The organism is Xanthomonas sp. D-109 (assembly GCF_017746095.1).
Taxonomy (GTDB): domain Bacteria; phylum Pseudomonadota; class Gammaproteobacteria; order Xanthomonadales; family Xanthomonadaceae; genus Xanthomonas_A; species Xanthomonas_A sacchari.
The window spans coordinates 1-56728 of sequence record NZ_JAGHWV010000017.1 but is presented as its reverse complement, the minus strand read 5'-3'; the positions used below and the strand labels follow the sequence as shown (position 1 = coordinate 56728).

The 56728-nt window shown below is 69.9% G+C and carries 48 protein-coding genes and 1 pseudogene; 22 read left to right on the top strand and 27 right to left on the bottom strand.

Annotated features, from left to right (window positions below; translation table 11 throughout):
• Nucleotides 1-112 precede the first annotated feature (112 nt).
• From J7357_RS16490 to J7357_RS16480, 3 genes are all read left to right on the top strand, one after another.
• Nucleotides 113-907 carry an EAL domain-containing protein gene (locus J7357_RS16490; protein ID WP_209248148.1) on the top strand — a complete coding sequence of 265 codons (795 nt, stop codon included), beginning with the start codon at nucleotides 113-115 and terminating at the stop codon, nucleotides 905-907.
• A 93-nt stretch (nucleotides 908-1000) separates the two neighbouring features.
• Entirely contained in the window at nucleotides 1001-1576 is a 576-nt protein-coding gene (locus J7357_RS16485; protein WP_209248146.1) for a mechanosensitive ion channel family protein, read from the top strand.
• Nucleotides 1577-1685: 109 nt separating this feature from the next.
• On the top strand, nucleotides 1686-1931 hold the full coding sequence (locus tag J7357_RS16480; protein ID WP_209248144.1) for a DUF2789 domain-containing protein: 246 nt from the start codon (nucleotides 1686-1688) through the stop codon (nucleotides 1929-1931).
• 20 nt (nucleotides 1932-1951) lie between these two features.
• Here the strand turns inward: J7357_RS16480 and J7357_RS16475 are convergent, their stop codons facing one another.
• Nucleotides 1952-2218 (bottom strand): DksA/TraR family C4-type zinc finger protein, encoded by a 267-nt coding sequence (locus J7357_RS16475; protein ID WP_010342319.1) that lies wholly within the window; start codon nucleotides 2216-2218, stop codon nucleotides 1952-1954.
• 107 nt (nucleotides 2219-2325) lie between these two features.
• Nucleotides 2326-2859: a DUF2058 domain-containing protein gene (locus J7357_RS16470; RefSeq protein ID WP_209248142.1), complete on the bottom strand. Its 534-nt coding sequence runs from the start codon at nucleotides 2857-2859 to the stop codon at nucleotides 2326-2328.
• A gap of 116 nt (nucleotides 2860-2975) precedes the next feature.
• Between J7357_RS16470 and J7357_RS16465 the strand changes: the two genes are divergently transcribed.
• Both J7357_RS16465 and J7357_RS16460 read left to right on the top strand, forming a co-directional pair.
• Nucleotides 2976-3473, top strand: coding sequence for a M48 family metallopeptidase (locus J7357_RS16465; protein ID WP_209248140.1), 498 nt, complete (start codon nucleotides 2976-2978; stop codon nucleotides 3471-3473).
• Between the two features lie 68 nt (nucleotides 3474-3541).
• Nucleotides 3542-4252, top strand: coding sequence for an rRNA pseudouridine synthase (locus J7357_RS16460; RefSeq protein WP_209248138.1), 711 nt, complete (start codon nucleotides 3542-3544; stop codon nucleotides 4250-4252).
• 98 nt (nucleotides 4253-4350) lie between these two features.
• On the opposite strand, the gene J7357_RS16455 is transcribed toward J7357_RS16460, so the two are convergent.
• Entirely contained in the window at nucleotides 4351-5157 is an 807-nt protein-coding gene (locus J7357_RS16455) for an SGNH/GDSL hydrolase family protein (protein ID WP_209248136.1), read from the bottom strand.
• Between the two features lie 506 nt (nucleotides 5158-5663).
• On the opposite strand from J7357_RS16455, the gene J7357_RS16450 reads away from it, so the two are divergent.
• The gene (locus J7357_RS16450; protein ID WP_244667613.1) at nucleotides 5664-7262 is read left to right on the top strand and encodes a PQQ-binding-like beta-propeller repeat protein; all 1599 of its coding nucleotides are present in this window, start codon (nucleotides 5664-5666) and stop codon (nucleotides 7260-7262) included.
• A 148-nt stretch (nucleotides 7263-7410) separates the two neighbouring features.
• On the opposite strand, the gene J7357_RS16445 is transcribed toward J7357_RS16450, so the two are convergent.
• The gene (locus J7357_RS16445) at nucleotides 7411-10323 is read right to left on the bottom strand and encodes a TonB-dependent receptor (protein ID WP_209248132.1); all 2913 of its coding nucleotides are present in this window, start codon (nucleotides 10321-10323) and stop codon (nucleotides 7411-7413) included.
• A gap of 733 nt (nucleotides 10324-11056) precedes the next feature.
• On the opposite strand from J7357_RS16445, the gene J7357_RS16440 reads away from it, so the two are divergent.
• Both J7357_RS16440 and J7357_RS16435 read left to right on the top strand, forming a co-directional pair.
• Nucleotides 11057-12457 (top strand): endoproteinase ArgC, encoded by a 1401-nt coding sequence (locus J7357_RS16440; RefSeq protein ID WP_043092707.1) that lies wholly within the window; start codon nucleotides 11057-11059, stop codon nucleotides 12455-12457.
• A 132-nt stretch (nucleotides 12458-12589) separates the two neighbouring features.
• Nucleotides 12590-12757: a hypothetical protein gene (locus J7357_RS16435; RefSeq protein ID WP_019799133.1), complete on the top strand. Its 168-nt coding sequence runs from the start codon at nucleotides 12590-12592 to the stop codon at nucleotides 12755-12757.
• A gap of 101 nt (nucleotides 12758-12858) precedes the next feature.
• Here the strand turns inward: J7357_RS16435 and J7357_RS16430 are convergent, their stop codons facing one another.
• Entirely contained in the window at nucleotides 12859-13032 is a 174-nt protein-coding gene (locus J7357_RS16430) for a DUF1328 family protein (RefSeq protein ID WP_209248214.1), read from the bottom strand.
• Nucleotides 13033-13353: 321 nt separating this feature from the next.
• Here J7357_RS16430 and J7357_RS16425 point away from each other — a divergent pair, with 321 nt between their 5' ends.
• Nucleotides 13354-13842 carry a pyridoxamine 5'-phosphate oxidase family protein gene (locus tag J7357_RS16425; protein WP_209248130.1) on the top strand — a complete coding sequence of 163 codons (489 nt, stop codon included), beginning with the start codon at nucleotides 13354-13356 and terminating at the stop codon, nucleotides 13840-13842.
• 54 nt (nucleotides 13843-13896) lie between these two features.
• Here the strand turns inward: J7357_RS16425 and J7357_RS16420 are convergent, their stop codons facing one another.
• The 4 genes from J7357_RS16420 to J7357_RS16405 all read right to left on the bottom strand — a co-directional run bounded on the left by J7357_RS16420 (nucleotide 13897) and on the right by J7357_RS16405 (nucleotide 20789).
• Nucleotides 13897-14886, bottom strand: a complete 990-nt coding sequence (locus J7357_RS16420) for a M50 family metallopeptidase (protein ID WP_209248128.1) — start codon at nucleotides 14884-14886, stop codon at nucleotides 13897-13899.
• 312 nt (nucleotides 14887-15198) lie between these two features.
• Complete coding sequence (locus J7357_RS16415; RefSeq protein ID WP_209248127.1) at nucleotides 15199-16257, bottom strand: HDOD domain-containing protein; 1059 nt, start codon at nucleotides 16255-16257, stop codon at nucleotides 15199-15201.
• Nucleotides 16258-16574: 317 nt separating this feature from the next.
• Nucleotides 16575-17057, bottom strand: a complete 483-nt coding sequence (locus J7357_RS16410) for a nuclear transport factor 2 family protein (RefSeq protein ID WP_209248125.1) — start codon at nucleotides 17055-17057, stop codon at nucleotides 16575-16577.
• A gap of 168 nt (nucleotides 17058-17225) precedes the next feature.
• Nucleotides 17226-20789, bottom strand: a complete 3564-nt coding sequence (locus J7357_RS16405) for a methylmalonyl-CoA mutase family protein (protein WP_209248123.1) — start codon at nucleotides 20787-20789, stop codon at nucleotides 17226-17228.
• A 218-nt stretch (nucleotides 20790-21007) separates the two neighbouring features.
• On the opposite strand from J7357_RS16405, the gene J7357_RS16400 reads away from it, so the two are divergent.
• Complete coding sequence (locus J7357_RS16400; protein ID WP_041500459.1) at nucleotides 21008-21325, top strand: YXWGXW repeat-containing protein; 318 nt, start codon at nucleotides 21008-21010, stop codon at nucleotides 21323-21325.
• Between the two features lie 465 nt (nucleotides 21326-21790).
• Nucleotides 21791-22891 carry a Glu/Leu/Phe/Val dehydrogenase dimerization domain-containing protein gene (locus tag J7357_RS16395; protein WP_010342303.1) on the top strand — a complete coding sequence of 367 codons (1101 nt, stop codon included), beginning with the start codon at nucleotides 21791-21793 and terminating at the stop codon, nucleotides 22889-22891.
• Nucleotides 22892-23011: 120 nt separating this feature from the next.
• On the opposite strand, the gene J7357_RS16390 is transcribed toward J7357_RS16395, so the two are convergent.
• Complete coding sequence (locus J7357_RS16390; protein ID WP_244667607.1) at nucleotides 23012-25837, bottom strand: autotransporter serine protease; 2826 nt, start codon at nucleotides 25835-25837, stop codon at nucleotides 23012-23014.
• A 203-nt stretch (nucleotides 25838-26040) separates the two neighbouring features.
• Between J7357_RS16390 and J7357_RS16385 the strand changes: the two genes are divergently transcribed.
• The 6 genes from J7357_RS16385 to J7357_RS16360 all read left to right on the top strand — a co-directional run bounded on the left by J7357_RS16385 (nucleotide 26041) and on the right by J7357_RS16360 (nucleotide 31484).
• Nucleotides 26041-27216 carry a thiolase family protein gene (locus J7357_RS16385; RefSeq protein ID WP_209248119.1) on the top strand — a complete coding sequence of 392 codons (1176 nt, stop codon included), beginning with the start codon at nucleotides 26041-26043 and terminating at the stop codon, nucleotides 27214-27216.
• Between the two features lie 122 nt (nucleotides 27217-27338).
• Nucleotides 27339-27680: a hypothetical protein gene (locus J7357_RS16380; protein ID WP_048490955.1), complete on the top strand. Its 342-nt coding sequence runs from the start codon at nucleotides 27339-27341 to the stop codon at nucleotides 27678-27680.
• 602 nt (nucleotides 27681-28282) lie between these two features.
• Entirely contained in the window at nucleotides 28283-28636 is a 354-nt protein-coding gene (locus tag J7357_RS16375) for a hypothetical protein (protein ID WP_209248117.1), read from the top strand.
• Nucleotides 28637-28765: 129 nt separating this feature from the next.
• Entirely contained in the window at nucleotides 28766-30475 is a 1710-nt protein-coding gene (locus J7357_RS16370; RefSeq protein ID WP_209248115.1) for a diguanylate cyclase, read from the top strand.
• A gap of 104 nt (nucleotides 30476-30579) precedes the next feature.
• Nucleotides 30580-31125, top strand: coding sequence for a polymer-forming cytoskeletal protein (locus tag J7357_RS16365; RefSeq protein ID WP_209248113.1), 546 nt, complete (start codon nucleotides 30580-30582; stop codon nucleotides 31123-31125).
• Nucleotides 31122-31484 (top strand): hypothetical protein, encoded by a 363-nt coding sequence (locus tag J7357_RS16360; RefSeq protein ID WP_010342294.1) that lies wholly within the window; start codon nucleotides 31122-31124, stop codon nucleotides 31482-31484. The genes J7357_RS16365 and J7357_RS16360 overlap by 4 nt, the downstream gene beginning before the upstream one ends.
• Before the next feature lie 898 nt (nucleotides 31485-32382).
• Here J7357_RS16360 and J7357_RS16355 read toward each other — a convergent pair.
• Nucleotides 32383-34023: an acyl-CoA dehydrogenase family protein gene (locus tag J7357_RS16355; protein WP_209248111.1), complete on the bottom strand. Its 1641-nt coding sequence runs from the start codon at nucleotides 34021-34023 to the stop codon at nucleotides 32383-32385.
• A 111-nt stretch (nucleotides 34024-34134) separates the two neighbouring features.
• On the opposite strand from J7357_RS16355, the gene J7357_RS16350 reads away from it, so the two are divergent.
• Genes J7357_RS16350 through pdeM form a run of 4 tightly spaced genes read left to right on the top strand, consistent with a single transcriptional unit; the run spans nucleotide 34135 to nucleotide 39911 of the window.
• Nucleotides 34135-35139, top strand: a complete 1005-nt coding sequence (locus J7357_RS16350; RefSeq protein WP_209248109.1) for a ligase-associated DNA damage response exonuclease — start codon at nucleotides 34135-34137, stop codon at nucleotides 35137-35139.
• Nucleotides 35136-36728, top strand: coding sequence for an ATP-dependent DNA ligase (locus J7357_RS16345; RefSeq protein ID WP_209248107.1), 1593 nt, complete (start codon nucleotides 35136-35138; stop codon nucleotides 36726-36728). The genes J7357_RS16350 and J7357_RS16345 overlap by 4 nt, the downstream gene beginning before the upstream one ends.
• Nucleotides 36725-39271 (top strand): ligase-associated DNA damage response DEXH box helicase, encoded by a 2547-nt coding sequence (locus tag J7357_RS16340; protein ID WP_209248104.1) that lies wholly within the window; start codon nucleotides 36725-36727, stop codon nucleotides 39269-39271. The genes J7357_RS16345 and J7357_RS16340 overlap by 4 nt, the downstream gene beginning before the upstream one ends.
• Nucleotides 39261-39911: a ligase-associated DNA damage response endonuclease PdeM gene (pdeM, locus tag J7357_RS16335; protein WP_209248103.1), complete on the top strand. Its 651-nt coding sequence runs from the start codon at nucleotides 39261-39263 to the stop codon at nucleotides 39909-39911. The genes J7357_RS16340 and pdeM overlap by 11 nt, the downstream gene beginning before the upstream one ends.
• Before the next feature lie 347 nt (nucleotides 39912-40258).
• Here pdeM and J7357_RS16330 read toward each other — a convergent pair whose 3' ends face one another.
• From J7357_RS16330 to rlmD, 8 genes are all read right to left on the bottom strand, one after another.
• Nucleotides 40259-41509 (bottom strand): NAD(P)/FAD-dependent oxidoreductase, encoded by a 1251-nt coding sequence (locus tag J7357_RS16330; protein WP_209248101.1) that lies wholly within the window; start codon nucleotides 41507-41509, stop codon nucleotides 40259-40261.
• A gap of 98 nt (nucleotides 41510-41607) precedes the next feature.
• Entirely contained in the window at nucleotides 41608-41814 is a 207-nt protein-coding gene (locus J7357_RS16325; protein WP_003488188.1) for a cold-shock protein, read from the bottom strand.
• Between the two features lie 88 nt (nucleotides 41815-41902).
• Nucleotides 41903-42655, bottom strand: a complete 753-nt coding sequence (locus J7357_RS16320) for an S-methyl-5'-thioinosine phosphorylase (RefSeq protein WP_087943469.1) — start codon at nucleotides 42653-42655, stop codon at nucleotides 41903-41905.
• 85 nt (nucleotides 42656-42740) lie between these two features.
• Complete coding sequence (locus J7357_RS16315; RefSeq protein ID WP_010342284.1) at nucleotides 42741-43295, bottom strand: hypoxanthine-guanine phosphoribosyltransferase; 555 nt, start codon at nucleotides 43293-43295, stop codon at nucleotides 42741-42743.
• On the bottom strand, nucleotides 43295-44302 hold the full coding sequence (gene nagZ, locus J7357_RS16310; protein WP_209248099.1) for a beta-N-acetylhexosaminidase: 1008 nt from the start codon (nucleotides 44300-44302) through the stop codon (nucleotides 43295-43297). The genes J7357_RS16315 and nagZ overlap by 1 nt, the downstream gene beginning before the upstream one ends.
• 348 nt (nucleotides 44303-44650) lie before the next feature.
• Nucleotides 44651-45325, bottom strand: coding sequence for a DsbA family oxidoreductase (locus tag J7357_RS16305; RefSeq protein ID WP_209248097.1), 675 nt, complete (start codon nucleotides 45323-45325; stop codon nucleotides 44651-44653).
• Nucleotides 45326-45449: 124 nt separating this feature from the next.
• Nucleotides 45450-45974, bottom strand: coding sequence for a CYTH domain-containing protein (locus J7357_RS16300; RefSeq protein ID WP_209248095.1), 525 nt, complete (start codon nucleotides 45972-45974; stop codon nucleotides 45450-45452).
• Between the two features lie 88 nt (nucleotides 45975-46062).
• A complete protein-coding gene (rlmD, locus tag J7357_RS16295) occupies nucleotides 46063-47391 on the bottom strand; it encodes a 23S rRNA (uracil(1939)-C(5))-methyltransferase RlmD (RefSeq protein ID WP_209248093.1) in 1329 nt (442 codons plus the stop codon).
• Nucleotides 47392-47543: 152 nt separating this feature from the next.
• On the opposite strand from rlmD, the gene J7357_RS16290 reads away from it, so the two are divergent.
• Nucleotides 47544-48254 (top strand): response regulator, encoded by a 711-nt coding sequence (locus J7357_RS16290; protein WP_209248091.1) that lies wholly within the window; start codon nucleotides 47544-47546, stop codon nucleotides 48252-48254.
• A 450-nt stretch (nucleotides 48255-48704) separates the two neighbouring features.
• Here the strand turns inward: J7357_RS16290 and recO are convergent, their stop codons facing one another.
• The 8 genes and pseudogenes from recO to J7357_RS16250 all read right to left on the bottom strand — a co-directional run.
• Nucleotides 48705-49556: a DNA repair protein RecO gene (gene recO / locus J7357_RS16285; protein ID WP_209248089.1), complete on the bottom strand. Its 852-nt coding sequence runs from the start codon at nucleotides 49554-49556 to the stop codon at nucleotides 48705-48707.
• 231 nt (nucleotides 49557-49787) lie between these two features.
• Entirely contained in the window at nucleotides 49788-50693 is a 906-nt protein-coding gene (gene era, locus J7357_RS16280; protein ID WP_152237260.1) for a GTPase Era, read from the bottom strand.
• On the bottom strand, nucleotides 50690-51370 hold the full coding sequence (gene rnc / locus J7357_RS16275) for a ribonuclease III (RefSeq protein WP_209248087.1): 681 nt from the start codon (nucleotides 51368-51370) through the stop codon (nucleotides 50690-50692). Before rnc ends, era begins: the two co-directional genes overlap by 4 nt.
• The gene (locus J7357_RS16270; protein WP_043092733.1) at nucleotides 51360-51737 is read right to left on the bottom strand and encodes a DUF4845 domain-containing protein; all 378 of its coding nucleotides are present in this window, start codon (nucleotides 51735-51737) and stop codon (nucleotides 51360-51362) included. The genes rnc and J7357_RS16270 overlap by 11 nt, the downstream gene beginning before the upstream one ends.
• 20 nt (nucleotides 51738-51757) lie before the next feature.
• On the bottom strand, nucleotides 51758-52558 hold the full coding sequence (gene lepB / locus J7357_RS16265; RefSeq protein ID WP_010340595.1) for a signal peptidase I: 801 nt from the start codon (nucleotides 52556-52558) through the stop codon (nucleotides 51758-51760).
• A gap of 101 nt (nucleotides 52559-52659) precedes the next feature.
• Nucleotides 52660-54450 carry a translation elongation factor 4 gene (lepA, locus tag J7357_RS16260; RefSeq protein WP_043092734.1) on the bottom strand — a complete coding sequence of 597 codons (1791 nt, stop codon included), beginning with the start codon at nucleotides 54448-54450 and terminating at the stop codon, nucleotides 52660-52662.
• A gap of 173 nt (nucleotides 54451-54623) precedes the next feature.
• Nucleotides 54624-56156: a DegQ family serine endoprotease gene (locus J7357_RS16255; RefSeq protein WP_209248085.1), complete on the bottom strand. Its 1533-nt coding sequence runs from the start codon at nucleotides 56154-56156 to the stop codon at nucleotides 54624-54626.
• Between the two features lie 90 nt (nucleotides 56157-56246).
• Nucleotides 56247-56728: pseudogene (locus J7357_RS16250) on the bottom strand (hypothetical protein); the annotation flags it as partial.

The window sequence follows — 56728 nt, the reverse complement described above, 5'->3', positions numbered from 1 at the left end:
GCACCAGCCAGCCCCGATGCGGCGTCTTAGGGAGCCAGCGCCGGCCGGAAACACGGCGCCGCCTTCACGCCGAAAGCGCATACTGCGATCTCTTCCACCGTCTCGCCTCGGCATGCTCCTGCGCTCTCTGTCCGCCGAACTCGGCCAGCCCGCCTGCGGCAACTGCCGCGATGGCGAGCCGCTGGATTTCGCCGTGCGCATGGCGTTCCAGCCGATCGTCGATGCCGCCACTCGCTCGATCTACGCCTATGAGGCGCTGGTGCGCGGCGAGGACGGCAGCGGTGCGGCGGCAGTGCTGGCGCGGGTCCGCCCAGAGCAGATGTACCGCTTCGACCAGACTTGCCGGGTGCAGGCCATCGCCACCGCCGCGAAGCTGGGCCTGCGCACGCGCCTGTCGATCAACTTCATTCCCAACGCGGTGTACGAGCCGGCGACCTGCATCCGCCTGACCCTGAAGGCGGCCGAGCACTTCGGCGTGCCGACCGGCGACCTGATCTTCGAGATGAGCGAATCCGAACGCGTCGCCGACCTGCCCAAGGTCGTGCGCATCCTGCGCGACTATGCGCAGCGCGGCTTCCTCACCGCGATCGACGACTTCGGCGCCGGCCACTCCGGCCTGAACCTGCTCGCCGATTTCCAGCCGCACCTGATCAAGCTGGACATGGCGCTGATCCGCGGCATCGACGCCAGCGCGGCACGCCGCCACATCGTCGGCGGCATCGTCGCGATGGCCGCGCCGCTGGGCTGCCGCATCCTCGCCGAGGGTGTGGAAACGCCCGCCGAGTACCGCGCACTGCGTGCGCTGGGCATCGACCTCTACCAGGGCTATCTGTTCGCAAAACCGGCGCTGGAGGCGCTGCCCGAGGTCACCGAGGCGCAGTGGGACGCGCTGGAGCGCGCCGACTGAGCGACGCGCTGCCGCACAGCGCACGCCAGCACGACTTGCCCGCGGCGGCCACGCTTGCGACCATCGCATTCCCCCTGCGTTTTCCGATGTGCGATGCCTTCGCTGCATACCCTGCTGCCGCCGTGGACACACCGCTGGCTCGACGTGATCGTGCCCGGCGCGCAGATCGTGCTGATCGTGCTTGCGGCCTGGTTGCTGCGGACCGTGCTGCGGCGGCTGATCCGGCGCCTGGGCGAGCACCACGCACTGCCGCCGGAACTGGTGCTGATGGCGCGCCGCGGCAGTGGCTTCGTGATCTACGCGGCGGCGCTGTTGCTGATCCTCGACCGCTTCGGCGTGTCCGGCACCGTGCTGTGGACCGCCTTCACCGGCTTCGCCGCGGTCGCAGCGGTGGCGTTCTTCGCGGCGTGGAGCGTGCTGTCCAACATCTTCTGCACGCTGCTGATCTTCACCACGCGCCCGTTCCGCCTGCACGACCACATCGAGTTGCTGGAGAACGGCGAGAAGGCGGGCCTGAAGGGCCAGGTGATCGACATCAACCTGATCTACACCACGCTGCGCGAGCAGCACGACGACGGCGAGAGCGTGCTGCAGATCCCCAACAGCCTGTTCTTCCAGCGCAGCACGCGCCGCTGGCGCGGCAACCCGGTGCCGCCGGGACTGGGTTGAGCGCCCCACGCCACCCACGCCGACGCTGACGCCATCCACATGACGCAGCCGGTATGGTCGATGCCAGCCGCCTGGCGCGGCGATCTCCCCTTTCCCGACCAGGTACTGCATGGAACCCGTCATTCATCCGTTCGCCGACCTCTTCGCCCAACTCGGCCTGCCCAACAGCGAAGGCGAGATCCGCCAGTTCATCGCCCAGCATGCGCCGCTGCCCGATGGCATGCGCCTGGAAGAGGCCCCGTTCTGGACGCCCGCGCAGGCGCAACTGCTGCGCGAGGAGCGCCTGGAAGACGCCGATTGGGCGATCGTGGTCGATCAGCTCAACATCGCGCTGCACGCGCAGCCCACGCCTTGACCGACCGCGCCGGCTGAGCATCAACGCAGCTGGCTGTCCTTGCTGCCGCGGCGGTTGTAGCCGCTGTGCTCGTGCTGTGCGCGGTCCTGCGCGTCCTGGCAGGCCACGCACAGGCGTACGCCCGGCACCGCCTTGCGCCGCGCCTCGGGAATCGGCGCATCGCAGTCCTCGCAGTGGCTCAGCCCCGGCCCCTGCGGCAGTTGGCTGCGCGCCCGCTTGATCGCATCCTCGACGGTCGCATCGATCTGGTCCTGCACCGCGCCGTCGCCTGCCCACCCTGTGGCCATGGTCGTCTCCGCACTGTTGCCTTGCGTGGATGATGCGGCCGGCACCGGCGAATGCAATGCACGCCGGCTTCACCTAGCCGAGACGTTCATGCGGCGCGGCGCCGCATTCACCAGATCAGGTCGTCCGGTACCTTGAACTGACTGTAGTAGGGATCGTCTTCGCCACTGGCCGGCGTCGCCGCCAGCGCATCGAACACGATGGTCGCCGGATCGCGGGCGACGATCTTCTCCACCACCGCGCGCGGCACCGGCACGTAGCCGGCATCCAGCCGCGCGATCGCCACGCTGCCGGCGATCAGTTGCGCGCGCAGCGCCGCATCCACGCGCAGCCGCTGGATCTTGCCGGCATCGGTGAAGTGGTAGTCGATCTCACCGTCGGCCTTGAGCGCGTGGCTTTCGACCAGTTGCCGCGCCTGTACGCGCTGCTCGTGGGCGCGGGCCTGCGCGTTGCGCTCGGCGGACAGCGCGCGGTCGCGTTCCACGCGCTCCTGTCGCAGCCGCTCGCTCTCCAGTTGCTCGGCGCTGGGCGGCGGCGGGGTCTTGCCCTGCCGCGCCTTGGCCTGCTCGCGCGCGACCTGCGCCACCTGGCTCTTCTTCACCAGGCCGGCCTTGAGCAGTTGCTCCTGCAGGGGATTGCGCATCGGAAGCGTCCACGGACTCGGAATCGGGAGGCGCATGATACCCGCAGCGCCGGCAGCCGCCCGCGAAGGCACTGGTGCCGGATGCCCTGGCGCACGCGGCACGCTAAGGTGGCGGCATGGACACCCTGCGCTATCTCGTCGGCTACCCGCCCCATGTCCTGGACCAGGTGCGCGAGCTGATCGCGCGCCAGCGCCTGGGCGACTGGCTGCGCCGCCGCTACCCCGAGACCAACACGGTGCGCACCGATCGCCAGTTGTACGACTACACGCAGGCGCTCAAGGACCGCTGCATGCGCAGCGCCGAACCGCTGCACAAGGTGATCTACGACAACCGCCTGCAGGCGGTGAAGCATGCGCTGGGCACCCACACCACGGTATCGCGGGTGCAGGGCGGCAAGCTCAAGGCCAGCCGCGAGATCCGCATCGCCGGCGTGTTCCGCGATGCGCCGTCGGCGTTCCTGCCGATGATCGTCGCCCACGAGCTGGCGCACCTGAAGGAAAGCGCGCACAACAAGGCCTTCTACCAGCTGTGCGCGCACATGACGCCGGACTACCACCAGCTGGAGTTCGACCTGCGCCTGTACCTGACCCAGTTGGAACTGGGCGAGTACTGAGACGCCGCTGCGTGGCAGCGCCCCCGCGACGCCCGTACACTGCGCCCCCGACCGATCGCGTACTGCCGATGTCCAGCCCCGTCCGTCTCGACAAGCATCTCGCCGCCCTGCTGCCGTGTTCGCGCGGCGAGGCGCAGCAGTACATCGAGGGCGGCTGGGTCAGCGTGGACGGTGTCGTGGTCGAGGAACCGCAGACGCCGATCACCATCCAGCGGGTGACGCTGGCACCCGACGCGCAACTCGGCCCGGCGCAGGCGGTCACGCTGCTGCTGCACAAGCCGGCCGGGATGCGCGCCGAAGACGCGCTCGCGCTGGCGACGCCCGGCAACCGCAGCGCGCTGGATGCCAGCGACATGCGTGTGCTCAAGCGCCATTTCCTGCGCCTGAGTCTGCCGCTGCCATTGGAGACCGAGGCCAGCGGACTGCTGGTGCTGAGCCAGGACCGTCGCGTGCTGCGGCGGCTGAGCGAGGACGCGGCCACGCTGGAGCAGGAATTCGTGGTGGAGGTCAGCGGCACCTTGCAGCCCTATGGCCTGCACCGGCTCGCGCACGGCCTGCGCCATGGCCAGCGCACGCTGCCGCCGTGCAAGGTCAGCTGGCAGAGCGAACAGCGCCTGCGCTTTGCGATCAAGCACGTGCAGCCGGGCCAGTTGCACGACATGTGCGCGCAGGTCGGACTACAGGTGAGCGGGCTGCGTCGCCTGCGCATCGGCCGGATTCCGCTGGGCAAGCTGGCGCCGGGCGAGTGGCGCTATTTGCCGGAGGGCGAGCGGTTCTGAGGGAGTGCGGGTGCGGCCTCGCCGATCGTTGTTGCCGGCGACCCTACCCTCACCCCAACCCCTCTCCCGGGGGGAGAGGGGCTAGGAGCGCGCGTGGCTCAGGGCTTTGCCAGGGCGCGCTGGATCGCCTGCTCGGCCAGCGGCGCCATCACCGCATAGCCGGCGTTGTTGGGGTGCACGCCGTCGATGGCCACGGTCTTGTCCATGCCGCCGTCGCGGTTGCTCAGCTTGCTGTAGTAATCCAGATACACCGCGCCCTGCTGCTGCGCGTACTGCTGCATCCAGGCATTGAGCGCACGCACCTTCTGTGCCGGTTGCAGGCCCGGGCGCCACGGATAGTCGGTCACCGGCAGCACCGAGGCCAGCACCACCTTGATGTGGTGGGCCTGCGCAAGCTCGGTCATGGCGCTGAGGTTGTCCTCGATCATCTCCAGCGTGGACAGCCCGGTGTTGCCGGCCAGGTCGTTGGTGCCGGCCAGGATCACCACCACCGCCGGCTTCAGGTCGATCACGTCCTGGCGGAAGCGCACCAGCATCTGCGCAGTGGTCTGCCCGGAAATGCCGCGGTTGACGTAGGCGGACTTGCCCGGGAAGAACGTGGTGCCTTCGCGGTGGCCCCAGGCGTCGGTGATGGAATCGCCGTAGAACACCACGCGCGGCGCGTCCGCTGCCGGCGCCGGCAGCGCGGCATTGTCGGCGCGATAGCGCTGCAGTTGCGCCCAGTCCAGCAGCCGCTGCTGCATCGCCTTCACTTCGTCGGGCTTGAGCGTGTCCGGCGCACGCGTGTACAGCGCATCGACCTTGCCCTCCAGCGCCGCGGTGGACGTGGGCGTTGCCGCCTGCACGGCGCCGGCGGCAGTGGCGCACAGCGCGATGGCGAGGGACAACAGCGAGGGGCATTTCATCGGGGCATTCCTTGTGCGGACAACGGTGATCGCACAGTGTAACCAACCCTCCGGATTGCCCATGCGGCGCTGCCGCAGCGCCGCCGCGACTGCGTCGTATCGCATGCGATTCAGCCCGTGCTCACGCTACGGCGATCGCCGGCAGCATCGATGGCGCATATCGCCGCAGCCCATCGCCAGGTGCGTCGTGGCGCACTGTCGAGGCCTGGCAGCACGCGGCTGCGACCGCCATCGCACCATGCACCGACGTGCGTCACGCGCATGCCGCGCCGATGACAGCGCGATGCCGTCGCCATCGTTTTTCGCTATCGCCGCAACCTTTTGCAACCGCCCTAACTTTTTCGTAAGTACATGACACACAAGGATTTCTGCTTCTAGGATGGCCGCGGACGTGACGGGGGGATCCTCACTCCCAAGCCCGAAGGACATCCATGAAAACGCGTGATGCACACCAGAACCTCACCCGCCTGCGGCTGGCGTTGATTCCCGGCTTGATGTTCAGCGCAATGGCGATGGCGCAGTCCGCAGGCACCGCAGCGACGGCGACCGACACCAGCGCCGCAAGCGCGCAATGGCGCAGCGCCTTCTCCGGCGGCACGCCGTTCGCCACGCACAGCCTCTGGGACAGTGCCGGCGGCGGCTTCCTCAACACCCGCTTCGCGCCCGGCGAATGGCAGATCACCCCGTTCAACGCGGCGCGCCTGAAGACCGCGTGGACCTTCACCACGCAAGGCGACGTCTCGGCCACCCCGACCGTGCAGGGCACGGCGCTGTACGTGCCGGACTGGGGCGGCCAGCTGTATCGCATCGACACCGACCTGGGCAAGGCGGTGTGGCAGGTGAAGCTGGCCGACTACACCGGCATCGCCGGCTCGCTGTCGCGCAACAGCCCGGCGATCGCGCGCGACAGCGTGCTGGTCGGCGACCAGGCCAGCGGCACCGTGCTGGCGATCGACAAGACCACCGGCAAGCTGCTGTGGAAGACCCTGGTCGAGTCCAACCCGCAGGCGCGCATCACCGCCTCGCCGGTGATCTACGGCGACCGCGTGTACGTCGGCGTGTCCTCGGGCGACTGGGGCGGGCTGAGCGCCGGCTACAAGTACACCTTTCGCGGCAGTGTCGCCGCGCTGGACCTGAAGACCGGCAAGCTGCTGTGGAGCTTCCGCACCGCGCCGGAGGGCTACACCGGTGCGTCGGTGTGGGGCACGCTGGCGATCGACCCGCTGCGCCAGCGCGTCTACGCGACCACCGGCAACAACTACTCGGTGCCGACCGAGGTCGCCAGCTGCGTCAAGAACGCCAACGGCGACAAGACCGCGCAACTGGCCTGCATGGCGCCGGACAACTACGTCGATTCGGTGCTGGCGCTGGACATGCGCAGCGGCAAGCCGGCGTGGACGCGCCGCCTGCAGGGCGCCGACGCCTGGTCGCTGTCGTGCCTGGTCGCGCCGACCAATGGCCTGTGCCAGGACCCGCAGGGACCGGACTACGACTTCAGCGGCGGCGGCGCCAACCTGTTCACGGCGATCCGCAACGGCAAGCCGCAGGCGCTGGTCGGCGCCGGCCAGAAGAGCGGCGTCTATTGGGCCTTCGACGCCGATACCGGGCAGACCGTGTGGTCGACCCAGGTCGGCCCGGGCGGCACCGCCGGCGGCATCGAATGGGGCTCGTCGGTGGATCCGTTCTCCGGTCGCGTGTACGTGGCGATCAACAACAACGAGCACACGTCGTACACGCTGGCGCCGGGCAACACCGAAACCTGGAACGCCGGCTCCTGGGCCGCGCTGGATGCGGCCAGCGGCAAGATCCTCTGGCAGGTCAAGGTGCCGGGCACCGATCCGGTGCAGACCGCGTTCGGCGCCGGCGGCCGCGGCCCGCTGGCGTCGTCGCCGGGCCTGGTCTACGCGGGCTCGATGTCCGGCGCGATGACCGTGCTCGATGCCAAGACCGGCGCCACGCTGTGGAGCTTCGACGCCGGCGGTTCGGTCTCCAGCGCACCGGCAATCGTCGATGGTGCGGTGTACTGGGGCGCCGGCTACAGCCGCTTCAACTTCGGCACCGGGGTCAACAAGCTGTACAAGTTCGTGCCGTCGAACCGGCGCTGAGCGCAGCCCGCGCTCGCCGTAACGCGTGCATCGCCTCTCCTGCGCAAGCGGGAGGGGCGATGTTGCATCTGGAGCGCATCGCCTCGCGTGCGCAAAAAAAGCCGGCGGGCTTCGCTTCCACGAAGCCCGCCGGCTGTCGGCGTGTTGCTCAGTTGAACGTGTAGTCCAGCGTCAGGAACATTTCCCGGCCGTTGTACTCGCTCGCGGTCTGCCCGGTGGTGACGAACTCGAAGCCGCCGGCGTAGTACGGAATCGCGCCGACCTTGTCGAAGATGTTCGACACGGCGAGCTTTGCGTGCAGATCCGGCGTGATCTGCAGGCCGACCGAGCCGTTCCAGGTGATCCACGCCGGCGCATGGCCCCGGTAGGTGGTGTCCTGCACGGTGACCTGGTTGCCGTCCTGGGTGACCTGGCACACGCCGGTGGAGATCGTCTCGCCGCCATTGGACACGGTGACCATGCTGGGCTGGATGCCGTTGGGCAGCACGTCGCAGCCGGCGTAGTTCGGTGCGCGCATCCGCCCGTTGCGCACGCCGGAGATCGACACGTTCCAACGGCCCTTGGTCCAGTCGGCGATCCAGGTCATGCGGCTGGCCACGTTCTGGTAGCGGGTGTTCTGCAACGGATCGGACGCCAGCACGCGCTGCTTGTACGACAGGTTGTTGGTGTAGTTGATGCCGGCGCGGAAATCGCCGTAGCCGTCGGTGTGGAACTTGTAGTCCAGCGTCGCGTCGACGCCAGCCACGTACAGCGAGGCTTCGTTGATCGGGCCCGACTGCACCGACACGATCTGGCCGTTTGCGTCGCGCGTCACCATCTGGGTGACCATCCGGCAGTACTCCGATCCGGCCACGTGCGCCGTGTACGGCGACAGGCCCGAGGTGCCGTTCGGCTTCAGGCCGGTCAGGCAGCCTGCCTCGTCGGCCAGCACGGTGTCCTGGCCCAGGTACTGGATGGCGTTGTCCACGCCCATGTTCCAGTAGTCGGCCGACACCGACAGCCCCTGCACGCCCGGCACCTGCCAGACGAAGCCGTAGGTCCAGGAGTGCCCGGTCTGCGGCAGCAGCAGGCGGCTGCCGTTGGTGTAGAGCGTGTAGTACTGCGAGGTCGGGCGCTGCACGCTGTTGCACCAGGTGTTGTTGTTCTGCCCGGCCTTGATCGCGTTCACGCACTGCAGCGGGTCGGCATAGAAGCCCACCGGCGAGGTCGAACCGGTCAGGTAGATGGCCTGCATGTCCGGCGCCTTGAAGTTGGTGCCGTAGCTGCCGCGCAGCAGCAAACCGTCGTACGGACGCCACTCCAGGCCCGAGCCCCAGGTACGGGCGATGTCGGCACGGCTGGCGTCGTTGTACTTGTCCAGGCGACCGGACAGCGTCCAGGTCACCGTGTCCAGCACCGGCAAGCGGAACTCCGTGCCCAGCGAGAAGCGCTGCCGGGTGCCGGCGCCGGTGAGATAGGCGCCGAACGGGTTCTGGAAGGTGGACGGATCGGCCGCGCGCGGGTCGGGCGACAGCTTGAAGCCGTTGTGCGCCGCTTCGAACACCGCGGCCCAGCCCACCGACCGATCGGCCCAGGGCAGCTTGAACAGGTCGCCGTTGACGCGCAGTTGCGCCTGGTCGAGCCAGGACGAAGCGGTGTTGACGCCGGTCACCGCGAACTGGTCGTACTGCTGCGGGGTGATCGGGTTCCAGAACTGCTGCCAGTTGAACGCGTAGATCGGCAGGCCGTCGGCGGTGGTGCCCTGCTGCTGGCCGAGGAAGAAGTTGTTGGTGGCCTGCGCGTTGTAGCCGGTGAACTCCTCGCGGACGATGTACTTCTGAGTGTTGAGGTTGAGGTCCCAGTTGAAGCGGCCGTCGAGCACGGTGCCGCGCAGGCCGGCCTGCAGGTTCCAGTTGCGCTCGCGGTCGTAGGTGTTGGCGCTGACGCCGATCTCTTTCTGGGTCAGCTGGCGGATCACCTGGTTGACCGTCTGCCCGGTGGTCTGGTCGTAGAACGGGCCGGCGCTGAACACGTTGAGCTGCGTGTTGGAGATGCCCACGGTCTGGTACAGCGCGGCCGAGCCGTAGAACTGCAGGCCGTTCTGGAAGTCGTACTCGCCCGCCAGATAGCCGCTGTTGCTGATGCTGCCCGGGGTCAGCACCCAGTTCTGGAACAGCGCCGGCTGCGCGCAGTAGAAGCCGTTGTCGGTGACGCCGGTGACCTGGGTGCCGTTGGTGGTCACCGAGTGCGACTGGGTCAGGCGCGAGTTGGTGAACTTGTCGCAGGTGCCGGCGGGCGGCGTGATGTAGCGGCCGTTGGCGTCGGTGGCCGACAGGGCGATCGCGCCGGCGGCGTCGTACTGGTAGCCGAACATGCGCGAGGCCGGCCCCCAGGCGCCGTAGCCCGCGTCGGCCACGGAATCCTGGTAGGGCCTGTCCATGCCCCACAGCGCGCTGCGGTTGGAGTGCTCCAGGTTGTAGGTCACGTGCCAGTTGTCGCCCGCGCGGCCACCGACGAAGTTGATGTCGCCGTAGTCGCGGCCACCGCGCGTCGCACCGCCCAGGGTGACCTGCAACTGGTTGCCCTGGTAGTCCTTCTTCAGGATCACGTTCACCACGCCGGCGACCGCATCCGAGCCATAGATCGACGACGCGCCGGAGGCCAGCACTTCGATGTGATCGATCATCCCGGTGGGGATGTTGTTGAAGTTCTGGAAGTTGCTCTGCTTGTTGAGCGGCTGCGGATAGTCGACCACGCGATGGCCGTCGATCATCAGCAGGCTGAACCCGGGGCCGAGTCCGCGCAGGTTCACCGAGCGCGCATTGACCGAACTGGAGCCCCACGAGGCCGGGTCGGATACCTGCTGGCCCACCTGCGGCAGCGAGTCGAGGAATTCCCACAGCGTGGTGTAGCCCTGCTTCTTGATCTCTTCGCCGGTGATGGTGACCACCGGCGCAGGGCCTTCGACCTCCACCCGCGGGATCAGCGATCCGGTGACCGTCACCGCCTTGAGTTCGACCGGCTTGTCGGCCTTGCCGGCGCCACGGGGCGGGGCCGCGTCATCGGGCGCGGATTGCGCCATGACAGAGGGCGCCCACAGCGCGAGCGCAACGGAACTGGCGATGAGTCCACGCCGGAAAGCGATTCTGTTCACTGGTCTCCCCCCACAGGAGCGATCGATGTTCGAGATGTGCCGAGCCCGCCCTAGCCCCCCGGCCTCGCGCGGGCCGTCCGCGAAGCGGTGCATACACGAACAAAAAGTTCATATATGTGACGCCAGCGTTATAGGCCGAATTTGAATCGATGCAAGCTGCGTTGCAGCACAACGCGACTCGATTTAAGTAATTGAATCTACTGAAATTTGTCGGAAAGCTTACAGAAAGGTTGCAACCGTTCCGAGACTGCGGCCTGGACGCGCCCGAAGGGTCTCTTACTGCGGTGATGGGCACGCACAAGGGGGAGACACGCCACGCGACGCCGAAGGCACACCATCGCCTGGCGAACGCCTGTCGCATCGACAAGACGGCCGTGTCGCGCCGCCACCGCCGTCGCCGCGTCACTACGCAAATCGCGCCGTCTCGCGTCCACTGCGCGGCACGATGGAACGCACCGACATGCCGGCAGCGCGAGGCGCTTCTTTCGCGCCATCACACGCAATGTGAGCAGCTGTCTACGAAACCGGCCTTCCGAGCGTGACGCCTGGCACGCAATCGTGGGGGCGTCGCCCGTAGCCTCGGCAGGCACCCTGAACTCGGGTGCAATGGCATCCGGTCCCCTGCCGGATGGTCTCGTCCCTCTTCGCAAAAGGAAGATCGATGAATCGCAAGCATGCGTTGTACCTGGCGTTGCTGGCTGGCATCGCCAGTCTGTCCCCCGTCGCCATGGCTGCCACTCCCCCAGCAGCCGAAATGGATTCCGCCCCGGTCGAAGCCCGCCCGGATGCCGCCGCGCTCGGTGGCGCCGAGCTGCGCAGCCTCACCCCGGGCAGCGCACACGCGCCGCGCCTGATCGAACTGGCCGCGCCCGACAGCACCAAGGCGGCGGCGATGAAGCAGGCACGCGGGCAACAGGTCAAGAACGGCCAGCCGCTGCAGATCGGCTTCTCCCGCGATGTCGCCAAGCCCGACATCAACCTGCGCCGCCTGTCCTGGCAGACCCTGCCCAATGGCGCGCAGGTCACCAGCTTCGAGATCGTCTCGACCAATGCGCAGGCGCTGCGCGCAGCGCTGCAACTCAGCGGCAGCGGCGCCCAGCCCGGCGATCCGCGCAAGGCGACGCTGCGCTTCGCCGGCGAGGATGGCCGCGTGTTCCAGCAGAGCGGCGCCGATTTCGCCGGCAGCCAGCCCGGCTGGTCGGCGGTGATCGCCGGCGCACGCATGGTGGTGGAGATCGAACTGCCGGCCGGCCAGTATCCGCAAGGCTTCGCGCTGAAGATCCCGCAGCTCTCGCATCTGGACATCAGCCCGGTGGCCAGCGACACGATGATGCGGCCGATGATCGGCGAGAGCGATTCGTGCGAGCGCGACATCGTCTGCCGTGCCAATCCGACCTCCGGCTTCACCTCGGCGGCCAAGTCGGTGGCGCGCATGACCTTCACCAGCGGCGGCAGCACCTACCTGTGCACCGGCACCCTGCTCAACAACAGCAATTCGCCGAAGAAAGCGATGTTCTGGAGCGCGGCGCACTGCATCAGCACCCAGACCGTGGCCAATACGCTGCAGACCTACTGGTTCTACGACGCCACCACCTGCGGCGGCTCCACGGTCAATTCCAACTACACCACGCTCGGCGGCGGCGCCTACCTGCGCTATACCAACACCACCCGCGACACCACGCTGCTCGAGCTCAAGAGCGCTCCGCCGAGCGGCGCGTTCTACGCGGGCTGGAGCAGTTCGGCGATCGGCTCCACCGGCACCGCGATCGAGGGCATCCACCACCCGGCCGGCGACGTCAAGAAGTACTCGCTGGGCAAGGTCACCGCGCTGTCCAGCTCCATCGACGGCAAATCGCCGCTGTACCGCGTGCAGTGGAGCACCGGCGTCACCGAAGGCGGTTCGTCCGGCTCCGGCCTGTTCACCGTCAACAGCAGCGGCGCCTATCAGTTGCGCGGCGGCCTGTATGGCGGATCTTCGTACTGCAGCGCGCCGAGCGATCCGGACTACTACTCGCGCTTCGCCGACGTGTATTCGTCGATCCAGCAGTACCTGAGCCCGTAAGCCAAGGTCCGGGAGGGCCGTACTCCCGCACCTGCGCCTAGGACAGGCCGTCTCACACGGGCGGCCTGTCCGTTTCGCACGCGGTGGACACACCGGCTACACTCGACGCATTCCCCTACCGGCAGATGCGCATTGGCCAAGCCCAACTACTCCTTCGAAAAACGTCAGCGCGAGCTGGCCAAGAAGAAACAGCAGGAAGAAAAGGAAGCGCGCAAGCGCGAAGCGCGTGCCGCAGCCGCCAAGCCTGCCGCGGACGGCGACGCCGCACCGAACGACGCCGACACCGCCAGCGACGCCTAGGCCGCCGCGGCACGGCAGGCGCCTGCCGCACAGCGTGACGCTTCCATCATTGACCTGTCGCGCGACGCACCTGCATCGACGCGACATGACCGGCCTCGCGCTCAGCCGACCTTCTTGGCCAGCATCGTGCCCAGCACGAACAGCACCAGGGCGATGGCGATGCCGGCCCAGAACAGGAACTTGGCAACGCCCATCGCTGCGCCCGCCACGCCGCTGAAGCCGAGCGCGCCGGCGATGAGTCCGATGATGGCGATGATGATGGCCCACTTGATCATGATGCGGTCTTCCCGAAACGAGGACAGGCGCACGCCACCGTGGCGTGCACTGGCGCCGGCAAACGGCCGGCGCTGATGCGGGAGACTAGCCAGCGCGGGATGCGCACGCGGTGAAACGCGGATGCACGCGCCGTGCACGCATCGCCACCGCGCATGCAGCAGCACGCCCTGCATGTTGGCGATGCGGTGCTGCGGCAACAGGCGCGGAACCTGCGCGTGCACGCACCGCTCCTGCACATCGCGTCCACCCTCCCGTCACGGACCGCGCGCGCGCCGCCCGGCACAGTGCAGCCGGGCACTGTCGCCCGCTCGGAGATCCGCATGGCCAGCCCGCAGGAACTGGAAGAGAAATTCTGGAAGGCATTGAAGTCCGACCGCACCGTGATGCTGGGCCTGGACGGCGTCGAGGACGGCCACGCCCGCCCGATGACCGCGCAGTTCGAGGGCGAGCGCGGCGGCCCGATCTGGTTCTTCACCTCCAAGGACAACGCGCTGGTGCAGAAGCTGACGCAGAGCCAGCGGGTGATCGCCGCGTTCAGCGCCAAGAACCACGATCTGTTCGCCAGCATCAGCGGCACCCTCAGCGTCGATAACGACCAGGCGGTGATCGAGCGCCTGTGGAACGGCTTCATCGACGCCTGGTACGAACAGGGCAAGGACGATCCCAAGCTGGCGCTGCTGCGCCTGGATCCGGACCACGCGCAGATCTGGCTCAACGGTTCGAGCCTGATGGCCGGCATCAAGGTGCTGTTCGGCATCGATCCCAAGCGCGACTACCAGGACAAGGTCGCCGACGTGCCGCTGCGCTGAGCGGCACGCGACGCGATGCACGCCAGCCGGCCGCTCGCCGGCTGGCAGATACGTTCAGCGAACCGACGCGACCGGCAGGTGCTGGCGGATGGCCTCACGCAGCCCGCGTTCGCACTGTCGCGTCGCCGCGTCCACGTCGTTCTCGGCCAAGGCTTCGGCACGCGCCAATGCAGCCAGTGCGGCATGCTGGTCGCCACGCCGCGTCGCCATCAGCGCCTGGCAGCGCGGGCGCAACGCCGGCACCGCCCAGTCGAGGTCGGCCGTCAGCGCCGCATCCAGGGGGTCGGCAGCGTCCTCACCGGCCATGGCCCGCGAGAACGCGAGTTCGCAGCGCAGCAGCGCGATCATGGTGTGCCAGGATTCGGCGACCGGCGCAGGCAGCGTCGCGACCTGCGCCTCGAAGTCCGGCTGCAGGGCCGCGGCGTGCGCCCACTCGCCACGGTTCTGCATGGCTTTCAGCGTGAACCAGACATGGAAAAACCAGCCATCGCCGTCCGCGAGCAGGGCCAGGCGGTGTGCCGGCAACTTGTCCGCGGTGACGCCGCGCGATGAGAGGCCGTTGAGTTCGGCGAGTACGTCGACGAGGGCGTCAGGATCGCGCGGGCGGGCCTGTCGCAACAACTGCAGACCATCACTGGCCCCGCTCGGACTCTGCGAGGGCACCAGATTGACCAGGCCTGCCGCCAGATTGAACACCGCTGCGCCGGTGCAGAAGGCGCCGCTGGAGCTGCCCGGACCCCAATGCCATGCCAGGACACCGCACCCCGCCGCCGCCAGCAGATTGGCCAGCGGACCGCCGGCGATCAGCAGCAGATACTGCCGACGCACCGCCGCGTAGGGATTGGGCACCGCGATCACGCTGCCCGCGTTGTCGCCCGGACGCATGCGTTTCCAGCGGATCCGCCAGCCGCGACGGCGCGCGAGCAACTGCAGCGGGCCCACATGCACCCGGTACACGGTCATGCCGATCGCGCGCGCCGCCAATGCGTGCCCGCCTTCGTGGATGGCGACCGTGGCCAATGCCGCCAGCGGGAACAGCAGCATCGCCAGGAACGGCTCCAGCGAGGACGTGACCAGGTGCGCCAGGGCGAAGCAGCCGGCCAGCATCGCCAGCGCCCCCACGCTCATCAGGACGCCGCGGACGCCACGGAACAGCAGATCGAGCCAAGGCGGCGCCGCCCAGGGCATGGAGGGTTGTGCGCCGGCACTCATGCGCAGCTGCCCTCGTGCTGCGCGCCCAGCACCGCACCGCCCAGCGGCCCGTTGCGATCGCCCCCTGCGCCGTACCGCGTCTTGCGTCGTCTACCGAGCCCCTGCACGTTTCGCCTGTGCCGTCCGAGCGTGCGCCTGTCGCGACTAGCGACGATAGCGCACCGCCAGTTGGGCGGCCGCGGCGGCGCGATGCCGGCGCAGGGCCAGCCCGAGCGGGCTCATGGTGGCGACATCGGCGTCGCCCGACTGCTCCTCCAGGGCGCGCTGCACCCGTGGCGACAGCCCCCAGTCCGCGGAAATGGCCTTGGCGCAGTGCGCCGACCACGCCTCCAGCATCTCGGTCATCGCCGCCGGCGTTGGGGCTGCCTCGGCGTGGCGTGCATGGACATCGCGCAGCACCTGCACCACCGAGACCGCGCCCAGCCCGCACAACAGCGCCAGCAATTGCGCGGCGTTCGCATCCTCGCGGTCTGGGACCTGGGAGGCGGCATGCGCCGACAGCAGGGTGTGTTCCCACAGCACCGCCGCACAACGGCCGAAGACGCTGCCGTCGTCGACGATCACTGGCTGCAGCAGCGCCGCCAGCACGATCTGGCGCAGGCCCTCGGTACCGAGCAGGGCCACCGCCCGCTCCAGGTTCTCGATCGGCTCGGGATGGCGGCGGTAGATGACGCTGTTGGCGATGCGCAGCAGATTGCCGGCCAGCGCCGGATCCTGGCCGAGGATCGTGGCGATGGCATGGGCGCCGGCGGCCGGATCGTTGATCGCGCGGGTGAGCTGCGGCAGCAGATGCGGGCGCCGCGGCGTATAGCGCGGATGCGCGTCGATGCGGGCGAGCACTGCGGCGGCATCGGCCATGACCGCCGGCGCGACCGCGGCCGATGCATTGACCGGCCGACCGGCGAACGCCAGTTCGCACAGCCGCGCCAGGATCGCGGCATCCGGCACCGGCTCCAGGTCGAGCAGGGCCGGGTCGGCGAACGGGTCGACGCCCTGCTCCACCGCGTCGACAGACGCGGCTGGCGCAGTGCGTGCAGACGCGGCCGGCGTCTCGGGCAGGTCGGCATCGTCGGCGCCGACGCGCGCCTGCCGCGCCTCGGCCGCATCGCCTTCGCCACGGCGCAGCCACCACCAGAGTCCGGCTCCCAGCACCAGCACACCCGCACTGATGGCAATCCACATGATCGGCACGATCGTCGTCATCCGCAAAACATCGCCAGGTCCCCGCGCCCGGCCACCGGTGCGCGCCCATGCGGCGCGCCATGTCATTCAAGCACGCCGCGCGGGGTTCTGCGCAACGTCGGCGTCACGCGGCGGCCGGCCTCCGCCAGGCGGCCATGGACAGCGCGCGATCGCACCAGCCGGTGGCAAGCAAGCGGCGTGCCGCAGCGTCCGCCAGCGCGCCGTCCAGTTGCTGCGCCAATCTCCACAGCGCACCGCACAGCGTGCGCGGCCGATCCGGGCCCAGGCCCGGGGACGCACGACGACTCGCCTCTCGGCGGCGACAGGACCGCGCGCGCTCAGGGCGGCGCGGGCGCGGACACCGTGCGATGGCCGTAGCTGAGCACCCGGGTCAACTTCCAGCCATCCGGGTCCTGGCGCCACACCATCACGAACTTGGCAATGCCCTCGCAGCGGCCGCTGGCCAGTTCGCAGAAGCGGTGTTCGCCTTCCTCGATCGCCCCGAAGTCCTTGACCGGGTAGACCCGCAACGTGCCGGGCAGCAGTTCGCGGCGGACCTTGCCGCAGATCCATTTGCGCGTGTTGTCGACGACGCTCGCGCGATCCCGGGTGACGCCGCCGGTGTCGTGGTAGAACTCCACGTCCGGCACGAACATGGACTCGAACACGGCCAGGTCGCAACGGTTGTAGGCATCGAACAGGCGCTGATCCAGCGCCGCGACGGTGTCGAACAACGGTCCCGCCGCGCCGTCATCGGCCGGTTTCGCCGCGCCGGCCACCGCCGCGCATGCGATCAGCCACAGCGCTCCCCAGGCTTTCATCGGCAAGCTCCCCGTGTGTCGATGCGCCACTATGGGCCTGTCGCGACAGCGGCCGCAACACGGCCGCATGCGCGCGCGACCGCCAGCGCGATGCACGCCTGCCGCAGCGAGGCGCGCGCCAGGCATGCTCGCCGCCGACGGCATCGGCGGCGCCCGCACCCGTGGGCGCTACATGTTGCGCCGATACTCGCCGCCCACCTCGTACAGCGCGTGGCTGATCTGGCCCAGGCTATGGGTCTTGACCGCCTCCATCAGCGCCGCGAACACGTTGCGGCGCTCGCGCGCGGTGCGCTGCAGCGCGCCCAGGCCGGCGCCGTCGGCGGCCAGCGCCAGCGCGTTGCGGCGCTGCTGCCAGTCGCGCACGTTGCCGATCTGCTGGTCCTTTTCCTGCTCGGTGGAGCGGATCAGTTCGATCTCGGTCGCGGTCTCGCCGGCATGCTGCTTGGGCAGGAAGGTGTTGACCCCGACCAGCGGCAGGCTGCCGTCGTGCTTCTTGTGCTCGTAGTAGAGGCTCTCTTCCTGGATCTTGCCGCGCTGGTACATGGTGTCCATCGCGCCGAGCACGCCGCCGCGCTCGCTGATCGCCTCGAACTCCTTGTACACCGCTTCCTCGACCAGGTCGGTGAGCTGCTCGACGATGAAGCTGCCCTGCCAGGGGTTCTCGCAGAAGTTCAGCCCCAGCTCCTTGTTGATGATCATCTGGATCGCCACCGCGCGGCGCACGCTTTCCTCGGTCGGCGTGGTGATCGCCTCATCGTAGGCGTTGGTGTGCAGGCTGTTGCAGTTGTCGAACAGCGCGTACAGCGCCTGCAGCGTGGTGCGGATGTCGTTGAACTGGATCTCCTGCGCGTGCAGCGAACGGCCCGAGGTCTGGATGTGGTACTTCATCATCTGGCTGCGCTCGTTGCCGCCGTAGCGCTCGCGCATCGCCCGCGCCCAGATGCGCCGCGCCACCCTGCCGATCACGGTGTACTCCGGGTCCATGCCGTTGCTGAAGAAGAAGCTCAGGTTCGGCGCGAAATCGTCGATGTGCATGCCGCGCGCCAGGTAGTACTCGACGATGGTGAAGCCGTTGCTGAGGGTGAAGGCGAGCTGGCTGATCGGGTTCGCGCCGGCCTCGGCGATGTGATAGCCGGAGATCGACACCGAGTAGAAGTTGCGCACCTTCTGCTCGACGAAATACTGCTGGATGTCGCCCATCATGCGCAGCGCGAACTCGGTGCTGAAGATGCAGGTGTTCTGCGCCTGGTCCTCCTTGAGGATGTCGGCCTGCACCGTGCCGCGCACGCTGGACAGGGTCTGCGCCTTGATCTGCGCATAGGTCTGCGCATCCAGCAACTGGTCGCCGCTGACCCCGAGCAGGGCCAGGCCGAGACCATCGTTGCCCGGCGGCAACTCGCCGTGATACCGCGGGCGTTCGCGGCCCTCGAACAGCCGCGCCAGGGTCTGCTCGGCCTGCGCCCAGCGCTGCGCGTCGGCCTTGAGATGTTTCTCCACCTGCTGATCGATGGCGGTGTTCATGAACATCGCCAGGATCATCGGCGCCGGGCCGTTGATGGTCATCGACACGCTGGTGGTCGGCGCGCACAGGTCGAAGCCGGAGTACAGCTTCTTCATGTCGTCCAGGGTCGGGATGTTGACCCCGGAGTTGCCGATCTTGCCGTAGATGTCCGGGCGCGGCGCCGGGTCCTCGCCGTACAGGGTGACGCTGTCGAAAGCGGTGGACAGGCGCGCGGCCGGCTGGCCGACGCTCAGGTAATGAAAGCGCCGGTTGGTGCGCTCGGGCGTGCCCTCGCCGGCGAACATGCGGATCGGGTCCTCGCCGGTGCGCCGGTACGGATACACGCCGCCGGTGTACGGATAGCTGCCGGGCAGGTTCTCCTTGCCGAGGAAGGTCAGTAGTTCGCCCCAGCTCTTGTAGCGCGGCGCGGCGATCTTCGGAATGGACTGGTGGCTCAGCGACTCCCGGTAGTTCTCCACCCGGATCGACTTGCCGCGCACCGCGTACTCGGTGACCGGATCGGTGATCGACTTCAGCCGTTGCGGCCACTCGCGCAGCAGTTTCAGCGATTCACTGGACAGCGACTGCAAGGCATCGTTGTAGCGCTGGCGCAGCAACAGCAGGGTCGCGTCCACGACAGCGTCGGACGCCTCGGCGGATGCGCGCGACGCCGGCAGCAGATCCTGCGCCGCATACAGTTCCAGTTGCGCCGGCAGTTGCGGATCCTGCAGTTCGTGCAGCGCCTGCCAGAACGCCTGCGCGCGGTCGGCGGCCTCGGCCTGGCGCAGCACCCCGGCATTGAGCGCCCGACCCTGCTCGGCGATCTCGGCCAGGTAGCGCACGCGCGCGCCGGGGATCAGCACGGTGGCGCGCGGCTCCTTCAGCGTGGTGTCGAGCTGCGGGCGAAAATCGCAGTGCGCCGGCGGGCCGGCGGCGGCATCGGCCTGCGCCGTCAGCTTGTCGCGCAGCAGGCGGCACAGGTTGACGAACATCCAGCTCACGCCGGGGTCGTTGAACTGGCTGGCGATGGTCGGATACACCGGCACCGCCTCGTCCTCCAGCTGGAACGCCGCACGGTTGCGCCGCCACTGCTTGCGCACGTCGCGCAGCGCGTCCTCGGCGCCGCGCCGGTCGTACTTGTTCAACACCACCAGTTCGGCGAAGTCGAGCATGTCGATCTTCTCCAGCTGGCTCGGCGCGCCGTAGTCGCTGGTCATCACGTACACCGGGAAATCCACCAGATCGACGATCTCCGAATCGCTCTGGCCGATACCGGCGGTTTCCACGATCACCAGGTCGTAGCCGATGCCCTTGAGCAGCGCGATGCAGTCCTTCAGCACGCGATTGGTGGCGGCGTGCTGGCGCCGCGTGGCCATCGAGCGCATGTACACGCGCGGGCTGCGCAGCGCGTTCATGCGGATGCGGTCGCCGAGCAGCGCACCGCCGGTGCGGCGCCGGCTGGGGTCCACCGACACCACCGCGATGCGCATCTGCGGGAAGCTGGCCAGGAAGCGGTTGAGCAATTCGTCGGTGACCGAGGACTTGCCGGCACCGCCGGTGCCGGTCAGGCCCAGCACCGGGGCGGCGCGCCGGCTGCGCGGCTCGGCCGCGGACGCTGCGCCGGACTGCCACTGTTTGCGCAGCAGCGCCAGTTCCGCCTCCGAGAACGCGCCGTCCTCGATCGCCGACAGCATCCGGCCGATCCCGATCTCGTCGTCGATGTCCGGCAGCGGGGAGCCGGCCGGCGACGCGCCACGCGCCTCCGCCGCGGTCTCGCGCCCTTGCCCGGCACGCGCCACCACGTCCTCGATCATCTCCACCAGGCCCATCTTCATGCCGTCGTTGGGGTGGTAGATGCGCTCCACGCCGTAGGCCTGCAGTTCGGCAATCTCCTCGGGGGTGATGGTGCCGCCACCGCCGCCGAACACCCGCACATGCGCGGCGCCGCGCTCGCGCAGCATGTCCACCATGTACTTGAAGTACTCCACGTGGCCGCCCTGGTAGGACGACAGCGCGATCGCGTCGGCATCCTCCTGCAGCGCCGCGCGCACCACGTCCTCGACGCTGCGGTTGTGGCCGAGATGGATCACCTCGGCGCCCTGCGCCTGGATCAGGCGGCGCATGATGTTGATCGCCGCATCGTGGCCGTCGAACAGGCTGGCGGCGGTGACGAAACGCAGGGGACTGGCGTCGGTCTGCGGCAACGGAACGCGGGACGCGGGAAGGCTCATCGTGCGGACATCGAAAAGAGAATGCCGCGATTCTAGGCGCGCAGCGCGACACGGGCAGGTTGCGCTGCAGCATGCGCACGCGGGCGGCAAACCGCGTACGCGACGTCGCGCCTGGCTATCCGCTGCATGAATACGCCCTCGGCCGCGCGTCAACACCCGTGCCGGTGGCGGCGTTTCCTCCCGCGTCGGCACCCCGCCGATGCCTTCGGAGACATCGCATGTTCGCTCGTCCCTTGTTGCTGGCCACCCTGCTCGGCGGCGCGCTCGCCGGCGGCATGGCCGCCGCGCCCGCGCAGGCGCGCGAAGTGGTGGAACTGTCGGTCCGCACCGCGCCACCGCCGCCGATCGTGGAACGGGTGGTGGTGCGGCCCGGCTACGTGTGGATGCCCGGCTACTGGCGGTGGAACGGCCACCGCCACGTCTGGGTCGCCGGCCGCTACGTGGTGGAACGGCCCGGCTACGTCTACGTCGGCCCGCGCTGGGAGCACTACGGCCCCGCCTATCGCTTCCACGCCGGCTATTGGGCACGTCACTAGTCCCAGTTCCCCCAAACGAGGCCCGCGATCGCCGTGACGGCGGCGATCGCGGGCAACGCCGCCGCGGCGTGCAGGGCCGCGGCAAGGCGTCAACAATCGCTGCCGCCCATGGCGCCAACGTGCGCCCCTCCTACGGCACCAGCGCCGGTCACCGCGACCGCAGGATCGGCCCAGGCCATATCGCGCCGCCCGCCCCTGTGCGCCCGGCGCCAAAACCGCCCTCTCCCGCCACGCACACGCCCCCCGGCGAACACGGGCATACCGCCTGCGGCGTCGCACAGCGCAACGAGATGCCCGCCCAGCCCGGCCGCCACGCCATCGCACCGGCGAGCGGCAATTGCTTTAAAATGCCGCCATCGCGACGCTCAGGGCCTGTTCCGGAACCGTCGCGTTTTTGTTTTGCGCCACCCCCAGGCACGGTCCTGGACCATGGTGCCCGACACCTGCAACGCCAGCGGAGCCCCCATGCTTTTCGAAACGCTAGCCAACACCGGCCACGAACAGGTCGTCTTCTGCCATAACCGCGACGTGGGACTGCAGGCGATCATCGCCATCCACAACACCGTGCTCGGCCCCGCGCTGGGCGGCGTGCGCATGCGCCCCTACGCCAACACCGAGTCCGCCCTGCAGGACGCGCTGCGGCTCAGCCGCACCATGACCTACAAGAACGCGCTGGCCGGGCTCAACATCGGCGGCGGCAAGGCGGTGATCATCGGCGACCCGAAGAGCGACAAGTCCGAAGCGCTGTTCCGCGCCTTCGGCCGCTACGTCGATTCGCTGGGCGGCCGCTACATCACCGCCGAGGACGTCGGCACCGACGTCAACGACATGGAGCAGATCTACCTGGAGACCGAGTACGTCACCGGCGTGCACCAGGTGCATGGCGGCTCCGGCGACCCGGCGCCGTTCACCGCCTACGGCGCGCTGCAGGCGCTGATGGCCTCGCTGCAACGCAAGTTCGGCCACGAGGAGATCGGCAAGACCAGCATCGCCGTGCAGGGCCTGGGCCACATCGGCATGGAGCTGGTGAAGCTGCTCAAGGAACGCGGCGCCAAGCTGTACGTGACCGACCTGGACCCGGCGCTGGTCGCACGCGCGGTGGCCGAGTACGGCGCCGAGGCGGTGGACCCGGACGACATCTACGACGTCGCCGCCGACGTGCTGGCCCCGTGCGCGCTGGAAAGCGCGCTCGACGAGGCCAAGCTGCCGCGGCTCAAGGTCAAGATCGTCTGCGGCACCGCCAACAATCAGTTGGCCAATCCCGCCGTCGGCGAGGAACTGCACCGCCGCGGCATCCTCTACGCGCCGGACTACGCGGTCAACGCCGGCGGCGTGATGAACGTGTCGCTGGAGATCGACGGCTACAACCGCGAACGCGCGATGCGGCTGATCCGCAGCATGTACCACAACCTCGGCAAGATCTTCGACCTGTCCGAGCGCGAGAACATTCCGCCGCAACAGGCCGCCGACCGCATCGCCGAGGCGCGCATGCAGGCGATCGGCAAGCTCAAGCTGCCGCTGGGCCGCACCGCGCCGCGCTCGATGGGCCATCTGCGCGGCGAGTGACGCCGCGCACCGTCTGCACCACAGGCGGAATGCCGCAGATCGCAGGACCGGGACGTCCCGGCCCTGCTTGACGGATCGACCCCACACCGGCGCCGCACGCGCCGGACCGGGTCCCCGGACTCAGAAGCCCAGGCGATAGCGCAGCGACACCGCGCGATCGTCGCCACGCGGGCCGAAGCGCTGGTCGTAGCCCAGCCCCAGCAGCCCGCCGTTCCAGCGGGTCTGCAGGCTGGCGCCGAACAGGCCGCCCGAACGCGCCGGCTGCAGGTCCACCAGCGGCGCCCAGGCGTTCACGCCGACGAAGCTGGCCTGCCGGTCCAGGCCCTGCGCGGCCAGCGTCTGCTGCCATTCCGCATACCCCTGCAGCGACCAGCCGCGCCCGCCGAAGCCGCCACGCAGGCCGGCCAGCGCCTGGCTGCGCGAGGAACTGGCGGCACCGGCCATCAGTCCGAAGCCATCGCCGCCCTGTTCGCGGAAGCCATCGCTGTCGATGCGGCTGTAGTCGGCGCCGGCATACGGCGTCAGCCACGTCGGACCGCGTCCGAGCCGATAGCCGACCTCGACGCTGGAAGCCAGGAAGCGGCCGGCATAGCGGCTGGACGCGTCGGCGACGGTGTCGCCGAGCAGCAGGCTGCGGTCGAGCTGGCGCTGGTACTGGCCGGTGCCCAGTTGCGCCAGCGCGTAGGCGTCGCCGGCCACCGCGCCAAGGTAGGCCTGGCCCTGCACCTGGCGGTTGCGGCTGCGGTCCAGGCCGCCGGCGTCGCTGGCGCGGCTTTCGCCGAAGGCGAAGCCGGCCACCGCGTGGTCGCCCAGCCGCAGGTCCTGGCCCATCAGCCAGCCATCGAGCTGGAACGCGCTGCCGGCGAAGCTGCCCTGCCCGGTCTCGCCCAGGCGCTGGCTCCAGGCGCCGACCGCGCGCGGCTGGTCGACCAGCGTGTCGAAGCGGCTGGACAGCGCGCGCCGCTGCAGGTCCATGGTGTCGAAGGTCATCGCAGTGGCCGCGGCATGCGCCTCGCCGGACAGGCTGCGCAGCGTCGCCGACGCCGCCGCCACGCTCGGCGACTGCTGCACCGCGCCGGCCGCCTTGAGCAGGGCGCCGTCGACCGTGGCCGGAGCCTGGCTCAGTTGCGTGTTGAGCTGCGCGAACGCCGCATCCACGCGCATCGCCGAGGCCAGCGTGGCGGCGCTGATGTTGCCGAAGCTGGCCGCGGCAGCGGTGACGCTCAGCGACTGCACGGTGATCGAGGCGCTGGTGGCGTCGTAGGACAGCGACGAGGTCAGGAACACGTTCGACGGCGTGGTCACCGAGGCGAAGGTGCCGGTGAGCCCGCCATTGGCCTGCAGCACCGTGTACGCGGTGTTGTTGACCACGTAGTCGCGCTTGCCCAGCACGTACAGCGAACCGCCCTGCAGGACGGCGCTGCCGCCGACCGAGAGCTTGTCGCCGACCAGCAGGGCCAGGCGGCCGTTGCTGCTCTGCACGTAGTTGCCGCTCAGGCTCAGGGTGGCCGCGCCGACCTGGAAGGTGCCGGCATTGGCGACGCTGCCGCCGAGCGCGCCGGTGCCGATGAAGGTCGCGCCGTTGCTGATCGCCACGTTGGAACTGCCGAGGCTGGCCGCGCTGAGCGTGCCGCCCTGCACCTGGGTGTCGCCGCTGTAGGTGTTCTGCGTGCCGCTCAGGGTCAGCGTGCCGCTGCCCTGCTTGATCAGGCCGCCGCTGCCGGCGATGTCGTTGGCCCAGGTCGAGCTGCCGGTGAACCCCACCGTCACGTCGCCCCAGTCGAAACGGCCCGGTCCCTGCACCGCCTTGCCGACGTTGAGCAGGCCGTAGCCGAAGGTCGCATCCACGCCCGGCGTGCCCAGGTCGGTGGCGGTGCCGAGCAGGGTCTGCCGGACCAGGTCGTTGGTGAAGTACGGGAAGGCCTGCCAGACCAGCGCCGCCGCACCGGACACCAGCGGCGCCGCGTACGAGGTGCCGCTGCCGTAGTAGTAGTCGGGGTTGCTGGTGGACGTGGTCGCCTTGGGATCGACGAACACCTCGGTGCCGGGCGCGACCAGGCAGTAGCGCATCGCCGCGCCGCAGGCGTTGGAATACGAGGCCAGCTGTGTGCCGGTGGTGGAATCGGTGGCCGCCACCACCAGCCAGCCGCGCTCCAGGTCCGCCGCAGGCAGCGTGCCATTGGGGCCGGCCTTGCTGGGCAGCGAGGCGATGTCCGAGGGCGTGGCCTTGGATTCGTTGCCGGCGGCGAACACCACCAGGCCGCCGTTGCCGAGCACGAACGGGCGGTACTCGTCGGCGATGGCGTTGGTCGAATTCAGGTCGGTCCAGTAGATGCCGCCCCAGGAGTTGTTCATCACCTTGACCCCGGCATTGATCAGGTCCTGGTGCACCTGGGTCAGGCCCAGGCCGCCACTGACCTGGTTGCCGCTGCCGCTGCCGTCGTCCTTGGGCGGCGTGTCGGAGATGATGCGCGCGGACACGATCTGCGCGCCCGGCGCGATGCCGCCCGGCCACTGTCCGACCGACTTGCCCGCCGCCAGCTGCGCCACGGTGGTGCCGTGGCCGTCGACGTCGTCGACCTTGGTGTTGTTCTGGCTCGGATCGACGTAGATCAGGTTCGACACCACCCGTCCGGCCAGCGCCGGATGGTTGCGGTTGACGCCGGTATCGACCACGCCGATGCGGTAACCGCTGCCGTCGTAGCCTGCGTTGTGCGCGGCCAGCGTATTGGTCAGGGTCAGGTGCGCGTCGAACGCCGGCTGGGGCGGCGGCGGCGAAGTCGGGGGAGGCGACGTCGGCGGCGGCGGTGGGGGCGGCGGCGGCGAGGTCGGTGGCGGCGATGTGGGCGGCGGGCTGCCGTGGACCAGATTGCCGCCACCGCCACCGCCGCCACCGCACGAGGTCAGCGCAACCGCCACCGCGGCTGCCAGCAGCGACCGTGTCATCAATGCCCGCATGTCGTTCCCCTCTCCCTTGATCTGCCGCACCGTCCGGTGCCATTCCCATTCATCGGCCGTCGGCGACGGCGATCACCCACGCCAATCTACACCGAAACATCGCCCACGGGACGGCCGCCCCGGGTCCCTGCGATTTGGCAGAACCCGCGCCGCGGCAGATAATCGGAACACCACTTTCGTAAGGGTTTGCCATGACCGAGATCGTCATCGCCGCGGCCAAGCGCACCGCCATCGGCGCGTTCCTGGGCCAGTTCAACGGCGTGCCCACGCCGACGCTGGGCGCCGCGGCCATCCGCGCCGCGCTGGAGCAGTCCGGCATCCCCGCCGCCGACGTTTCCGAAGTCATCATAGGCTGCGTGCTGCCGGCCAACCTCGGCCAGGCTCCGGCGCGCCAGGCCGCGCGCGCGGCCGGCGTGCCCGACGCCACCGGCGCCACCACCATCAACAAGGTCTGCGGCTCGGGCATGAAGGCGGTGATGCTGGGCCACGACCTGATCAAGGCCGGCTCGGCCAGCATCGTCGTCGCCGGCGGCATGGAATCGATGAGCAACGCGCCGCACCTGCTGCCCAACTCGCGCACCGGCAACCGCTACGGCAACTTCCAGGCGGTCGACCACATGGCCTGGGACGGCCTGACCAATCCCGACGACGGCCAGGCGATGGGCGTGTTCGGCGAGGCCACCGCGGAGAAGTTCGGCTTCAGCCGCCAGGACCAGGACGCGTTCGCGATCGAATCGGTGACGCGCGCGCAGGCCGCACAGCGCGATGGCGCCTTCGCCGACGAGATCGTTGCGGTCGCCGTGGCCACCCGCAAGGGCGAGGTGCAGGTCGACAGCGACGAGCAGCCGGGCAAGTCCGACGTGACCAAGATCCCGGCGCTGAAGCCGGCGTTCAAGAAGGACGGCACGGTCACCGCGGCCAGTTCCTCGAGCATCTCCGACGGTGCCGCCGCACTGGTGCTGCTGGGCGCCGACGAGGCCGCACGCCGTGGCGTCGCGCCGCTGGCGCGGATCGTCGGCCACGCGACCTTTTCGCAGGCGCCGGAGTGGTTCACCACCGCACCGGTGGGCGCGATCCGCAAGCTGCTCGACCAGGTCGGCTGGAGCCTGGACCAGGTCGACCTGTTCGAAATCAACGAAGCCTTCGCCGTGGTGGCGATGGTGCCGATCAAGGAACTGGGCCTGGACCACGCCAAGGTCAACGTGCACGGCGGCGCCTGCGCGCTCGGCCATCCGATCGGCGCCTCCGGCGCGCGCCTGCTGGTGACATTGCTAAATGCGTTGCGCAGCCGTGGCGGCCGCCGCGGAATCGCGACGCTGTGCATCGGTGGCGGTGAAGCGACGGCCATCGCCATCGAATTGATTTGATTGGAATTAACCCCTGAAACACAAAAATGAATGCGCGTGCGCTTGACAGCCGACTTTGGCTTGTCATCATGTTGAGGGCGCGCATTCGCGCGTTGCCTAACTAAACGACGAGGATAGACACAATGAGCATCAACAAGCTGCTGATCGCAATGGCCCTGGGCCTGGCCCTGGCCGCGTGCTCGAAGCAGGAGCAGGCCCAGGACGCCGCCGCTTCCGCTAACGAAGCCGCCACCGACGCCCAGGCTGCTGCCGACCAGTCGGCTGCCGCCGGCGCCCCGACCGCCGACGCCGCTCAGGCCGCTGCCGACACCGCCGCGACCGCCGCCAACACCGCTGCCGACGCTTCGGCCGCTGCTGCTGCTGCCCCGACCGATGCCGCTGCCGACAAGGCTGCCGACACCGCCAAGGCTGCGGAAGACACCGCCGACAAGGCGAAGGACGCTGCTCAGGAAGCCAAGAAGTAATCACTTCTTGCTTTTTGCAGTCCTGAAAGAGCCGCTGGTCCGCCAGCGGCTTTTTCTTTGCTTGGCGTTTGCCGAGGAGCGCGGCGACGGCGCCACCAGCGTGCCGGCACAGCGCGTCACGAAGGGCGGCGAGTGCAACGGCGCACGCATGTTCGCCTCTCGCGAATGCCGCAACGTCTTCCCCGCTGACGTCGCTTCGCAAACGCGCATCCCCGCAGGATTTGTCCGTGCCATTGCGTCGTCATCGCGTTGTGCGCCTGCGCGCTGTACGCATACCCGCACGACGCGCCGCACCGCCGGCAGCGGCCGCGCGACCTGCTGGACGCCAGCGGTAAGCGACGCGGTCGATGCGCACCGCTGCCACGCGCCGCGCAAGTGCGGGCACGTACGCGCCGACGCCATGCATCTGCATTGCCCGCATCGTCCGCCTACGACCGCGACGGCGCGCATCGCCGTGTCTGGCTCCATACTCGCGGCTTCTCCCCGATCAGCGGCAGCGCCTTCCTGAACACTGCCCAGCGCCACGGCCCCGCCTTGACGCAGGCTGCATGCGCGCCCGCCTAGGCTGCGCCGCGTCACCCACCCGTGGACGGAGAAGCCGCATGAACAAGACCCCGATCGTCGCCCTGCTGGGCGCCCTCGCACTGGCCGGCTGCCAGGGTCCCGAATCGCAGCAGGCGCAACGCGACGCCAAGGTCGCCGCCGAGCAGACCGGCGAGGCCGCCAAGGAGGCCGCGGGCCAGGTCGCGCAGGCCGGGCGCGAAGTGGCCGCCGACGCACGCGACGCCGCGCACCGTGCCGCCAACTCCGATGCGGTGCAGGATGCCTCGGCCGCGGCCAAGGAAATGGCGGCCGATGCCAGCGAGGCCACCGCCCAGGCCGCGCAGAAGGTGGCCGACAAGGCTCGCGAGAACGCCAACGAAGATCCGCACAACGGCGACCGCGAACGTCATTGAGCGACCACAGCCACCCCCGCGCCCGCGGGGGTGGCAGCTGCCAACGGCGCGTGCCGCGCGCCGTCAGTACCTGACTTCATTTTGTGACGCCGGTCCAGGGCGTCGGCGGCATCCCAGTAGAATTTTCCGATGCCGATCCTCCAACGCGTACGGGCCAGGACCCGTCTAGCCCTGCTGTTTTCCGCCGCGGTCTTCGTGGTGATCGGCGTCGGCGTCTTCTACGGCGCGCAGCGCGCGATTTCCGACGCCGCACGCGTCGCCCACACCCACGAAGTGCTGCGCAACATCGACGAGGTGCAATCCACCTTGCTGATGACCGAATCCTCGTTACGTGGCTACGAGTTGACCGACAACCAGGCCTATCTGACCCTCTACTACGACAGCGCCGAGCGCGTGCCGCGGCAGTTGGCGCAGCTGCGCCAGTTGGTGTCCGACAATCCCGTGCAGATCGCCAACATCCAGGTGCTGCAGCAGTTGATGGACACGCGTCTGCGGCAGATGCGGGAGATGCTCGCGGTGTACCAGCGCGACGGGCTGCAGGCGCTGCGGCAGGCGATGGCGCCCAGCGTGTACCAGAGCTCCAGCGCGATCCGCGACCAGGTGCAGCAGATGACCGACGTGGAACTGCAACTGCTGCGGAGCCGCGACACCTCCAACCAGCGCAGCGCCGACATGCTGCTGGTGCTCGCCCTGGCCGGCATCCCGTTCGGCCTGGGCAGCGTCGGCGTGGTGTACGCGCTGCTGCTGCGCGAATTGCGCAACCGCAGCAACGCCGAACAGGCCGCGTCGGTCGCCAACGAGAAGATGGAAGCCAGCATCACCGAGCTGGAGCGCACCAGTGCCGACCTCAACGCGCTCAGCCGCTATACCGGCCTGCTGCAGAGCTGCGTGGAGCCGGCCGAGGCACTGACGGTGACCGCACGCCTACTCGCCGCGCTGATGCCCGACACCGGCGGCAGCGTCTACCTGCTGCGCGCCTCGCGCGACCGCGCCGAGGAGATCGTCAGTTGGGGCCAGCCGCCGGTCGGCAGCGAGCCGGCCGTGGCGCCGCAGGACTGCTGGGCCTTGCGTCGCGACAAGAGCCATTTCGTGCATGCGCAGGGCCACGACTCGGCCTGCGCGCATCTGCGCGAGGATCCTTACGCCGCCGGTGCCAGCACCGCCTGCATCCCGCTGTCCGCGCAGGGCGCGCAATTAGGCTTCGTGTTCCTGGCCGGGCGCGGCACCGGTCCGCTGCCGCGCATCGCCATCGCCGAGGCCGCCGCCGAGCAGTTGTCGCTGGCGCTGAGCAACCTGCGCCTGCGCGAGTCGCTGCGCCTGCAGTCGATCCGCGACCCGCTCACCGGCCTGTTCAACCGGCGCTACCTGGAAGAATCGCTCAACCACGAACTGGCCCGCTGCGGACGCCGGCAGATGCCGCTGTCGCTGCTGATGCTGGACGTGGACCACTTCAAGCAGTTCAACGACCTGCACGGTCACGGCGGCGGCGACGCCCTGCTGGCCGCGGTCGGGCAGATGCTGTCGACGCGTCTGCGCGGCGAGGACATCGCCTGCCGCTACGGCGGCGAGGAGTTCACGGTGATCCTGCCGGAGACCGGGCCGGAACAGGCGCAGGCCATCGCCGAACAGATCCGCGGCGCCGCCCAGCAATTGAGCGCGACCGTGGACGGCAAGGCGCTGCCGGCGGTGACCATGTCGATCGGCGTGGCCAGCTATGCGCGCGACGGCGTGGTCGCGACCACCCTGCTGCGCAAGGCCGATGCGGCGCTGTACCGGGCCAAGCGCTGCGGCCGCAACCAGGTGCAGGCCTACGACCCGGCGCTGGACGGCATGGGCTGAACCGGCGGCGGTCGCGGTCGGGGCGCCGTTTTGAAGAAAGCGTCACAAAACCGACGCGATAGAGCGGCGATAGTCGCGCTTCCCCCGACTGGAGACGACAGCCCATGTCCATCTGGAAAGACCAGGGTCCCGCGCGCAAGGATGGCCTGCCGCCCGTTCCCGGTAATGGCGCTTTGCCGCCGGAGCCGCGCCCGCCGGGCGATGCCGCTCCGGGCGAACCGCTCGCCGCGGTCGCGGCCGCCGCCCCTGCCGCCCGCACCCCTGCGCCGGCACCCGTCGCGAAGGAATCGCTGATCGCCGCCGACATCAGCATCGAGGGCAAGATCGAGGGTACCGGGCACATCCGCATCGCCGGCAAGTTCAAGGGCGACGTCAACGTGCAGGGCGACCTCACCATCGAGACCGGCGCCAAGCTCAGCGGCGGCGTGCGCGCCGACAAGGTGGTCATCGCCGGCGAGCTGGAGGGCAACATCGAATCCGCCTCGCGGGTGGAACTGCTCGCCTCCGGCGCGCTGATCGGCGACGTCAAGGCCGGCTCGCTGACCGTGGCTGCCGGCTCGCGCATGCGCGGCCAGGCCGACTTCGGTTGGGACGACGACAAGCATGCCCGCAAGGGCGGCAAGCCCGCGGAGTCCGACGCCGGCGCATGAGCAGCCCGCGTCCCGGCAGTCCGGGGGCGACCCGGACCTGCCCGCACTGCAAGGCCACCATCCTCGAAAGCGCCAGCGTCTGCCCGGCGTGCAAGCACCATCTGCGCTTCGATTCGGCGGTGCTGCAGCAGTCGGCGCCGTCGGCGCTGGTGCCGCTGCGGGTGGAGGGCAGCATCCGCCACCCGGACGACGGCAGCGCCTGGGAATACACCGTGCTGGTGAGCATCCGCAACGGCCGCGGCGAGGAGATCAAGCGCCAACTGGTCGGCGTCGGCGCCATGCTCGACGGCGAAGAGCGCAGCTTCACGCTGTCGGTGGAGGCCACGCCGGTACGTGGGGGGAAGCGCGGGAGGCATTAGCGCCTGTGGCGCGTGGATTGGGGATTGGGGATTCGTAAGAGCCTGCCCCTCTCCCCTTGGGAGAGGGGTTGGAGTGAGGGTACGGTCGCGCGACGCCGGTGATCGCTGCATTTACTGCCTGGTTAGGCTGGCGGCCGTACCCTCATCCGCCCCTTCGGGGCACCTTCTCCCGATGGGAGAAGGAAGCGCCGGCCCGCTTCCTTTTTCAGCGTATGAAGACGCAACGGGCTGCAATGCGGCACACCGGCGCCAGAAGTGCAGCCCCTCTCCCACCGGGAGAGGGGTTGGGGTGAGGGTACGACCGCACGACGACCGTGATCGCTGCACTTGCTGCCTGGCTACGCTGGCGGCCGTACCCTCATCCGCCCCTTCGGGCACCTTCTCCCGGAGGGAGAAGGAAGTGCCGGCCCGCTTCCTTTCCCAGCGAATGAAGACGCCATGGGCTGCGATGCCGTACACCAGCGCCTAGAAGTGCAGCCCCTCTCCCACCGGGAGAGGGGTTGGGGTGAGGGTACGAGCGCGCGACGACGATGATCGCTGCACTTGCTGCCTGGCTAGGCTGGCTGTCGCGCCCTCATCCGCCCCTTCGGTGCACCTTCTCCCGGAGGGAGAAGGAAGTGCCCGCCGGCTTCCTGTCCCAGCGAACGAAGACGCCACGGGCCGCAATGCGGCACACCGGCGCCAGAAGTGCAGCCGCTCTCCCACCGGGAGAGAGGTTGGGGTGAGGGTACGAGCGCGCGACGCCGGTGATCGCTGCATTTGCTGCCTGGCTACGCTGGCGGCCATACCCTCATCCGCCCCTTCGGGGCACCTTCTCCCGATGGGAGAAGGGAGAAGGAAGTGCCGGCCCACTCATTTCCCACTTGGCGACGGCGCGGTGGGTCGCCATGGCGCATACCTACGGCAACGCGCGCACCAGCAGTTCCTCGACCGGCACACCCGGCTCCAGCGTGCCGAACGCCAGGCCATGCGCGTCGGCCAGGCGGCTGCGCACGAACGCGCCAGCAGCCGGGCTGGCGCTGCGCAGCAGGAGTGCGGCCTGCAAGGCCAGTGCGATGCGTTCGGCCAGGCGCCGTGCGCCGTACTCGTCCACTTCGGCGTGGCCGGCCAGCGGCGCGCGCAGTGCGTCCAGCGCCGCGTCGTACGCCGGGTTGCTGCCGGCCGCGGTCTGCAGCTCCGCCAGGACCGCGGCCGCGCTGGCCGGCTCGCGCGCCAGCGCACGCAGCACGTCCAGGCACTGGATGTTGCCGCTGCCCTCCCAGATCGAATTCAGCGGCGCCTGCCGGTACAGCCGCGGCAGGATCGACTCCTCGACGTAGCCGGCGCCGCCCAGGCATTCCTGCGCCTCGTTGACGAAGGCCGGCGCGCGCCTGCACAGCCAGTACTTGCCCAGCGCGGTGGCGATGCGCGCGAACGCCGCTTCCGACGCATCGGCGTCGGCCGCGTCCACTGCGCGCGCCACCCGCAGCGCGAACGCGGTGGCGGCTTCCGATTCCAGGGCCAGATCGGCCAGCACGTTGCGCATCAGCGGCTGCTCGACCAGGCGCTTGCCGAACGCGACGCGATGCCGCGCGTGGTGCAGCGCCTGCGCCAGGGCCATGCGCATCTGCGCGGCGGCGGCGAGCATGCAGTCGAGCCGGGTCAGCATCACCATGCCGATGATCCGCGCCACGCCGCGCCCTTCCTCGCCGACCCGCTGCGCCCAGGCCCCGGCGAACTCCACTTCGCTGGACGCGTTGGACCAGTCGCCCAGCTTGTCCTTCAGCCGCATCAGCCGCAGCGCATTGAGTTGGCCATCGGGAAGGCGCCGCGGCAGCAGGAAGCAGGTCAGGCCGCCCGGCGCCTGCGCCAGCACCAGGAAGCCGTCGGACATCGGCGCGGAGAAGAACCACTTGTGCCCGACCAGGCTGTACGCGCCGGCGCCGTCCAGCGGCGTGGCGACGGTGGCGTTGCGGCGCACGTCAGAGCCGCCCTGCTTCTCGGTCATGCCCATGCCCAGGGTGATGCCGGTCTTGTCGGCGATCGGCACATCGCGCGGGTCGTAGTGCGGCGCGGCGGCCTTGTCGGCCCACGCGCGCAAGGCCGGCTCCTGGCGCAGCACCGCCACCGCGGCGTGGGTCATGGTCAGCGGGCAACTGGTGCCGGCCTCGGCCTGGTGGTGGAGGTAGCTCAGCGCGGCGCGCGCCACATGCGCCCCCGGCTGCGGGGTGTGCCAGGACAGCCCGGCCACGCCATGGCGCTTGGCCGCGTCCAGCAACTGGTGATAGGCCGGGTGGAACTCGACCGTGTCGATGCGGTGGCCGTAGCGATCGTGCGTGCGCAGCCGCGGTCGGTCGCGGTTGGCGTCGAAGCCGAGCCGATACAGCGCATCGCCGGCCAGCGCACCGTACTGCGCCAGCGCCGCAGCGAAGCTGTCCGCGCCCTCGCGTGCGCAGGCCTCACGCAGCACCGCGTCGTCGGCCCACAGATCGCGCGGTTCGAACGGTGGCGGCTGGTTGTCGACCGTGTGCGTGGCGAAGACCGGCAGGTCCGTGTGCATGCATCTCCCTCCCAGAAGCGCTGCACGCATTGTGGCCGATCCGTCGCGCGGCCGCGAACGCGCGTGGCGGATTCTCATCTCCTGCACACTGGCTTGGACACAGTGGCGCCCATGCCGAATGCCGCTTCCCAGGACCTGGTGGTGCTGCGCCCGGAAGGGCTGTACTGCCCCGCCGGCGACTTCCATATCGATCCCTGGCGGCCGGTGCCGCGTGCGGTCATCACCCACGGCCACGGCGACCACGCGCGCTCGGGCATGGGCGAATACCACTGCGCCGCCGCCGGCCTGCCGATCCTGCGCTGGCGGCTCGGCGAGCAGGCCTATCGCGCCTACGACTACGGCACTCGCTTCACGCTCGGACGGGCCCAGGTCTCGCTGCATCCGGCCGGCCACGTGCTCGGCTCGGCGCAGGTGCGCATCGAAGTGGATGGCGAGGTCTGGGTCGCCTCGGGCGACTACAAGCGCCAACCCGATCCGACCTGCGCGCCGTTCGAGGTGGTGCGCTGCGACACCTTCATCACCGAGGCCACCTTCGCCCTGCCGGTGTACCGCTGGCCGGACACCAGCGCGGTGGCGCGCGACATCGTCGCCTGGCGCCGCGAGTGCGGCGCGCGCGGCGAAGCCGCGGTGCTGTTCTGCTATGCGCTGGGCAAGGCGCAGCGCGTGCTCGCTGAACTGCAGCCCTGGGACGACCAGCCGGCGCTGCTGCACGGCGCGGTGGCGGCCGGCGTGGCGGTGTACCGCGAGGCCGGCGTGGCGATGCTGGACACGCGCACCGTGTCCGAACTGGACAAGCGCGCCGACTACGCCGGGCAGCTGGTGCTGGCGCCACCCTCGGCCGCCGGCAGTCCGTGGCTGCGCCGCTTCCGCCACGCGCAACTCGGCTTCGCCTCGGGCTGGATGCGGCTGCGCGGCAACCGCCGCCGGCGCAACTACGACCGCGGCTTCGTGGTCTCCGACCATGCCGACTGGCCCGACCTGCTGCGCACCATCGACGAGACCGGCGCGCGGCGCGTGATTGCGACCCACGGCAACACCGACGCGATCATCCGCGCGCTCAACGAACGCGGCGTCGCCGCCGAGGCGTTCCGCACCGACTACGGTGGCGAGGAATGAAACGCTTCGCCGCGCTGTACCGGCAATTGGACCAGAGCACCGCGACGCTGGACAAGCGCGCCGCGCTGGTGGCGTATTTCGAGCAGGCGCCGCCGGCCGACGCGGCCTGGGCGATCTGGTTGCTCAGCGGCGGCAAGCTGCGGCGCATCGCCAACACTCGCGAACTGCGTGAGTGGATTGCACAGGAAAGCGGCCTGCCCGGCTGGCTGGTGGACGACAGCTACGACCACGTCGGCGATCTCGCCGAAACCCTCACCCTGCTGCTCGACGATCCGGCGGAAACGCCCGATTCCGCACCGCTGCGCGACTGGATCGAGGAGCGCCTGCTGCCGGTGGCCGCACAGGACGACGCCGCACGCCGCACCGCGGTGGTCGCCGGCTGGCGCAGCCTGGCCTTCGACGAGCGCCTGCTGTTCAACAAGCTGCTGACCGGCGCGCTGCGCGTGGGTGTGTCGCAGCGGCTGGTGCAGCAGGCGCTGGCGGCGATGTCCGGAATCGACATCGCGCGCATCGCCCAGCGCATGCTCGGCGCCTGGTCGCCGACGCCGCAGGCGCTGGAGCAGTTGCTGTCCGACGAGGTCCTGCCCAGCGACCGCCAACAACCCTACCCGTTCTTCCTCGCTTCGCCGCTGGAAGCCGAGGCCGACACGCTCGGCGCCATCGACGACTGGCTGCTGGAATGGAAATGGGACGGCATCCGCCTGCAACTGATCCGCCGCGACGGCGAGGTGGCGCTGTGGTCGCGTGGCGAGGAACGCCTGGACGGGCGCTTCCCGGAGATCGAAGCGGCGGCGGCCTCCCTGCCGCGCGATGCGGTGATCGACGGCGAACTGCTGGCGTGGCGCGAGGGCGAGGATGCGCCGCTGCCGTTCACCGCCCTGCAGACCCGCATCCAGCGCCGCAAGCCCGGCGCCAAGACACTGGCCGACACGCCGGCGCGCGTGCTCGCCTACGACCTGCTGGAACTGGACGGCCAGGACCTGCGCGAGCAGCCGCTGCAGCAGCGCCGCGCGCAACTGCAGGCCTTGCTGGAAGCGCACGCCGATCCGCGCCTGACGCTGTCGCCGCAGGTGCAGGCGGCAACGTGGGAGCAGGCGGCGGCGCTGCGCGAGGATGCGCGCGTGCGCGGCGTGGAAGGGCTGATGCTCAAGCGTGCGACGTCGCCTTACCAATCCGGCCGCCGCCGTGGCGACTGGTGGAAATGGAAGGTGGCGCCGCTGACCATCGACGCGGTGCTGCTGTACGCGCAAGCCGGACATGGGCGGCGCAGCACGCTGTACACCGACTACACCTTCGGCCTGTGGGACGGCGAGCAACTGGTGCCGGTGGCCAAGGCCTACTCGGGCCTGGACGACAGCGAGATCCTGGCGCTGGACCGCTGGATCCGAGCGCATACCACCGAGCGCTTCGGCCCGGTGCGCGCGGTGACGCCGTATCACGTGTTCGAGCTCGGCTTCGAGGCGGTGAATCGCAGCAGCCGGCACAAGTCCGGCATCGCCGTGCGCTTCCCGCGCATCCTGCGCTGGCGCCACGACAAGCCGTTCGCCGAGGCCGACCGCTTGAGCGCGCTGCAGGCGCTGGCGCGATGAGCGGATCGGCGGCGCGGCGGCGCCCGGCCGATGCGCCGCTGTACGCCTGGTTCGCGCAGCAGGGCTGGCAGCCGCTGCCGTTCCAGCGCGCGCTGTGGGGGCATTACCTGGAGGGCGGTTCCGGGCTGCTGCACACGCCCACCGGCAGCGGCAAGACCCTGGCCGCATTCGGCGGCCCGTTGCTGGAGGGCCTGCGTGCGCAGGCCGCGGCGCAGGCGGCCGCCGCCAAACAGAAGCCCGCCCGTGGCAACGGCGCCAGCGCGACCGCCAAGACCGTCTCGCCGCCGCGCACGCGCCGGCAGGCGCAGCGCGACCTCAAGGTGCTGTGGATCACGCCGTTGCGCGCGCTCGCCGCCGACACCGTGCGCGCGCTGCGCGAACCGGCGCAGGCGTTGGGCCTGGACTGGCAGATCGGCCTGCGCACCGGCGATGCCAGCGCGCGCGACAAGCGCCTGGCGCGCAGCGGCAAGCTCGACGTACTGGTGACCACGCCCGAATCGCTGGCGCTGCTGCTGTCCTATCCCGATACCGCGCCGCAACTGGCGACGCTGCGCTGCGTGATCGTCGACGAGTGGCACGAACTGCTCGGCAACAAGCGCGGCGTGCTGCTGCAGCTGTGCCTGGCGCGGCTGCGCGGCTGGGCGCCGGCGCTGCGCACCTGGGGCCTGTCGGCTACGCTCGGCAACCTGGACGAAGCGCGCGACGTGCTGCTGCCGCACCTGCCGCAGGCGCCGATCGTGGCCGGGGTCAAGCCGCGCACGTTGACCCTGGAAACGCTGGCGCCGACGGTCGGCGAGCGCTTCCCCTGGGCCGGGCACCTGGGCCTGGCGCAGTTGCCGCGGGTGCTCGAGAAGCTTTTCGCGGTGCGCACCAGCCTGCTGTTCACCAACACCCGCGCGCAGGCCGAGCTGTGGCACCAGGCGCTGACCTCGGTGTGGCCGGAAGAGGCGCACACGCTGGCGCTGCACCACGGCTCGCTGGATCCGGCGTTGCGCAGCGCTGCCGAGCAAGGCCTGCGCGACGGTAGCCTGCGCTGCGTGGTGGCGACCTCGAGCCTGGACCTGGGCGTGGACTTCCCCGCGGTCGACCAGGTGCTGCAGGTCGGCAGCCCCAAGGGCGTGGCGCGGCTGCTGCAGCGCGCCGGCCGCGCCAAGCATCGCCCCGGCGAGGCCGGCCACGTGCTGTGCGTGCCTTCGCACGCGCTGGAACTGGTCGAATACGCCGCCGCGCGCCGCGCCATCGCCCATGGCCGCATCGAATCGCGGCCGTCGCCGCGGCTGTCGCTGGACGTGCTGGCCCAGCACTGCATCACCTGCGCGCTGGGCGGCGGCTTCACTGCCGAGGCGCTGTACGCCGAAGTGCGCGGCACCGCCGCCTTCGCCGCGCTGGACGCACCGACCTGGCAGGCCGTGCTGGAGTTCGTCGTGCAGGGCGGGCGCGCACTGGCGCAGTATCCGGACTACCGCAAGGTGGTGCTGGACGCAGACGGCCTGTACCGCGTGCACGACCGCCGCATCGCCCTGCGCCATCGCCTGTCGATCGGCACCATCACCAGCGACGGCAGCGTCGCGGTGCGCTTCCTGCGCGGCGGCCGGCTCGGCGCGGTGGAGGAGCAGTTCGTCGGCCGCCTGCGCCGCGGCGACCGCTTCCAGTTCGCCGGGCGCATGCTGGAACTGGTGCGGCTGGAGGACATGACCGCCTACGTGCGCCTGGCCAAGGGCGGCGACGGCAGCGTGCCGAAGTGGATGGGCGGGCGCATGCCGCTGTCTTCGGAGCTGGGCCGCGAGGTGGAAGCGGTGTTCGCCGATCCGCGCGGCGAGGCCGAACTGCGCGCGCTGGCGCCGCTGCTCGGCCTGCAGCGCGCGCTGTCGGATCTGCCCGCGCCGCAGCGATTGCTGGCCGAGCGCGTGCGCGCCCGCGACGGCCAGCACCTGTTCGTGTATCCGTTCGCCGGCCGCCAGGTGCACGAAGGCCTGGCCGCGTTGCTGGCGCTGCGTTGGGGCCGGCGGCAGCGCAATACCTTCAGCTTCGCCGCCAACGACTATGGCTTCGTGCTGTCGCCGGCACAGGACGCGCCGATCGACGCGGCGCTGCTGCGCGAACTGCTGAGTCCGGCGCAGCTGTTCGAGGATCTGCGCGAGAGCCTCAACCTGGGCGAACTGGCGCGGCGCCAGTTCCGCGAGATCGCCCGTGTCGCCGGCCTGCTGCCACCCAGCCTGCCCGGCCGCCTGCCGCGCAGCCTACGCCAGTTGCAGGCCTCCAGCGGCCTGCTGTACGACGTGCTGAGCCGTTTCGATCCTGAGCACCTGCTGTTGGCGCAGGCCGAGCGCGAGGTGTTGCAGGGCCAGATGGAACTGACCCGACTCGCCGCCACCCTGGAAGATTGCGCCGCGCGCGAGCTGGCGCTGCACAGCCCGCGCAGTCTCACCCCGCTGGCGTTCCCGCTGTGGGCCGAGAGCATCCGCGGCCAGCTCAGCACCGAGGACTGGAAGGCACGGGTGATGCGCGCGGCGGCGCAACTGGAGCAGCGCCATGCGCGCTGAACTGGACTGGCTGCTGGCCGGGGAACCGATGCGCCTGCTCGGCGACCGCGCACTGTACTGGCCGGCGCGGCGGCGGTTGCTGATCGCCGACCTGCACCTGGGCAAGGCCGACGTCTTCCGCCGTGCCGGCATCGGCTTGCCGCGCGGCGGCACCGCGCTCGACCTGGCGCGGCTGTCGGCGCTGCTGCAGGCGCAGGACGCGGCGGACCTGTGGATCCTTGGCGACGTGCTGCACGGCGCTGCGCCCGATGCCGACTGGCAACGACAATGGCATGCGTGGCGCGCGCAGCATCCGCAACTGCGCGTGGCGGCGATCGCCGGCAACCACGACCGCGCCCTGGCCGGCGCCGGGCTCGACATCGCCCTGCTCGGCGCGCAGGTGGAGGACGGTCCGTTCGTGCTGCGCCACGATCCGGTGACGGATGCGCAGCGCCATGTGCTGTGCGGACATTTGCACCCGCTCGCCAAACTGCCGGGCCTGCGCCCGCGCTGGCCGGCGTTCTGGCTGCGCGACGGCATGACCGTGCTGCCGGCGTACTCGCACTTCACCGCCGGCGTCGCCCCGGTCCTGGCGCCGGGCGAGCGCCTGGTCGCGTGCGTGGAGGGCGCGGCATTGGCGCTGCCGGTGGCGACGGCGTAGATCGGGCGGGGTGGCTGATCGATCGTCGACAGACACATCGAGGCCGCATCACCTTCCGGGAGGGACTTCGGTCCATACGCGTCCGACTCAAAGGCGTCGGGGCTGAAGCCCCTCCCACAGTGCAGTCGCAATGCATTGCGCGAGTGCGGATGCCCTGCCATCTGCCGTAGGAGCGGCTTCAGCCGCGACCGGGCTTTCCCGATAAAGCCCGGTCGCGGCTGAAGCCGCTCCTACGACACCATGGCACCATCGCCGTCGGACCGCGCTCGCTGCGTTGCGCTCTGCACGCACCGTCGCCGCGACGAATCACCGAAGCTCGCGTCCAACCGCGTCCGCGATCTCGCCGCCTACGGCAGCGCCACGCGCCGCGCCATCGCCTCCTGCAACACCTCGAAAAACTCCGGCGCCAGCGGCAGCTTGCCGAACCAGCCGTGCTGGGTGCCGCTGAGCACGCGCAGCATGTGTCCGCGGCCCCCCGGCATGCGCCCGGCCGGCAGCATGCCCACGTCGCGCAGCCGCGCCACCAGATCGCGCTCGGACTGGAACAGCGGGGTCAGCCAGCGGCTCCAGAACTGGTACACCGCCACGTGCGCCTGGCGCTGCGTCTGGTAGCGCGCCAGTGCCGCGTCGATGTCCGGCGCGGTGCGCAGGCTCTCGCTCAGCGCCCAGGCGTCCATCAGCGCCATGTTGACGCCCTGCCCCAGCTGCGGGCTCATCGCATGCGCGGCATCGCCGGCCAGGACCAGGCGACCGCGGTACCAGTGCCGCTGCACCGCATCGCGGTAGCTGGCCCGCGCCAGTTGCGCGGGTGCGTCGATCTGCGCCAGGCGTTCGCGCGCCTGCGGCCACAGCTGCGCGATCTCCTCCAGCCACGGCTGCATGCCGCGCGCCTGCCAGGCCTCGAACTCGGCGGTCGGCAGGCTCCAGAAGAAACTCACCCGCGGCTCGGCATCGCCCGGGCGGGTGCCCACCGGCAGCAGGCCGATCATCTTGCGTGCGGCCACGTAGCGCTGGCGCAGTTCGTCGGCGAAGGCCCAGTCGCCGCGCGGCAGCAGGCACCACAAGGCGCCCCACGGATAGACCCGGTCCAGCCGGGTCGCCTGCACCTGCCCACGCAGCGTCGAGGCCGAACCGTCGCAGGCGATCACCAGGTCGAACGGCCCGTGCCAGCGGCCGTGCTGGTCCTGCACCCGGCGCAGCGTGTCGTCGATGGCGACGATGCGCGTATCGCGCTGCAAGGTGGCGTAGCCGTCCCAGGCCTGCGCCAGCAGCGCGAACAAGGCGCCGCGCTGCATGCCCAGCCCGAACAGGCGCGCGTCCAGGTCGCGGTAACGCATGTCCATCACCGCGCGTCCGCACGGCGTCTCGCCATAGAGACGGCGCACCGGCGCGCCGTAGGCCAGCGCCTGCTCGAGCAGGCCGATCCGCCACAGCACCTGCAGGCCGGTCGGCTGCAGCAGGAAGCCGGCACCGACCGGCCCCGGCTCGGCGGCGCGCTCGAACACCTGCACGCGATGCCCGTCGCGCGCCAGCAGCAGCGCCAGCGCCTGGCCCGCGGTGCCGTAACCGATGATCCCGATCTGCAGTCCTTGCTTCATTGCGTCCACTGTCTGCGAACGCCGCCACGGTGGCGGCGTCTCCCACAAAAAACCCCGCCGAAGCGGGGTTCAAGGCACAACCGAGTCAACGCGAGCGCTTACTCGACCGGCGTGATATTCGAGGCCTGCGCGCCCTTCGGACCCTGGGTCACGTCGTAGCTGACACGCTGTCCTTCCTGCAGGCTGCGGAAGCCCTTGGAGTTGATCGCGGAGAAGTGCGCGAACACATCGGCGCTACCGTCTTCCGGAGAAATAAAACCAAATCCCTTGGCGTCGTTGAACCACTTGACGGTACCGTTCGGCATGGTGATGCGAGACCTTTTGCAGTGAATGGGTGGTGGTTGTGCGGCAGCCGCACCGGCGGAGTATGCAAAGCTTGCGCAGCGAAGACAATCACCCGCGCGCCAGTTCCCCCACCAGCTCCGGCAGGCCGACCGAGGCCGCCTCGACGTTGGCCAGCACCTCGGCCAGGGTGATCTCCTCGGCGTCGCCGCAGCCGGCCGCCCAGTTCGCCACGATCGCCAGGCAGGCGTAGTCCAGGCCAAGCTCGCGCGCCAGCCCGGCTTCGGGCATGCCGGTCATGCCGACCAGGTCGCAGCCGTCGCGGCGCAGCCGCGCGATCTCGGCGATGGTTTCCAGGCGCGGGCCCTGGGTGGCGGCGTAGCAACCGCCATCGACCAGGGCGGTGCCGGTGACGCGCGCGGCCGCCAGGATCTTGCTGCGCAGCAGCGGCGAATACGGATGGCCGAAGTCCACGTGCAGCACCTCGCTGCCCGGCTCCTCGCACAGGGTGGAGATGCGTCCCCAGGTGTAGTCGATGAGCTGATCGGGACAGGCCAGCACGCGCGGGCCGAAGCGCTCGGTGATGCCGCCGACGGTGTTCAGCGCCAGTACCCGCGTGGCGCCGATCTGCTGCAGCGCAGCAAGGTTGGCGCGGTAGTTGATCTTGTGCGGCGGCAGCGAATGGCCTTCGCCGTGGCGGGCCAGGAAGGCGACGCGATGGCCGAGCAGCGTGCCGACCCGCACCGGGCCGGAGGGCGCGCCGTAGCGCGTTTCGACCTCGTGGGTCTGCACGTCGTCGAGCTGTGCGAGCTTGTAGACGCCGGTGCCGCCGATGACGGCCAGTGCGATGTTGTCCATGCGGATCCTCGAACGGAAGGGAACGCCTGCGCCGGCGACGCGCGCCGGCAGCGGCAAACGACGGCGGCGGAGGCGAGACTCGCCTGTCCGCTTACTCCTTCATCGCGTAGATCGCCGGCAGGTTGCGCAGGGCCTCGTTGACGTCCATGCCGAAGCCGAACACGTAGCGGTCGGGCACCTCGACGCCGATGTAGTCGGCGCTGACCCCCGGCACGCAGCGGTCGTGGCGCTTGACCGTCAGCGCGGCGATGCGCACGTCGGTGGCGCCCTGCTCCAGGCACCACTCGCGCACCGCCTTCAGGGTCAGGCCTTCGTCGAGGATGTCGTCGAGCAGCAGCACGCGGCGACCGTACAGCGCGGTGGCCGGGCGGTGCTTCCACACCAGCTCGCCGCCGACGGTCTCGCCGCGGTAGCGGGTGGCGTGCAGGTAGTCCAGTTGCAGGTCCTGGCCGCGGCTGCCCAGTTCCAGCGCCAGTTGGCCGGCGAACGGCAGCGCGCCGTGCATGATGGTCAGGTAGACCGGGGTCTCGCCGCGGTAGTCGGCGGCGATGGCGTCGGCCATCTGGGCGATGGCCTGGTCGATGCGCGGGCGATCGACCAGCAGGTCGGCCTGGGCCAGGGCCTGGGCGATGGTGAGAGTGGACATCAGGCGGTTTTTCCGAAGGTGGAGAGGAGATGGGATTGGGTGTGGCCGTAGCGGGCGTCCGCCAGCAGGCCGTCCCAGCCGAGGCCGCCGCGGCCGATCAGGCCGAGTAGCGCGGCGGTGTTGAGCGGGCGGTCGCGCACGGCCTGCAGCGATTCCTCGACCAGTTCCGGGTGGCAGACCAGCACGACATCGCAGCCGGCGTCCAGGTGCGCGGTGACCCGCGCGGCGACGCCGCCGACGGCGAACGAAGCAGCCATGCCGATGTCGTCGGAGAACACCACGCCGCGGAAACCCAGTTCCTGGCGCAGGATCTGCTGGATCCAGCGCGGGGAGTAGCCGGCCGGTTCCGGCGCAACCTGCGGATAGACCACGTGCGCCATCATCACCGCGTCGGCGCCGGCGGCGATGCCGGCGGCGAACGGCACCAGGTCTTCCTGGCGCAGGGTCTCCAGCGGCCGCGGGTCTTCGGCGTCGTCGACGTGGGTGTCCTCGAGCACGGTGCCATGGCCGGGGAAATGCTTGAGCGTGGCGCCCATGCCGACGCTGTGCATGCCGCGCACATAGGCCGCGGCGAAGGCCGCGACCACCTGCGGGTCGTCGCTGAAGGCGCGGTCGCCGATGGCGCGGTTGCCGCGGGCCAGGTCCAGCACCGGGGCGAAGCTCAGGTCGATGCCGCTGGCGCGGATCTCGCTGGCCATCAGCCAGGCATGCTGCTCGGCCATCTGCAGCGCCGCGGCCGGATCGCGCGCGTACAGCGCGCCGAAGCCCTGCAACGGCGGCAGCGCGCTGTAGCCCTCGCGGAAGCGCTGCACGCGGCCGCCTTCCTGGTCCACGCAGAGCAGCAGCGGCCGCGGCGTCGCGGCGCGGATCGCCGCGCTCAACTCGCTTACCTGCGCACGCGAGGCGAAATTGCGTTTGAACAGGACCACGCCGGCCACCGCATCGTGCTGCAGCCAGTCGCGCTCCTGCGCGGTGAGTTCGGTACCGGCAACGCCGATCGCGAGCATGCGGGGGATTCCTCCTGCCGGCGCGGTTCAGGCGCCTGTGGGCCGGCATTGTCGCAGATGCCGGCGTCGGCAGCAGGTCGCCCCTCTGTCAGCTGACACGTCGCGGTAACGAACGCGTCCGAGTTGAGGCGCGCGCGGCGACGGGCAGCGCAGCAGGACCGGACCGCGCTGCAGTCCGCCCGGTCCGCGCGCGCAAGGCGGCCTCGCGGCCCGTTGCCTGGCCGGCCTGGCTGGCACGCGCGCGATGCGGGAGACGTGCGCGGCGAGCCGGCATGGGCATCAGCAGGACGCCTGCGCAGCACCGTGGGCCGCCCCTCGCCTCCTGCGACGCTGGCTGGCGCGCGACGTCTAGACCGCGCAGCCGTCCGGGCCGCAATCGTGGCCCGCCTGGGCTTCAGCGAGCAGGCCGCGCACGGTGGCCGCGAACACCTCCGGCGGCTGCGCGCCCTGCAGCGCCTGGCGGCCATCGATCACGTAGGTGGGCACGGCACGGATGCCCATGGCCTGCGCCTGCCGCAATTCCGCCTCGATCTCGTCCAGGCCCTCGTCGCCGTCCAGCAGCGCCTGCACCCGCGCCGCCGACAGCCCGCCCGCGGTGCCGGCATCGCACAGCGTCTGCACTTCGGCCAGGTTGCGGCCCTCGGCGAAGTGCGCATGGAACAGCGCCTCGGCAACCGCGTCGACATCGCCCTCGCGCGCGGCCAGCCACAGCAACCGGTGCGCGGGCAGCGTGGTCACCCGCACCTGGCCGCGGCCGAAGTCGAACGGCAGGCCTTCGGCACGCGCGGTGGCCTGGGTCTGCGCCAGGATCTGCTCGGTGCGCGCCGCACCACCGAACTTGGCCGCATAGGCCTCACGCAACGGCACCGGCTCGGTGCCGGCGTCCGGATCCAGTTGATAGGGATGCCAGTGGATCTCCAGCGCCGGCGCCTCCGCGCCGAGCGACGCAAGACCTTGCTGCAACCGGCGCTTGCCGATCCAGCACCAGGGGCAGACCACGTCGGACCAGATGTCGATGCGCATGAGCGGGGATTGGGGATTGGGGATTGGGGATTCGTAAAAGCATAAGCCCGATTGCCGCGAGAAGCGGGGATTGGGGATTGGGGATTGGGGATTCGCAAAAGCGGGCCGCGTGCGGCGTTTGGCTTTACGCTTTTACCAATCCCGAATCCCGACTCGCCAATCCCGTCCATTCGCAGAATGGACACGTCGCCAGCGCCACGTTGTAGTACCGCGGGTCGTCGGTGACTTCGGCGCCGAGCCAGTCGGGCCTGGCGAATGCCTCGTCGGCACTGTCCAGCTCGATCTCGGCGACCACCAGCCCGGCGTTGTCGCCGAGAAACTCGTCCACTTCCCAGAGGTGGCCCTGGTACTGCACGAGATGCCGGCGCTTGTCGATCAGCCCGCCCACGCACAGCGCCAGCAGCGCGCGCGCATCGTCCAGCGGAATCGGATACTCGAACTCCTGGCGGGTGTGCCCGAGCTCGCGCGACTTGAGATTGAGGAACGCGTCCTCGCCCTGCACCCGCACCCGTACCGACGCCTTCTGCGCCCCGCTGGCCAACGCTGCCTGGTCGTTGAGATAGCCCTGCGCCATCGGCATCACCGCATGCGCCGCCGCGCGCCAGCCGTCGTGGGTGACAAGGAATTTGCGTTCGATTTCTAAGGGCATGGGATTGGGGAGTGGGGATTCGGGATTGGTTAAAGCATAAGCCAGCGCGCGGAGGCGCCGTTGCAAATCCCCAATCCCCAATCCCGAATCACGGCTTTTCAAACACCGCAATGCTCTCCACATGCGCGGTATGCGGGAACATGTCCATCGCACCGGCGGCCTTGAGCACGAAGCCCTGTTCGTTGACCAGGTAACCGGCGTCGCGCGCCAGCGAGCCGGGATGACAGCTGACGTAGACGATGCGCTGGAACTGCTTCAACGGCAGTTGCTGCAGCACCTCCAACGCGCCGGAGCGCGGCGGGTCCAGCAGCAGCTTGTCGAAGCCCTGGCGCATCCATGGCGCCTGGCGCTGGTCCTGGGTCAGGTCGGCGGCGAAGAACTGGGCGTTGTCCAGGCCGTTGCGCAGCGCGTTCTCCCGCGCGCGCGCCACCAGCCCGGCGTCGCCCTCCACGCCGACCACCTCGCGCACGGTGCGCGCCAGCGGCAGGGTGAAGTTGCCCAGGCCGCAGAACAGGTCCAGCACCCGGTCGCCGGGCTGCGCATCGAGCAGCGCCAGCGCGTGCGCGATCATCTTCTCGTTGAGCGCGGCATTGACCTGGATGAAGTCCAGCGGCCGGAACGCCAGTTCCACGTCCCACTGCGGCAGCCGGAACGACAGCGGCACCTCCTGCGGATACAGCGGATGCACGCTGTCCACGCCGCCGGGCTGCAGGAAGATGGCGAAGTCGTGCTGCTGCGCGAAGGCGATCAGCGCGTCCTGGTCGCGCGCGCTCAGCGGCTGCATGTGGCGGAAGGTCAGCGCCACCGCGGCGTCGCCGGCGATGAACTCGATCTGCGGGATGTCGCGCTTGCCGTCCAGGCTCTCCACCAGTTCCGCCAGCGCGGTCACCTTGAAACCGATCTGCGGGATCACCGTGTGGCAGACCGACAGGTCGGCGACGAAGCGCGGATCCTGCTCGCGGAAGCCGACCAGGGTCTTGCCCTTCTTCTCCACCCGCCGCACCGAGAAGCGGCCCTTTCGCCGGTAGCCCCACGGCGCGCCGGTCAGCGCCGGCAGCACCGCCTGCGGGGTCACGTGGCCGATGCGCTCCAGGTTCTCGGTCAGCACCCGCTGCTTGGCGACGATCTGCTGGTCCTCGGCCAGGTGCTGCAGCACGCAGCCGGCGCAGACGCCGAAATGCGGGCAGCGCGGCGTCACCCGCTGCGGCGAGGCCTGCAGCACCTGCACGGTACGCGCCTCGTCGAAGTGGCGGTTGCGCGCGGTCGGTTCGGCCAGGACGGTCTCGCCAGGCAGCGCGCCGGCGACGAAGGCGACCTTGTCGCCCTCGCGGCGGGCCACGCCGCGGCCGTCGTGGCTGAGGTCGGCGATGTCGGTCTGGAAGGGCGTGCGGTCGAGACGGTTTCTGGATCGGGCCACGTGGCAACAGGCTGCGGGCGGAAAAGGGCCGCCATTGTCGCAGATGGGCCGCGCCGGGACCGGCTTGCGATTGCCGCGCCGGCGAGGCAAAGTGGCGCGGACGCACGCGCGCCGCCGCGCGGGATGCGACCACGCCGCATGGAGGCATCAGCATGGTATCGACCCAGGATCCGGTAACGCGACTGCTGCTCGTCGAAGACGACCCGATCAGCCGCGCCTTCTTCGACGCGACCCTGCAGGCGCTGCCGGCCCAGGTGGACCTGGCCGACTCCGTCGCCAGCGCCCTCGACCGCGCGCAGACGCAGGCCCACGACCTGTGGCTGATCGACGCCAACCTGCCCGACGGCAGCGGCAGCGACCTGCTGCACCAGTTGCAGCGGCAGCGCCCCGGCACCCTCGGGCTGGCGCATACGGCAGACGCCAGCGGCACCGTTCGCGCGCAGCTGCTCGATGCCGGGTTCGCCGACGTGCTGCTCAAGCCGCTCAGCACCGAACGGCTGCTGCAATCGGTGCGCCGGCTGCTGGCGCGCGGCCGCTCCGGCGGCACGCCCGGCACCGCCGAGCCGACCCTGGACTGGGACGAGACCACCGCGCTGGCCGCGCTCAACGGCGAGCGCGCGCATCTGATCGCGCTGCGCGAGCTGTTCCTGGCCGAGCTGCCCGGCACCCGCGACGCGGTCGCCTCGGCCCTGCAACTCAGCGACGACCAGGCCGTGCGCAACCACCTGCACCGGCTGCAGGCCAGCTGCGGCTTCGTCGGCGCCGCGCGCCTGGCGCGCGCCGTGCGCCAGTTGCATGGCGACCCGGCCTCCTCGCAGGCCCGCCACCAGTTCAGCGAGGCGGTGGCGGCGTTGTTGCACTGAATGCCGGGATTGGGGATTGGGGATTGGGGATTGGGGGTGCCGATCGGCGTCCGATTGGGCTGGGGGAGACGCGACTTCGGTTGGATCCGCGCGCTCCCGGACGTTGCCAGGGCGGTGCAGGCCGCGGCCGCCCTCGCCCACCTGCTGTCATCGATTCATGCGACGGCGATGGTGCGTGATGGCGCGACCGAAGTGCATCTCCAATCTCCCGTCGGCGCGGCTTCCGCCGCGACAGGCGTTACCGGGAACGGGCATCGCGGCTGAAGCCGCTCCTACAAAAAAACGTGCATCTGGTGACGTGTGCGGTCGCCTGGCTGCCCGTCTGGCCGCGGCGCTCGCACCGCCGATCCGGAGCGGTCACGACGCCGCGGACGGCGGCACCTTCGCCTCTTCCGCCATGGACCTGGCTGCCCGTCTGGCCGCGGCGCTCGCACCGCCGATCCGGAGCGGTCACGACGCCGCGGACGGCGGCACCTTCGCCTCTTCCGCCATGGACTCCGCCATCGCGTCGGACGTGGAATCCGGATCGGCGTCCGCGTCGGGCGTCGCCGCGCGGAGTGCCGTCTCCGGCGCCGCGGCGGCGCTGCGCTGCCGTGCCAGGTCCTCGACCATTTCCCAGGATTTCAGGCCGCGGCCGCCGAGGTGATGCAGCAGCACCACGCGCATGCCGCGGCGCAGGCCAGGCAGATCCTCGGCAGCCGGCTCGGTGTCGTCGGCCAGGGCCAGCAGCGCGCGGCCGGTGGCCATGCCGCTGCGCTGGTCGTGGCCGCGGTCGCTCAACAACCGGCGAGGTCCGTGTTCGGCGTCGAGCACGTAGCGCGCGGCCGGGTCGATCGGCTCGCCGTCGCCGTCGTGGCGCAGGTCGAAGCCCACGCCCAGCGCCTCCAGCAGGTCGCGCTCGAAGCAGCGCAGCGACCAGGCCAACGGCGCCTCGGCCGCCAGCCGCGCGCGCACCCGCGCATAGGCCAGGTACAGGTCCGGCGCCGGATCGTCGCGCGGGGCCAGGCGCAGGGTCAGTTCGTTGATGTAGAAGCCGGCCAGCATCGCCTCGCCGCTCAGCCGCGGCGCCGCATCCAGCGCCTCGGCCGCGCGCAGTTGCGCCAGTTCGCCGCGCCGCTGCGCGCTGAAGCGGATCGACTGCAGCGGCTGCAGCGCCGCGCGCAAGGCCTGCTTCTTCGGCCCCTGCACACCGCGCGCCAGCACTCCGAGCCGGCCGTGGTGCACGCTCAGCACTTCCACCAGCAGGCTGGTCTCGCGCCAGGGCCGGGCGTGCAGGACGAAACCGGGTTCGTGCTCGATCAAGGCTGCAGAGGCTGGGAATGGGGAGTGGGAAATAGGGAATGGAACAGCATGCCGTCCCTGGCCGCGTCATCGTCCAACGATCGGAAAGAGCCAGCGTCGTGTAGAAGCGGCTTCAGCCGCAACGGGCGCTACCGGGGGAACGCACGTGGCTGAAGCCGCCCCCACACACAACATGATTGTCCCGGAGGCGCGGAAATCCGATTCCCGATTCCCGATTCACCATTCCCGGCTTTACTCCCCGTACCCGAACGCCTTCAGCGCCGCCTCGTCGTCGGACCAGCCCTCGCGCACGCGCACCCAGGTCTCCAGGAACACCTTGGCGCCGAACAGGCGCTCCATCTGCTGGCGGGCCTTGGCGCCGATGTCCTTCAGGCGGGTGCCGCCCTTGCCGATCACGATCGCCTTCTGGCCTTCGCGCTCGACCCAGATCACCGCGCCGATGCGCAGCAGCGCGCCGTCCTCGGCGAAGCGCTCGATCTCCACGGTGGTCGCGTACGGCAGTTCCTCGCCGAGCTGGCGCATCAACTGCTCGCGCACCAGTTCGCCGGCCAGGAAGCGCTGGCTGCGGTCGGTGATCTCGTCCTCGCCGAACATCGGCGGCGCTTCCGGCACCAGTGCCAACAGGTCGCGCACCAGCGCCTCCAGGCCCTTGCGCTTGAGCGCGGAAATCGGGTGTACCGCGGCGAAGCTGCGGCCCTCGCTGACCTGCTGCAGGAACGGCAGCAGCGCGGTCTTGTCCTTGAGCCGGTCGACCTTGTTGACCACCAGCACCACCGGGATGCCGGCGTCGCTGAGCACGTTGAACGCCAGCGTATCCTCCTCGTCCCAGCGCCCGGCCTCGATCACCAGCAGGCCGGCGTCCACGCCCTCCAGCGAACCGCGCGCGGCGCGGTTCATCACCCGGTTCATGGCGCGCTTCTGCTCGCGGTGCAGGCCGGGGGTATCGACCAGCAGCAACTGGCCGGCCGGGAAGCTGGCGATGCCCAGCAGCCGGTGCCGGGTGGTCTGCGGCCGGTTGGAGACGATGCTGACCTTGGCGCCCACCAGGGCGTTGGTCAGGGTGGACTTGCCCACGTTGGGGCGGCCGATCACGGCCACGCTGCCGCTGCGGTAAGGGGTGGTCGCTTGTTCGTTCACTTGCTCGAATCCAGTTGCTCGATGGCGGCGGCGGCGGCCTGCTGCTCGGCCAGGCGCCGCGAGGTGCCCTCGCCCTCGGTCAGCAGGGCGGGCTCGGCGAGTACGCAGCGTACCCGGAATAGCTTGGCGTGGTCGTCGCCGGTCTCGCTGATCAGTTCGTAGGCCGGCAGGGTCCGCTGCCGGGCCTGCAGCCATTCCTGCAGGCGGGTCTTGGCGTCCTTCTCCACCTTGCCCACCGGCAGCGCCGCCAGCGCGGCCTCGAACCAGGGCAGGATGGTGGCGCGGCAGGTCTCGAGGCCGGCGTCCAGGTAGATCGCCGCAACCACGGCCTCCACCGCATCGGCCAGGATCGAGTCGCGGCGATGGCCGCCGGACTTCATCTCGCCCGGGCCCAGGGTCAGGCGTTCGCCCAGCTCCAGTTGCCGGCCGATGGCGGCCAGCGACGCCTCGCGCACCAGCTCGGCGCGGGCGCGGGTCAGCGCGCCCTCGTCGGCCTTGGGCCAGCGCTGGTACAGCGCCTCGGCGATCAGCAGGTTGACGATGCCGTCGCCGAGGAATTCCAGACGTTCGTTGTGCGGCGCGCCGGCACTGCGATGGGTCAGCGCCTGCGCCAGCAACTGCGGCTCGGCGAAGCGGTGACCGATGCGGTCACCGCGCAGGATGGTCTTACTGGCCACCACGCGTCGACAGGTCCTGGGTGGCGTCGAACTTGCCGACCACGTCCAGATTGGCGATCAGCGGGCGGCGCACTTCGTAGGCCACGTGCATCTTCACGCCGGTATCGGTGCGCTCGAAGGTGACGTCGCCGGGCTTGACGTTGTCCGAATTGTTGATGTCCAGGCGCCGGAACAGCGAGGCCTTGGCCTGCGACGGATCCATCTCGGCGCTGCCGGCTTCGGTCGCCAGGCCCTTCATCGCCGAGCGCACCGCATAGAACTCCATGTACATCGGGAACAGCTTCATGCCGATGTAGACGAAGAATCCGACCACCGCCAGCACGATCACGAACGAGGTCAAGGTCATGCCACTTTGCTTGTGCTTCATCGCGCTTCCCCTCACGCAAGTCACTGAATGGTCGTCCCGATCCGCGACGGATCGAAACTGCCGCTGCAAAACCAGCCTTCGCAATTGAGCCAGATCAGGAACGCCTTGCCGCGCAGGTTCTCCTCGGGCAGGAAATGGGTCTGGGTCCAGAACCGGCTGTCCTCGCTGTTGTCGCGATTATCGCCCATCACGAAGTACTTGCCCGGCGGCACCACCCAGTCGCCCTGGCCGGCCGGATTGTTGCGGTCGATCCATTCCAGCTCGGTGTGGGTGCGCCCCGGCAGGTACTCGGTGAGCAGCGTGGCACCGGTCATTTCCGCGCCCTTGCCCTTGCCGACGTACTCGCCCATGACCTTGTACTTCATCGGCGTGCCGTTGATGTACAGGGTATCGCCGTGGAAGCCGATGCGATCGCCCGGCAGGCCGATCACGCGCTTGATCCAGTTCTCGTCCGGCTTGTGCGGCGGCTTGAACACCACCACGTCGCCGCGCTTGGGCTCGCCGACCGGAATGATCTTCTGGTTGGTGATCGGCAGGCGGAAGCCGTAGGAGAACTTGTTGACCAGGATGAAATCGCCGACCAGCAGGTTCGGCATCATCGAGCTGGACGGGATCTTGTACGGCTCGGCGATGAAGCTGCGCAGGATCAGCACCACCGCCAGCACCGGGAAGAACGCCCGCGAGTAGTCGACGATCACCGGCTCGCTGTCGAGCAACCCGGCCCGCGCGGCGCGGCGCTTGGCGAAGAACAGCTTGTCCAGCAGGGTGATGATGCCGGTGGCGAAGGTCAGGACCACCAGCGCGATTTCAAACCATTTCATTCTTATTCCTTCGGAATGGGAATAGGGAATGGAGAACGGGGAATCGGGAAGGCAAGAGCATGCGCTCTTTCGATTCCCCATTCCCTATTCACGACTCCCGGCTACTTGTCCATCTGCAGCACGGCCAGGAAGGCTTCCTGCGGGATTTCCACGCGGCCGACCTGCTTCATGCGCTTCTTGCCTTCCTTCTGCTTTTCCAACAGCTTCTTCTTGCGCGAGACGTCGCCACCATAGCACTTGGCCAGCACGTTCTTGCGCATCGCCTTGACCGTGGTGCGGGCGATGATCTGCGAGCCGATCGCGGCCTGGATCGCCACGTCGAACATCTGCCGCGGGATCAGGTCCTTCATCTTCTCGCACAGTTCGCGGCCGCGGCGGTCGGCGTGGCTGCGGTGCGCGATCAGCGACAGCGCATCGACCTTGTCGCCGTTGATCAGCACGTCCACGCGCACGAACGGGCCGGCGTCGAAACGCACGAAGTGGTAGTCCAGCGAGGCGTAGCCGCGGCTGACCGACTTGAGCTTGTCGAAGAAGTCCAGCACCACCTCGGCCATCGGCAGCTCGTAGCTGATCTGCACCTGGCTGCCCAGGTAGTTGATGCCGATCTGGCTGCCGCGCTTTTCCTCGCACAGCTTGATGATGTTGCCGATGTATTCCTCGGGGGTGAGGATGTTGGCGCGGATGATCGGCTCGCGGATTTCCTCGACCATGTTCAACTGCGGCAGCTTGGCCGGGTTGTCCATGCTGATGATCGAGCCGTCGGTCTTGAGCACCTCGTAGACCACGGTCGGCGCGGTGCTGATCAGGTCCAGGTTGTACTCGCGCTCCAGGCGCTCCTGCACGATCTCCATGTGCAGCATGCCGAGGAAGCCGCAGCGGAAGCCGAAGCCCATGGCCTCGGAGCTTTCCGGCTCGAAGCGCAGCGCCGCGTCGTTCAGGCGCAGCTTGTCCAGCGCCTCGCGCAGGTTGGTGTAGTCCTCGGCATCGACCGGGAACAGGCCGGCGAACACGCGCGGCTGCATTTCCTGGAAGCCCGGCAGCGGCTTGCTGGCCGGGTCGCCGGCCAGGGTCAGGGTGTCGCCGACTGGCGCGCCGTGCACGTCCTTGATGCTGGCGGTGACCCAGCCCACCTCGCCCGCGCGCAGCGCCGGCAGCACCTTGCGCTTGGGCGTGAACACGCCGACGCTGTCGACCTGGTGGGTGCGGCCGGTGGACATCACCAGCAGCTTGTCGCCGGCCTTGATCTCGCCCTGCATCACCCGCACCAGCGAGACCACGCCCAGGTAGTTGTCGAACCAGGAGTCGATGATCAGCGCCTGCAGCTTGTCGGTGTCGCGCGGCACCGGCGGCGGGATGCGCAGCACGATCGCCTCCAGCACGTCGCGCACGTTCAGTCCGGTCTTGGCGCTGACCGCGACCGCGTCGGTGGCGTCGATGCCGATCACCGCCTCGATCTCGGCCTTGGCGCGCTCGATGTCGGCGGTGGGCAGGTCGATCTTGTTCAGCACCGGCACCACTTCCAGGCCCTGCTCCACCGCGGTATAGCAGTTGGCCACCGACTGCGCCTCCACGCCCTGCGCCGCGTCCACCACCAGCAGCGCGCCCTCGCAGGCGGCCAGCGAGCGGCTGACCTCGTAGGAGAAGTCGACGTGGCCGGGGGTGTCGATGAAGTTCAGGTGGTAGACCTGCCCGTCCTGCGCGGTGTACGGCAGCGACACGGACTGGGCCTTGATGGTGATGCCGCGTTCGCGCTCGATCGGGTTGGAATCGAGCACCTGCGCTTCCATCTCGCGTGCCTGCAGGCCGCCGCAAAGTTGGATGATGCGATCGGCCAGGGTCGATTTGCCGTGGTCGACGTGGGCGATGATGGAGAAGTTGCGGATGTTCCGCATCGAATCAGAGGACATGAGGTGGGCGGCGGCCAGGACCGTCGTCAGGATAACGGGCCATTATCGCATGGCCGGCGGCCGCTGGTGACGGCCGCCGGATTCGCCCCTGCTCCGGGGCGCCGACCCGTCTGGATCGGCGCCCGGGATGGCGCCCGGCCTTCGCCGGGCGCGCGGGATCAGCCGCCGGCGCGCACCGCGACGAAGCTGGTGGTGTCGCGCACGCGGATCAGCAGCATCACCACGTCGCCCTTCTTGTAGGCGCTCAGCTGCTGGTTCAGGGCGGCCACGCTGCCGACCGGGGTGCGTCCGACCTGCAGGATCACCATGCCCGGCACCAGCTGCGCGTCGCGCGCTGCGCGGCCGGTCACCGCGGTGATGCGCACGCCCTTGCCCGGCTCCACGCCCAGTTGCTGGCGGGTGGCGGCGTCCAGGTCGGCCACTTCGATGCCGAGCAGCGCATTGGCGCCGGTGGCCGGCGCGGCGTTGTCGCCCACCACCGGGCCGGCGTTGGGCTGGGCGTCGTCGGCCAGCGCGGTCAGCTGCACGGTCAGCTCGCGCGGCTTGCCGTCGCGCAGGATGCCCAGGCGCACCTTGGCGCCCGGCTGCATCGCGCCGATCATCGGCGGCAGGTCGCTGGAGGCGCCGATCTCGGTGCCGTTGACCGTGCGGATCACGTCGCCCACTTCCAGCCCGGCCTTGGCCGCCGGGCTGCCCTGCACCAGTTGGTTGACCAGGGCGCCGCGCGTATCCGGCAGGCCCAGGCCCTGCGCCTTCAGCGAATCGATGGCGCCGACCATGACCCCGAGCTGGGCGCGGGTGACCTTGCCGGTCTTCTTGATCTGCTCGACCGCGCTCATCGCCAGGTCGATCGGGATCGCGAAGCTGATGCCCATGTAGCCGCCGGAGGCGGAGAAGATCTGCGAGTTGATGCCGACCACCTCGCCGCGGGTATTGAGCAGCGGGCCGCCGGAATTGCCCTGGTTGATCGCCACGTCGGTCTGGATGAACGGCACGTAGCGCTGGTCGGCGTAGGGATTGCTGCGGCCGGTGGCGCTGACGATGCCGGCGGTGACCGAGTGGTCCAGGCCGAACGGCGAGCCGATCGCCACCACCCACTGGCCGGGCTTGAGCAGGTTGGAGTCCCCGATGCGCACCGTCGGCAGGTTCTTGCCGTCGATCTTCAGCAGCGCCACGTCGTACTGCTGGTCGCTGCCGACCACCTTGGCGGTGAACTCGCGGCGGTCGGTGAGCTTGACCTTGACCTCGCTGGCGCCGTCGACCACGTGGTGATTGGTCAGCACATAGCCATCGGGCGAGATGATGAAGCCCGAGCCCATCGAGCGGCCCGCGGGGCCGTCGTCGTCCGGCGCGCCGCCGCGCGGCTGCCCGGGCATGCCCGGCATGCCGTCCGGCCCGAAGAAGCGGCGGAAGAACTCGGGCATCTGGTCGTCGTCGGGCATGCCGCCGCCCGAACGCGCCGCCGCGGCGCGGCGGCTGATGGTGGTCTCGACGTTGACCACGCCCGGGCCGACCTGCTCGACCAGCCGGGTGAAGTCGGGAAGGTTGCCGACCAGCTGCGGCGCCGGCGCGGACTGTGCCGCCGGCGGCGGGGCGCTGGCGGCACTGGGGCTGGGCTGCTGCGCACAGGCAGCCAGCGGCACGGTCAGCGCCAGCAGGCCCAACAGATGGTGGCGGATACGGTGAGTCATCGGACGCGAGCCTCCGGTTCGGGAAGGGGAAGAACGAGGGGACGAAGCAACGGGGACCACGCGCCGGGACGAAAGACCGGCGCGCGGGGTTCAGGGCTGCTGCGGCGGCGGGTTGGTCGCCGCGTCGGCAGGCAGGCGGGGTTCGAACGGATAGAACGCCGCCGGATCCGCGCCGCTGCGCGGGAAGCTGGCGGTGAATTCACCGCCGTCGGCGGCCGGCAGGGTCGAGCGCGGCCACGGCCGGGCCTGCAACGGCGTTGCCGGGTGCCCGAACGGATCGTTGGCGCGTTGCGCGACCAGGGTCGGCGCGGCGACCGGCGCCACCAACGGGGTCTGTGCGGACGCCTTGGCCTGCGGCCTGGCGGGGGCCGCGGCGGCGTAGGCGCGCTCAGCCGGGACGTTGCGGGTGCGTACCGCCTGTTCGCTACGGGTGGCCTCGCGTCGCGCCGCCGCGGCCGCCTCCTGGCGACGATTGGCGGCGATCGCCATCGCCGGCGCGGCGGCGACGGCGGCGGCGAGATCGCCCTGCGGATCGGCGGGCGCCGGCGCAGGCGTCGGGACCTGCGGCGTGG

Bases quoted from the DNA above. Each gene is read 5' to 3' on its own strand.
- J7357_RS16490 (WP_209248148.1), top strand. From the start codon at position 113: ATGCTCCTGCGCTCTCTGTCCGCCGAACTCGGCCAGCCCGCCTGCGGC.
- J7357_RS16485 (WP_209248146.1), top strand. From the start codon at position 1,001: ATGCCTTCGCTGCATACCCTGCTGCCGCCGTGGACACACCGCTGGCTC.
- J7357_RS16480 (WP_209248144.1), top strand. From the start codon at position 1,686: ATGGAACCCGTCATTCATCCGTTCGCCGACCTCTTCGCCCAACTCGGC.
- J7357_RS16475 (WP_010342319.1), bottom strand. From the start codon at position 2,218: ATGGCCACAGGGTGGGCAGGCGACGGCGCGGTGCAGGACCAGATCGAT.
- J7357_RS16470 (WP_209248142.1), bottom strand. From the start codon at position 2,859: ATGCGCAATCCCCTGCAGGAGCAACTGCTCAAGGCCGGCCTGGTGAAG.
- J7357_RS16465 (WP_209248140.1), top strand. From the start codon at position 2,976: ATGGACACCCTGCGCTATCTCGTCGGCTACCCGCCCCATGTCCTGGAC.
- J7357_RS16460 (WP_209248138.1), top strand. From the start codon at position 3,542: ATGTCCAGCCCCGTCCGTCTCGACAAGCATCTCGCCGCCCTGCTGCCG.
- J7357_RS16455 (WP_209248136.1), bottom strand. From the start codon at position 5,157: ATGAAATGCCCCTCGCTGTTGTCCCTCGCCATCGCGCTGTGCGCCACT.
- J7357_RS16450 (WP_244667613.1), top strand. From the start codon at position 5,664: ATGGCGATGGCGCAGTCCGCAGGCACCGCAGCGACGGCGACCGACACC.
- J7357_RS16445 (WP_209248132.1), bottom strand. From the start codon at position 10,323: ATGGCGCAATCCGCGCCCGATGACGCGGCCCCGCCCCGTGGCGCCGGC.
- J7357_RS16440 (WP_043092707.1), top strand. From the start codon at position 11,057: ATGAATCGCAAGCATGCGTTGTACCTGGCGTTGCTGGCTGGCATCGCC.
- J7357_RS16430 (WP_209248214.1), bottom strand. From the start codon at position 13,032: ATGATCAAGTGGGCCATCATCATCGCCATCATCGGACTCATCGCCGGC.
- J7357_RS16425 (WP_209248130.1), top strand. From the start codon at position 13,354: ATGGCCAGCCCGCAGGAACTGGAAGAGAAATTCTGGAAGGCATTGAAG.
- J7357_RS16420 (WP_209248128.1), bottom strand. From the start codon at position 14,886: ATGCTGCTGTTCCCGCTGGCGGCATTGGCCACGGTCGCCATCCACGAA.
- J7357_RS16415 (WP_209248127.1), bottom strand. From the start codon at position 16,257: ATGACGACGATCGTGCCGATCATGTGGATTGCCATCAGTGCGGGTGTG.
- J7357_RS16410 (WP_209248125.1), bottom strand. From the start codon at position 17,057: ATGAAAGCCTGGGGAGCGCTGTGGCTGATCGCATGCGCGGCGGTGGCC.
- J7357_RS16405 (WP_209248123.1), bottom strand. From the start codon at position 20,789: ATGAGCCTTCCCGCGTCCCGCGTTCCGTTGCCGCAGACCGACGCCAGT.
- J7357_RS16400 (WP_041500459.1), top strand. From the start codon at position 21,008: ATGTTCGCTCGTCCCTTGTTGCTGGCCACCCTGCTCGGCGGCGCGCTC.
- J7357_RS16395 (WP_010342303.1), top strand. From the start codon at position 21,791: ATGCTTTTCGAAACGCTAGCCAACACCGGCCACGAACAGGTCGTCTTC.
- J7357_RS16390 (WP_244667607.1), bottom strand. From the start codon at position 25,837: ATGACACGGTCGCTGCTGGCAGCCGCGGTGGCGGTTGCGCTGACCTCG.
- J7357_RS16385 (WP_209248119.1), top strand. From the start codon at position 26,041: ATGACCGAGATCGTCATCGCCGCGGCCAAGCGCACCGCCATCGGCGCG.
- J7357_RS16380 (WP_048490955.1), top strand. From the start codon at position 27,339: ATGAGCATCAACAAGCTGCTGATCGCAATGGCCCTGGGCCTGGCCCTG.
- J7357_RS16375 (WP_209248117.1), top strand. From the start codon at position 28,283: ATGAACAAGACCCCGATCGTCGCCCTGCTGGGCGCCCTCGCACTGGCC.
- J7357_RS16370 (WP_209248115.1), top strand. From the start codon at position 28,766: ATGCCGATCCTCCAACGCGTACGGGCCAGGACCCGTCTAGCCCTGCTG.
- J7357_RS16365 (WP_209248113.1), top strand. From the start codon at position 30,580: ATGTCCATCTGGAAAGACCAGGGTCCCGCGCGCAAGGATGGCCTGCCG.
- J7357_RS16360 (WP_010342294.1), top strand. From the start codon at position 31,122: ATGAGCAGCCCGCGTCCCGGCAGTCCGGGGGCGACCCGGACCTGCCCG.
- J7357_RS16355 (WP_209248111.1), bottom strand. From the start codon at position 34,023: ATGCACACGGACCTGCCGGTCTTCGCCACGCACACGGTCGACAACCAG.
- J7357_RS16350 (WP_209248109.1), top strand. From the start codon at position 34,135: ATGCCGAATGCCGCTTCCCAGGACCTGGTGGTGCTGCGCCCGGAAGGG.
- J7357_RS16345 (WP_209248107.1), top strand. From the start codon at position 35,136: ATGAAACGCTTCGCCGCGCTGTACCGGCAATTGGACCAGAGCACCGCG.
- J7357_RS16340 (WP_209248104.1), top strand. From the start codon at position 36,725: ATGAGCGGATCGGCGGCGCGGCGGCGCCCGGCCGATGCGCCGCTGTAC.
- pdeM (WP_209248103.1), top strand. From the start codon at position 39,261: ATGCGCGCTGAACTGGACTGGCTGCTGGCCGGGGAACCGATGCGCCTG.
- J7357_RS16330 (WP_209248101.1), bottom strand. From the start codon at position 41,509: ATGAAGCAAGGACTGCAGATCGGGATCATCGGTTACGGCACCGCGGGC.
- J7357_RS16325 (WP_003488188.1), bottom strand. From the start codon at position 41,814: ATGCCGAACGGTACCGTCAAGTGGTTCAACGACGCCAAGGGATTTGGT.
- J7357_RS16315 (WP_010342284.1), bottom strand. From the start codon at position 43,295: ATGTCCACTCTCACCATCGCCCAGGCCCTGGCCCAGGCCGACCTGCTG.
- nagZ (WP_209248099.1), bottom strand. From the start codon at position 44,302: ATGCTCGCGATCGGCGTTGCCGGTACCGAACTCACCGCGCAGGAGCGC.
- J7357_RS16305 (WP_209248097.1), bottom strand. From the start codon at position 45,325: ATGCGCATCGACATCTGGTCCGACGTGGTCTGCCCCTGGTGCTGGATC.
- J7357_RS16300 (WP_209248095.1), bottom strand. From the start codon at position 45,974: ATGCCCTTAGAAATCGAACGCAAATTCCTTGTCACCCACGACGGCTGG.
- J7357_RS16290 (WP_209248091.1), top strand. From the start codon at position 47,544: ATGGTATCGACCCAGGATCCGGTAACGCGACTGCTGCTCGTCGAAGAC.
- J7357_RS16270 (WP_043092733.1), bottom strand. From the start codon at position 51,737: ATGAAGCACAAGCAAAGTGGCATGACCTTGACCTCGTTCGTGATCGTG.
- lepB (WP_010340595.1), bottom strand. From the start codon at position 52,558: ATGAAATGGTTTGAAATCGCGCTGGTGGTCCTGACCTTCGCCACCGGC.
- lepA (WP_043092734.1), bottom strand. From the start codon at position 54,450: ATGCGGAACATCCGCAACTTCTCCATCATCGCCCACGTCGACCACGGC.
- J7357_RS16255 (WP_209248085.1), bottom strand. From the start codon at position 56,156: ATGACTCACCGTATCCGCCACCATCTGTTGGGCCTGCTGGCGCTGACC.